This window comes from Candidatus Aciduliprofundum sp. HYA1 (genome assembly GCF_056175085.1).
Genome location: NZ_CM149694.1, coordinates 57,672 through 113,057, shown reverse-complemented (window position 1 = coordinate 113,057; position 55,386 = coordinate 57,672). Strand labels below are relative to the sequence as shown.

The 55,386-nt window shown below is 46.7% G+C and carries 59 protein-coding genes, 1 tRNA gene and 1 riboswitch (2 of these 61 running past the window's edge); of the genes, 28 read left to right on the top strand and 32 right to left on the bottom strand.

The window, feature by feature from the left end:
- A protein-coding gene (locus tag AC0S1O_RS00670; RefSeq protein WP_475393842.1) for an ABC transporter substrate-binding protein crosses the window boundary here: on the top strand, positions 1-3,337 show its 3' portion. Its footprint begins 923 nt before the window's first position; only the last 3,337 of its 4,260 coding nucleotides appear in the window; its start codon lies off the left edge, out of view; its stop codon occupies positions 3,335-3,337.
- A 14-nt stretch (positions 3,338-3,351) separates the two neighbouring features.
- Here AC0S1O_RS00670 and pheT read toward each other — a convergent pair whose 3' ends face one another.
- From pheT to AC0S1O_RS00655, 3 genes are read right to left on the bottom strand one after another with little or no spacing between them, the layout of a single operon-like run.
- A complete protein-coding gene (gene pheT / locus AC0S1O_RS00665) occupies positions 3,352-4,962 on the bottom strand; it encodes a phenylalanine--tRNA ligase subunit beta (RefSeq protein ID WP_475393841.1) in 1,611 nt (536 codons plus the stop codon).
- Positions 4,963-4,994: 32 nt separating this feature from the next.
- Positions 4,995-5,462 carry a TIGR00725 family protein gene (locus AC0S1O_RS00660; protein WP_475393840.1) on the bottom strand — a complete coding sequence of 156 codons (468 nt, stop codon included), beginning with the start codon at positions 5,460-5,462 and terminating at the stop codon, positions 4,995-4,997.
- 44 nt (positions 5,463-5,506) lie between these two features.
- Positions 5,507-5,914 carry a single-stranded DNA-binding protein gene (locus AC0S1O_RS00655; RefSeq protein WP_475393839.1) on the bottom strand — a complete coding sequence of 136 codons (408 nt, stop codon included), beginning with the start codon at positions 5,912-5,914 and terminating at the stop codon, positions 5,507-5,509.
- 166 nt (positions 5,915-6,080) lie between these two features.
- On the opposite strand from AC0S1O_RS00655, the gene AC0S1O_RS00650 reads away from it, so the two are divergent.
- The 3 genes from AC0S1O_RS00650 to AC0S1O_RS00640 are packed head-to-tail and all read left to right on the top strand — an operon-like array spanning position 6,081 to position 7,984.
- Complete coding sequence (locus tag AC0S1O_RS00650) at positions 6,081-6,830, top strand: RAD55 family ATPase (RefSeq protein WP_475393838.1); 750 nt, start codon at positions 6,081-6,083, stop codon at positions 6,828-6,830.
- Positions 6,827-7,555 (top strand): RAD55 family ATPase, encoded by a 729-nt coding sequence (locus AC0S1O_RS00645; protein WP_475393837.1) that lies wholly within the window; start codon positions 6,827-6,829, stop codon positions 7,553-7,555. The genes AC0S1O_RS00650 and AC0S1O_RS00645 overlap by 4 nt, the downstream gene beginning before the upstream one ends.
- Before the next feature lie 33 nt (positions 7,556-7,588).
- Positions 7,589-7,984 (top strand): hypothetical protein, encoded by a 396-nt coding sequence (locus AC0S1O_RS00640; RefSeq protein WP_475393836.1) that lies wholly within the window; start codon positions 7,589-7,591, stop codon positions 7,982-7,984.
- A 76-nt stretch (positions 7,985-8,060) separates the two neighbouring features.
- Here AC0S1O_RS00640 and AC0S1O_RS00635 read toward each other — a convergent pair whose 3' ends face one another.
- Together AC0S1O_RS00635 and AC0S1O_RS00630 are read right to left on the bottom strand one after the other, a co-directional pair.
- The gene (locus AC0S1O_RS00635; RefSeq protein WP_475393835.1) at positions 8,061-9,086 is read right to left on the bottom strand and encodes a DUF5700 domain-containing putative Zn-dependent protease; all 1,026 of its coding nucleotides are present in this window, start codon (positions 9,084-9,086) and stop codon (positions 8,061-8,063) included.
- Positions 9,077-9,271: a hypothetical protein gene (locus AC0S1O_RS00630; RefSeq protein WP_475393834.1), complete on the bottom strand. Its 195-nt coding sequence runs from the start codon at positions 9,269-9,271 to the stop codon at positions 9,077-9,079. The genes AC0S1O_RS00635 and AC0S1O_RS00630 overlap by 10 nt, the downstream gene beginning before the upstream one ends.
- A gap of 94 nt (positions 9,272-9,365) precedes the next feature.
- Between AC0S1O_RS00630 and AC0S1O_RS00625 the strand changes: the two genes are divergently transcribed.
- Positions 9,366-9,755: a 30S ribosomal protein S6e gene (locus AC0S1O_RS00625; protein WP_475393833.1), complete on the top strand. Its 390-nt coding sequence runs from the start codon at positions 9,366-9,368 to the stop codon at positions 9,753-9,755.
- Positions 9,756-9,760: 5 nt separating this feature from the next.
- Positions 9,761-10,981: a translation initiation factor IF-2 subunit gamma gene (locus AC0S1O_RS00620; protein WP_475394496.1), complete on the top strand. Its 1,221-nt coding sequence runs from the start codon at positions 9,761-9,763 to the stop codon at positions 10,979-10,981.
- Here the strand turns inward: AC0S1O_RS00620 and AC0S1O_RS00615 are convergent, their stop codons facing one another.
- Complete coding sequence (locus tag AC0S1O_RS00615) at positions 10,982-11,593, bottom strand: hypothetical protein (RefSeq protein WP_475393832.1); 612 nt, start codon at positions 11,591-11,593, stop codon at positions 10,982-10,984.
- A gap of 75 nt (positions 11,594-11,668) precedes the next feature.
- Between AC0S1O_RS00615 and mobA the strand changes: the two genes are divergently transcribed.
- A complete protein-coding gene (gene mobA, locus AC0S1O_RS00610) occupies positions 11,669-12,211 on the top strand; it encodes a molybdenum cofactor guanylyltransferase (protein ID WP_475393831.1) in 543 nt (180 codons plus the stop codon).
- 20 nt (positions 12,212-12,231) lie between these two features.
- On the top strand, positions 12,232-12,741 hold the full coding sequence (locus AC0S1O_RS00605) for an NADH-quinone oxidoreductase subunit NuoE family protein (protein ID WP_475393830.1): 510 nt from the start codon (positions 12,232-12,234) through the stop codon (positions 12,739-12,741).
- Here the strand turns inward: AC0S1O_RS00605 and AC0S1O_RS00600 are convergent.
- Complete coding sequence (locus tag AC0S1O_RS00600) at positions 12,738-13,943, bottom strand: amidohydrolase family protein (protein WP_475393829.1); 1,206 nt, start codon at positions 13,941-13,943, stop codon at positions 12,738-12,740. The two genes, AC0S1O_RS00605 and AC0S1O_RS00600, sit on opposite strands and share 4 nt — an antisense overlap.
- 78 nt (positions 13,944-14,021) lie before the next feature.
- On the opposite strand from AC0S1O_RS00600, the gene AC0S1O_RS00595 reads away from it, so the two are divergent.
- Entirely contained in the window at positions 14,022-14,804 is a 783-nt protein-coding gene (locus tag AC0S1O_RS00595; RefSeq protein WP_475393828.1) for an MBL fold metallo-hydrolase, read from the top strand.
- On the opposite strand, the gene AC0S1O_RS00590 is transcribed toward AC0S1O_RS00595, so the two are convergent.
- Both AC0S1O_RS00590 and AC0S1O_RS00585 read right to left on the bottom strand, forming a co-directional pair.
- Entirely contained in the window at positions 14,797-15,132 is a 336-nt protein-coding gene (locus AC0S1O_RS00590) for a DUF3783 domain-containing protein (RefSeq protein WP_475393827.1), read from the bottom strand. The two genes, AC0S1O_RS00595 and AC0S1O_RS00590, sit on opposite strands and share 8 nt — an antisense overlap.
- Before the next feature lie 4 nt (positions 15,133-15,136).
- Positions 15,137-16,945, bottom strand: a complete 1,809-nt coding sequence (locus tag AC0S1O_RS00585; protein WP_475393826.1) for an aldehyde ferredoxin oxidoreductase family protein — start codon at positions 16,943-16,945, stop codon at positions 15,137-15,139.
- Positions 16,946-17,022: 77 nt separating this feature from the next.
- Positions 17,023-17,083: riboswitch (Fluoride riboswitch) on the top strand.
- 16 nt (positions 17,084-17,099) lie between these two features.
- Between AC0S1O_RS00585 and AC0S1O_RS00580 the strand changes: the two genes are divergently transcribed.
- From AC0S1O_RS00580 to AC0S1O_RS00555, 6 genes are read left to right on the top strand one after another with little or no spacing between them, the layout of a single operon-like run.
- The gene (locus AC0S1O_RS00580) at positions 17,100-18,059 is read left to right on the top strand and encodes a respiratory chain complex I subunit 1 family protein (protein WP_475393825.1); all 960 of its coding nucleotides are present in this window, start codon (positions 17,100-17,102) and stop codon (positions 18,057-18,059) included.
- On the top strand, positions 18,056-18,682 hold the full coding sequence (locus AC0S1O_RS00575) for a hydrogenase (RefSeq protein ID WP_475393824.1): 627 nt from the start codon (positions 18,056-18,058) through the stop codon (positions 18,680-18,682). Before AC0S1O_RS00580 ends, AC0S1O_RS00575 begins: the two co-directional genes overlap by 4 nt.
- Before the next feature lie 6 nt (positions 18,683-18,688).
- A complete protein-coding gene (locus tag AC0S1O_RS00570) occupies positions 18,689-20,035 on the top strand; it encodes a proton-conducting transporter transmembrane domain-containing protein (protein WP_475393823.1) in 1,347 nt (448 codons plus the stop codon).
- Entirely contained in the window at positions 20,032-21,282 is a 1,251-nt protein-coding gene (locus tag AC0S1O_RS00565; RefSeq protein WP_475393822.1) for an NADH-quinone oxidoreductase subunit D-related protein, read from the top strand. The genes AC0S1O_RS00570 and AC0S1O_RS00565 overlap by 4 nt, the downstream gene beginning before the upstream one ends.
- Positions 21,282-21,854, top strand: a complete 573-nt coding sequence (locus tag AC0S1O_RS00560) for an NADH-quinone oxidoreductase subunit B family protein (RefSeq protein WP_475393821.1) — start codon at positions 21,282-21,284, stop codon at positions 21,852-21,854. Before AC0S1O_RS00565 ends, AC0S1O_RS00560 begins: the two co-directional genes overlap by 1 nt.
- On the top strand, positions 21,851-23,635 hold the full coding sequence (locus tag AC0S1O_RS00555) for a proton-conducting transporter transmembrane domain-containing protein (RefSeq protein ID WP_475393820.1): 1,785 nt from the start codon (positions 21,851-21,853) through the stop codon (positions 23,633-23,635). The genes AC0S1O_RS00560 and AC0S1O_RS00555 overlap by 4 nt, the downstream gene beginning before the upstream one ends.
- An 11-nt stretch (positions 23,636-23,646) precedes the next feature.
- On the opposite strand, the gene AC0S1O_RS00550 is transcribed toward AC0S1O_RS00555, so the two are convergent.
- The gene (locus tag AC0S1O_RS00550; RefSeq protein ID WP_475393819.1) at positions 23,647-24,153 is read right to left on the bottom strand and encodes a methyltransferase family protein; all 507 of its coding nucleotides are present in this window, start codon (positions 24,151-24,153) and stop codon (positions 23,647-23,649) included.
- Between the two features lie 73 nt (positions 24,154-24,226).
- On the opposite strand from AC0S1O_RS00550, the gene AC0S1O_RS00545 reads away from it, so the two are divergent.
- Complete coding sequence (locus AC0S1O_RS00545) at positions 24,227-25,996, top strand: ATP-dependent DNA ligase (protein WP_475393818.1); 1,770 nt, start codon at positions 24,227-24,229, stop codon at positions 25,994-25,996.
- Between the two features lies 1 nt (position 25,997).
- Here AC0S1O_RS00545 and AC0S1O_RS00540 read toward each other — a convergent pair whose 3' ends face one another.
- The 5 genes from AC0S1O_RS00540 to AC0S1O_RS00520 are packed head-to-tail and all read right to left on the bottom strand — an operon-like array spanning position 25,998 to position 29,528.
- Complete coding sequence (locus AC0S1O_RS00540) at positions 25,998-26,807, bottom strand: ABC transporter permease (protein WP_475393817.1); 810 nt, start codon at positions 26,805-26,807, stop codon at positions 25,998-26,000.
- Positions 26,800-27,717: an ABC transporter ATP-binding protein gene (locus AC0S1O_RS00535; RefSeq protein ID WP_475394495.1), complete on the bottom strand. Its 918-nt coding sequence runs from the start codon at positions 27,715-27,717 to the stop codon at positions 26,800-26,802. The genes AC0S1O_RS00540 and AC0S1O_RS00535 overlap by 8 nt, the downstream gene beginning before the upstream one ends.
- Positions 27,707-28,183 carry a hypothetical protein gene (locus AC0S1O_RS00530; RefSeq protein ID WP_475393816.1) on the bottom strand — a complete coding sequence of 159 codons (477 nt, stop codon included), beginning with the start codon at positions 28,181-28,183 and terminating at the stop codon, positions 27,707-27,709. The genes AC0S1O_RS00535 and AC0S1O_RS00530 overlap by 11 nt, the downstream gene beginning before the upstream one ends.
- Positions 28,180-29,169: a DUF1648 domain-containing protein gene (locus tag AC0S1O_RS00525; RefSeq protein ID WP_475393815.1), complete on the bottom strand. Its 990-nt coding sequence runs from the start codon at positions 29,167-29,169 to the stop codon at positions 28,180-28,182. The genes AC0S1O_RS00530 and AC0S1O_RS00525 overlap by 4 nt, the downstream gene beginning before the upstream one ends.
- Positions 29,166-29,528, bottom strand: coding sequence for a PadR family transcriptional regulator (locus tag AC0S1O_RS00520; RefSeq protein ID WP_475393814.1), 363 nt, complete (start codon positions 29,526-29,528; stop codon positions 29,166-29,168). The genes AC0S1O_RS00525 and AC0S1O_RS00520 overlap by 4 nt, the downstream gene beginning before the upstream one ends.
- Before the next feature lie 135 nt (positions 29,529-29,663).
- Here AC0S1O_RS00520 and gyrB point away from each other — a divergent pair, with 135 nt between their 5' ends.
- Both gyrB and gyrA read left to right on the top strand, forming a co-directional pair.
- Entirely contained in the window at positions 29,664-31,595 is a 1,932-nt protein-coding gene (gene gyrB / locus AC0S1O_RS00515) for a DNA topoisomerase (ATP-hydrolyzing) subunit B (protein WP_475393813.1), read from the top strand.
- A 9-nt stretch (positions 31,596-31,604) separates the two neighbouring features.
- Positions 31,605-33,974: a DNA gyrase subunit A gene (gene gyrA, locus AC0S1O_RS00510; RefSeq protein WP_475393812.1), complete on the top strand. Its 2,370-nt coding sequence runs from the start codon at positions 31,605-31,607 to the stop codon at positions 33,972-33,974.
- On the opposite strand, the gene AC0S1O_RS00505 is transcribed toward gyrA, so the two are convergent.
- Positions 33,971-34,975: an archaeosine biosynthesis radical SAM protein RaSEA gene (locus AC0S1O_RS00505; protein ID WP_475393811.1), complete on the bottom strand. Its 1,005-nt coding sequence runs from the start codon at positions 34,973-34,975 to the stop codon at positions 33,971-33,973. The two genes, gyrA and AC0S1O_RS00505, sit on opposite strands and share 4 nt — an antisense overlap.
- Positions 34,976-35,032: 57 nt before the next feature.
- Between AC0S1O_RS00505 and AC0S1O_RS00500 the strand changes: the two genes are divergently transcribed.
- Positions 35,033-35,800 carry an exodeoxyribonuclease III gene (locus tag AC0S1O_RS00500; protein ID WP_475393810.1) on the top strand — a complete coding sequence of 256 codons (768 nt, stop codon included), beginning with the start codon at positions 35,033-35,035 and terminating at the stop codon, positions 35,798-35,800.
- On the opposite strand, the gene AC0S1O_RS00495 is transcribed toward AC0S1O_RS00500, so the two are convergent.
- The 4 genes from AC0S1O_RS00495 to AC0S1O_RS00480 are packed head-to-tail and all read right to left on the bottom strand — an operon-like array spanning position 35,797 to position 38,376.
- A complete protein-coding gene (locus tag AC0S1O_RS00495) occupies positions 35,797-36,171 on the bottom strand; it encodes a type II toxin-antitoxin system antitoxin SocA domain-containing protein (protein ID WP_475393809.1) in 375 nt (124 codons plus the stop codon). The genes AC0S1O_RS00500 and AC0S1O_RS00495 overlap by 4 nt on opposite strands.
- Positions 36,164-37,045, bottom strand: coding sequence for a nucleotide-binding protein (locus AC0S1O_RS00490; protein ID WP_475393808.1), 882 nt, complete (start codon positions 37,043-37,045; stop codon positions 36,164-36,166). Before AC0S1O_RS00490 ends, AC0S1O_RS00495 begins: the two co-directional genes overlap by 8 nt.
- Positions 37,046-37,906: a P-loop NTPase gene (locus AC0S1O_RS00485; protein WP_475394494.1), complete on the bottom strand. Its 861-nt coding sequence runs from the start codon at positions 37,904-37,906 to the stop codon at positions 37,046-37,048.
- Positions 37,907-37,911: 5 nt separating this feature from the next.
- Complete coding sequence (locus AC0S1O_RS00480; RefSeq protein WP_475393807.1) at positions 37,912-38,376, bottom strand: NifB/NifX family molybdenum-iron cluster-binding protein; 465 nt, start codon at positions 38,374-38,376, stop codon at positions 37,912-37,914.
- Between the two features lie 105 nt (positions 38,377-38,481).
- Here AC0S1O_RS00480 and AC0S1O_RS00475 point away from each other — a divergent pair, with 105 nt between their 5' ends.
- A complete protein-coding gene (locus AC0S1O_RS00475) occupies positions 38,482-39,066 on the top strand; it encodes a hypothetical protein (RefSeq protein ID WP_475393806.1) in 585 nt (194 codons plus the stop codon).
- Here the strand turns inward: AC0S1O_RS00475 and AC0S1O_RS00470 are convergent.
- The 8 genes from AC0S1O_RS00470 to AC0S1O_RS00435 all read right to left on the bottom strand — a co-directional run bounded on the left by AC0S1O_RS00470 (position 39,063) and on the right by AC0S1O_RS00435 (position 45,040).
- Positions 39,063-40,412 (bottom strand): hypothetical protein, encoded by a 1,350-nt coding sequence (locus AC0S1O_RS00470; RefSeq protein ID WP_475393805.1) that lies wholly within the window; start codon positions 40,410-40,412, stop codon positions 39,063-39,065. The genes AC0S1O_RS00475 and AC0S1O_RS00470 overlap by 4 nt on opposite strands.
- Entirely contained in the window at positions 40,390-41,085 is a 696-nt protein-coding gene (locus AC0S1O_RS00465; protein ID WP_475393804.1) for an ABC transporter ATP-binding protein, read from the bottom strand. The genes AC0S1O_RS00470 and AC0S1O_RS00465 overlap by 23 nt, the downstream gene beginning before the upstream one ends.
- A complete protein-coding gene (locus AC0S1O_RS00460; RefSeq protein ID WP_475393803.1) occupies positions 41,082-41,837 on the bottom strand; it encodes a dihydroorotate dehydrogenase electron transfer subunit in 756 nt (251 codons plus the stop codon). The genes AC0S1O_RS00465 and AC0S1O_RS00460 overlap by 4 nt, the downstream gene beginning before the upstream one ends.
- A complete protein-coding gene (locus AC0S1O_RS00455) occupies positions 41,838-42,737 on the bottom strand; it encodes a dihydroorotate dehydrogenase (RefSeq protein WP_475393802.1) in 900 nt (299 codons plus the stop codon).
- Positions 42,738-42,767: 30 nt separating this feature from the next.
- Complete coding sequence (locus AC0S1O_RS00450; RefSeq protein WP_475393801.1) at positions 42,768-43,241, bottom strand: CinA family protein; 474 nt, start codon at positions 43,239-43,241, stop codon at positions 42,768-42,770.
- Positions 43,238-43,750, bottom strand: coding sequence for a nicotinamide-nucleotide adenylyltransferase (locus AC0S1O_RS00445; protein WP_015282757.1), 513 nt, complete (start codon positions 43,748-43,750; stop codon positions 43,238-43,240). Before AC0S1O_RS00445 ends, AC0S1O_RS00450 begins: the two co-directional genes overlap by 4 nt.
- A 48-nt stretch (positions 43,751-43,798) precedes the next feature.
- A tRNA-Ile gene (locus AC0S1O_RS00440) sits at positions 43,799-43,921 on the bottom strand.
- Positions 43,922-43,963: 42 nt separating this feature from the next.
- Entirely contained in the window at positions 43,964-45,040 is a 1,077-nt protein-coding gene (locus AC0S1O_RS00435; RefSeq protein WP_475393800.1) for a VIT1/CCC1 transporter family protein, read from the bottom strand.
- Positions 45,041-45,136: 96 nt separating this feature from the next.
- On the opposite strand from AC0S1O_RS00435, the gene AC0S1O_RS00430 reads away from it, so the two are divergent.
- Positions 45,137-45,793, top strand: coding sequence for a phosphoribosyltransferase family protein (locus AC0S1O_RS00430; protein WP_475393799.1), 657 nt, complete (start codon positions 45,137-45,139; stop codon positions 45,791-45,793).
- Positions 45,790-46,347 carry a hypoxanthine/guanine phosphoribosyltransferase gene (hpt, locus tag AC0S1O_RS00425; protein WP_475393798.1) on the top strand — a complete coding sequence of 186 codons (558 nt, stop codon included), beginning with the start codon at positions 45,790-45,792 and terminating at the stop codon, positions 46,345-46,347. The genes AC0S1O_RS00430 and hpt overlap by 4 nt, the downstream gene beginning before the upstream one ends.
- Here hpt and AC0S1O_RS00420 read toward each other — a convergent pair.
- Positions 46,344-46,685: a hypothetical protein gene (locus tag AC0S1O_RS00420; protein WP_475393797.1), complete on the bottom strand. Its 342-nt coding sequence runs from the start codon at positions 46,683-46,685 to the stop codon at positions 46,344-46,346. The genes hpt and AC0S1O_RS00420 overlap by 4 nt on opposite strands.
- A 102-nt stretch (positions 46,686-46,787) precedes the next feature.
- Between AC0S1O_RS00420 and AC0S1O_RS00415 the strand changes: the two genes are divergently transcribed.
- Positions 46,788-47,303, top strand: a complete 516-nt coding sequence (locus AC0S1O_RS00415; protein WP_475393796.1) for a hypothetical protein — start codon at positions 46,788-46,790, stop codon at positions 47,301-47,303.
- Between the two features lie 6 nt (positions 47,304-47,309).
- Here the strand turns inward: AC0S1O_RS00415 and AC0S1O_RS00410 are convergent, their stop codons facing one another.
- Entirely contained in the window at positions 47,310-47,657 is a 348-nt protein-coding gene (locus AC0S1O_RS00410; RefSeq protein ID WP_475393795.1) for a hypothetical protein, read from the bottom strand.
- Complete coding sequence (locus AC0S1O_RS00405; protein ID WP_475393794.1) at positions 47,657-47,824, bottom strand: hypothetical protein; 168 nt, start codon at positions 47,822-47,824, stop codon at positions 47,657-47,659. The genes AC0S1O_RS00410 and AC0S1O_RS00405 overlap by 1 nt, the downstream gene beginning before the upstream one ends.
- Positions 47,825-47,998: 174 nt before the next feature.
- Here AC0S1O_RS00405 and AC0S1O_RS00400 point away from each other — a divergent pair, with 174 nt between their 5' ends.
- The 4 genes from AC0S1O_RS00400 to AC0S1O_RS00385 are packed head-to-tail and all read left to right on the top strand — an operon-like array spanning position 47,999 to position 53,948.
- On the top strand, positions 47,999-49,357 hold the full coding sequence (locus AC0S1O_RS00400) for an ABC transporter permease (protein ID WP_475393793.1): 1,359 nt from the start codon (positions 47,999-48,001) through the stop codon (positions 49,355-49,357).
- A 13-nt stretch (positions 49,358-49,370) separates the two neighbouring features.
- Entirely contained in the window at positions 49,371-51,824 is a 2,454-nt protein-coding gene (locus AC0S1O_RS00395) for an ABC transporter permease (protein ID WP_475393792.1), read from the top strand.
- Between the two features lie 5 nt (positions 51,825-51,829).
- Complete coding sequence (locus tag AC0S1O_RS00390; protein ID WP_475393791.1) at positions 51,830-52,879, top strand: ABC transporter ATP-binding protein; 1,050 nt, start codon at positions 51,830-51,832, stop codon at positions 52,877-52,879.
- Positions 52,872-53,948 (top strand): ABC transporter ATP-binding protein, encoded by a 1,077-nt coding sequence (locus AC0S1O_RS00385; RefSeq protein ID WP_475393790.1) that lies wholly within the window; start codon positions 52,872-52,874, stop codon positions 53,946-53,948. Before AC0S1O_RS00390 ends, AC0S1O_RS00385 begins: the two co-directional genes overlap by 8 nt.
- A gap of 29 nt (positions 53,949-53,977) precedes the next feature.
- Here AC0S1O_RS00385 and asnS read toward each other — a convergent pair whose 3' ends face one another.
- The gene (gene asnS, locus AC0S1O_RS00380) at positions 53,978-55,270 is read right to left on the bottom strand and encodes an asparagine--tRNA ligase (protein ID WP_475393789.1); all 1,293 of its coding nucleotides are present in this window, start codon (positions 55,268-55,270) and stop codon (positions 53,978-53,980) included.
- Positions 55,271-55,351: 81 nt separating this feature from the next.
- Between asnS and AC0S1O_RS00375 the strand changes: the two genes are divergently transcribed.
- Positions 55,352-55,386, top strand: partial view of a DUF835 domain-containing protein gene (locus AC0S1O_RS00375; RefSeq protein ID WP_475393788.1) — the 5' end (the start) only. 2,983 nt of this gene lie beyond the right edge of the window; only the first 35 of its 3,018 coding nucleotides appear in the window; its start codon is at positions 55,352-55,354; its stop codon lies off the right edge, out of view.

Here is a 55,386-nt window from a genome sequence, read left to right as displayed (position 1 = left end):
TCCAAATATAGGTTCAACGATTGTTGATGATCAGGGATTCTTCTATCTCGCCTTCAACATGAGGAAGGCTCCTATGAGCGATCTGGCCTTCAGGCAGGCAGTTGCCTACTGTATTGATAAGGATTACATTGTGACAACCCTTATGCAGGGTTACGGTACCAAGGGTACTGTTCCTATATCCATCACATCCGGTGCCTATGTCAACACATCTGCAATTCCACCACCGTTCGACCTGAATGCCGCCCAGCAGGTGCTCGATAAGGCGGGCTACAAGGTGGGATCAGATGGCTGGAGGCACATGCCCGATGGAAGCCCGATAAAGGAGACCATACTCACGCCTCCCAAGGACTACGATCCAATCAGGGCCGAAGCGGGTATAATGATACAGAACAACCTCCAGAAGGTGAAACTCAACATACAGAGTATTCCAACTGATTTCGATACAATAGTCAGCAAGGCATTCGTGCAGGTCAGTTTTGATATGTACATCCTTGGCTGGGGTGTTGGTGCATTCCCTGAGACCTACCTGCCTGACTTCTTCGCCAGTTGGAACGCTGCACCTGTGGGAGATAACACTCCTGGATACAGCAATCCCAAGGTTGATAAGTTGCTCAAGGAGATAGAGGTTGATATGAACACCCAGGATAGAATCAACAAGGTCAAGGAAGTGGAAGGCATACTCGTGCACGATTTGCCATACGATACCCTGTACTACAGGAAGAATATAATGGCCTACAGGAAGGATATGTGGCAGGGATGGGTTGCTGCCTACGGTACCATATGGAATGGCTTTAGCCTTGGTGTGCTGCATCCGCCCAAGTCATCCGGCGGTGGCGGTAGTACGACACCTGTTGGACCAACAACCAATGTGACTGGAACCGGTCTTACCGGTGTGGTGCCGCACATGTACGTGCCAAGCATCGCCTATGCCGGGCAGAGCATAAATGGTGCATTCTATGTTACCGATGCGAATGGCCTGCCAATAAAGGGCGTTGATGTGGCAATCCACGCATCCAATGGAGTGTGGGCCAATGGAACCACAGGCGCATCCGGAGGATTTATGTTCAGTGTGCCTCTTAAGTTCCAAGAGTACAATATGCCCGTGACCCTGACCTATTCGTTCTCGGTTAAGATGAATGGGCACAGTTATAACTTCACGGGCTCACACGAGGTTATGGTTTATCTGCCCAAGAATGTGGCGAAACTCTCATTGAGTTCAAATAAGGCCATACTCACTCCTGGTGCGAGCGCAACCATAACGGCAAAGGTTACGGATCTTTACGGGCATCCACTCTCTGGAGTGAATGTTACAATTATGCCCGAGGAAACTGCCGGTTCAATAAGCCCAGGATATGGTATCACCAACAGCAATGGTATAGTTACCTTCAATTACACGGCACCCACAAATGTGATAAACATTAACATGGTTGATATAATAAAGGCGAAGATAAATGTGAACAACACAATCCTGCAGAATCTGCAGACAGCCGCGCTCTTAATGCCGATCCAGAGCCATGGAAGCAACTGGTACAAGGTTGAAATAACCCATGTGAGCAGTTATGGAATCACCAAGGGTCAGAGCACCCAGATAACAGTCAAGGTTGTGGATCTCAACGGCAATCCGGTTGCCAATCATAAGGTGCTTGTGGCCGCCTACTACTCCAATGCAACGGATCCCAACTGGTATGGGGAGAAGTTGAATCCTGCCTGGGGTGTCCAGTGGGATGCAACCCAGAAGACCACAGACAGCAATGGTGAGGCGACCTTCACCCTTACTGCAACCGAGAATGCCAACATACCTGTGATTATAAAGGCCTACACCCTGGATACCTATATGGCCTACGACAGTGTCCAGGTGTATGTTGGTAACGCCACCGGATTCGATTCATACATCGGTGCCTGGACCGGAATGTACGCAATGGATATGCAGCTCAACAAGATCACCGCCAAGAATGGCGATCAGGTGCAGGTTACAATGACCGTTTACAATGCTATGACAAACCAGCCTCTTGCAAATGCGTCCGTGTTTATGGCCGTGTTCGGTACCGATTACGGTATGGGTGCTGATTGGGCCAACAACGCCGGTACGTATGTAGGGTGGGCCGGCCAGAGTGTTATCTGGGGTACCACGGATGCCAATGGTCAGTTCTCATACACGCTGAATGCAAGCGTGCTTAGGGCAGATGCACCCATATACGTCAGTGGATGGATGGATGCCTATGGCTATGGATTCAATGCAATATACACGGGTCTCGGATTTACCTTCCCGTACCTCTTCGGTGTGAAGGATAGCTTCATACTCCAGAGAGCACCAATAATGGGTATATCCAGCATAATGGTCAATGAGTTCTATCTGAGCGATACGCTCAACACCACAATGATGACCGTTAAGGTTGTGGATATGAACGGGCCTCTTGCAGGTGTTACTGTATCCGCAAGTTGGAGCCTGGGTACCTACAAGAACAGCACAAGTGCCGTTACGAACTCTCAGGGTATTGCCCAGTTCAACATAACAATACAGCCCACGATTGCGGATAGCATAGTTGCAGTGTCTCTCATGCTCTCCTCTCCAACCCATGCAATGAACCTCAACTACGAGTACGATATACCGTTCCTCAGCAAGACCTCCGAGATGTCAAAACTTGCGGTGTTTGACTGCTTCAAGGTCCTTGCAGGAGGTTCTACCACAGGAATAATACCGTACAAGGGTACAGGTACAATAAAAGTGCAGTTGGTTGGTGGCATTGAGGGCAAGCCACTTTCCGGTGTGCAGGTGACACTCTCTGCACCTGCAGGCAGTGTGAATAAGGCAACACTCACAACTGATGCAATGGGCATTGTGATGTTCAATTACACTGCACCGGATCTCATGCTTCCTGCCCACTACATATTCGAGGTATCTGCACAGAACGGTGCCAAACTCTACTTTGGCGTTGAGGTTGCAGGTAAGTACAACAACACCCTTGAGATAGCCCAGGAGATCAACAAACTCAATCAGCAGATATCCCAGCAGAGCAATGAGATACAGAACCTGCAGAACAAGGTGAACACGCTCAACCAGAATCTCAATAATGCGAATGAAACCATAAAGAATCTGAAGAACGAGAAGAACAATGCGGTTACAATGCAGTACGTGTGGCTTGCACTGTTCATCATAATGCTCATTATCGCAATAGTGATGTACATTGCAGGCAAGAAGAGCGGTGCCAAGTCAGCGGTCAGTGAGGAAGAGACAGAGGAAACAGAGGAAGAGCCCGAAGAGATCAGCGAAGAAGAGCCCGAAGAGGAAGAAATAGAGGAAGAGACCTCCGAAGAGGAGGAAAACACAGAGGAGTAATCCTCTTACAATTTTTATTTTATTTTTGAAAGATTTATCTCCATTGCAATGACCGGGTATCCGAGTTGGAAGTTTTCAAGAACCTGTGGATGAAGTTCTCCAAAAAATCCCATTTCCTCTCCATCAACAAGTATTGATGCACACCTCCCATCTATGAAACTTCTGTGCCCGTATTCTCTGATCTCGTACTCGTCTATTCCCAGATCCCTCAGAATCGCCTCGGTGTATGATTTGGACAGCGTGAAACTGGCCTCGGAGTCTATGTGAAGAAAGGCCAGGTGCAGTTCTTTTTTCTCCCTCACCACATATCCTATCTCAAATATTTTCTGGGGCAGATCCCTGTGCCTGTTCTTTCTTAGTATCTCCATGAGAGAGGGTATGAGCCAACTTCTAAGGATTGTGCCCTCCTCCGTTATGGGGTTTTCAATTTCCACAAAACTCTCAGGGGGTATTAGCATCATATCGTACTGTGTCCTTGGGGAGGTTATTGTGAGGGTTGTGACTTCGAAGAAACCCAATCCATTCATAATTTTTCCTATCTTTTCCTTCAATTCGCTTCTTTTGCTTCCAATCTTCTCCTTTGTTGGCAGGGAGAATCCAAAATTGGTGTAACCGTACCCCTTGGCTATGTCCTCAACCACGTCAATTGGATGAAGTATGTCCATCCTGTATGGAGGAACTGTAACCTCAATGTTGTTTTCTGAAATCTCAACATTGTACCTCATTCTCTCAAGCGCATCCTTTATTTGATCATCTTCCAGATCAATGCCCAGAATTTTTCTCGCGTAATCCTTGCTGACCTTCATTTTTGAGTATCCTATTTTAGGCGTGAAAAATGAATGCTCGGGGTACACGACCTCTATGGACTCCACGGATGCGCCCCTGTCTGCAAAGGAGCAGGTGATAATGTTGAGTACCGAGAGCAGGGTATTCATATCCGTGCCCGTTATGTCTATGAAGACGTTCCTCGTTTCCTCGGTGATCTGGGTGAGTGTTCCGTTTATTATGGGTGGAAAAGAAAGTACATTGTCCTTTGAGTCCAGGATTATTGGATATTCATCCAATCCATCAAGGATGTGAGCGTACTCCATTCCCTTTGGATGTTCTTTCAGAATCTCTTCAAGGGTCATTTCCCTCTCGAACCCCAGAGGCCTGAATTTGAAATCTTTTGCCTTTGCAACATATCTGAAGGGAGGCTTAACCTTATCAAAATCATGCAATCCTATGGCCAGTTTTTTCCGCTTCCTTCCCACGGTGATATGCAATTTCTCCTGAAAATCCATCATGCTCTTGATCATAAGGTCATCCACAGGCACATTTTTTACCACCGCACCCACTATGTAGGGCCTTATCTTTCTCATTTTATCCTCAACGAACAATTTCACAACTGAGCGATTCACAGAGTAATTCGGAGCGCCCCTCTCAATGCCCCAGAACCCCCTTAATGCACGCACCACACCTTCCACGGTGTAAAGATCCGGTCTATCTGGAAAGAACTCCACCCTTATTTCATCTGAATTGTAATCCTTCAGATCCGCTCCGAGCATGGAAATCTCTTTTAGTAAGCGCTCCTCATCTATTCCAAATCTTCTGAGTTCCTCCCTCTGCAATCTTATAACGGGCATGAAATGGCAAAAGGAGGGGTTGTAAAAAAACTTTACCTTATTTCCCTAAGGGCAAGTTCAACCGCTTCTTCAGGACTTCTCGCCTCAATGTATTTTCCCTTTGTTATTTTGCTCTCATCAATTTTCCAGGATTTCAAGGCCACAACGGTTTTTCCCTCGTTTAGTGCGAATGAAATTTCGCTCAGGGTGCCTATGTATCCGTCAATGGCTATCAGCACATCGCTTGCCCTGACGAGAATGTGATTTCTTGCAAGGCCGTAGTGGGTGGGTATTGCAATGTCCACGTACTCATTGGCCTCTTCCTTTCCATGGGGTAAGATTCCCATGGTCAGTCCACCTGCATCCTTTGCCCCTCTGGAGGCATGGAGCATTACTCCTCTGAGCCCACCGGAGGCCAGAACACAGTTGTTTTTGGCAACAAGAAAACCGACCCTGTAAGCGAGATCACAGATCTCATCATTGCAGGATGAACCACCTATCACCCCGATAACAGGCAACATAAAAACATAAAGAAGAGGTAAAATAAAAGGGTTTGCAGATGGATTTACCATCTGTTGTAATTTCTACGGTTGTTGTACCTTCTGTTATTGAACTGCCTCTCATGCTCTTCGGCACTCATGTCCAAACTCTCATTTACCTCTCCAATCTCCTCGTCGCTCTTTTTTATGCTCCCATACTTTCCAACATTCAGGCGCATGTGACCTCGAACAAGTGAAATGTATCCGTTGTCCACGTATATGGTCTCTCCCTCATCCACGAGGTCCGCCTGTTCGTTCCAGAGAGACATAATAATTGTACCTGTCTCATCTCCCACAATGGCTTCGGTCACATGCTTTGTTTCTCCATACTTGGTGTTTATCTCCTTAGGCTCTCCCTTATGAAGAACCTTTGCCAAAACATTCACTCTCTTGGCATTTGGGTTCAAGTCCTTTATTTTGGTTAATTCTTCCATTTTCTACACTTCCTTTTTCCTTAGAGCCCACTGGGGCTCAGTCACACTAAATGGTGCTTGTATAAAAAACTTCGTACAAAATTTTGAATTTTCTGCATAGCCATGCTTTATCACGGCAATGATGTGGAGAAGTTATTAAATATCTGTTTTCAATTTGCAAAACAGAATGAAAACAGTGCCCTTGGGAGTGAACAACCTGGATACGTTCATACCGGGAATAAGGGATGAATCTCTCAACATGATTTACGGGCCCCCCGGTTCCGGGAAAACGATCTTTGCGATGCAGTACCTTGCCGCCGGAGCTAGGAGGGGCGAGAATGTGCTCTACATATCCCTCGATCAACCCACATGGGTGGTCAAGAAGAATTTTGAGGACTTTGACCTGTTCCTTGATGAGGTTTACATCTTTGACGCAGTACCCATTGTTTCCGGGAAGGCGGAGGTGAAGCCCGTTAGGGAGGTAACACCCATAACGAGGCCTTCAAAAATGAGGGATGCTGAAAAGGGAAGGAAGGTTTTTGAGGCGGATGTTCTCTCTCTCCGGGCCACCCTGAAAAATGTGTTTGACCGTGTGAAGTTTGACAGGATCGTGGTTGATTCCATAACCTCGCTCAGATATTTTTACATGAGGGGCCTAAATCCTGATTCCGGTGTTCATACATTCCTGAATTTTCTTGAGGAGAGTTCAAGAAGTGCTATTTTGGTCACTGCCGAAAGTTATGATAAACTAATCTCCTCCAAGCCAATGATGGACTCTGTGTTTTTCATAAACTCTGTCAACAGGGAGTTTGAGTTGACGATTGAGAAGAGCACTGTTGGGTATGCCATAGATAGAATCCCTCTGGTTCTCACCAAGAATGGTTTCTCTGTTGAGGACAAATTCTATGTTAAATTCACCAGGAGGGGTAAGAAATGAGGGTTAAGTTCGGGGTTGCAGGTCTCGATAAAATGCTGGATGGGGGGCTTCTCCCAGGCAATACCTATCTCCTCATAGGGGACACAGGTACGGGGAAGACTGTTCTTGCATCGCGCTTTCTCCTTGAAGGTCTGAACAATGGAGAAAACTGTCTCTTCGTCTCGGTTGATAGACATCCCTCAGTGGTTCTGCAGCGTATAATGCTTGGATTCGGATGGAATCTTAGCAGATTGCGTGTTATGGACGCAGTGCCCATGGAATCACTTTACTCAAAGGCACCCACAATAAAGGATATCACTGCCAAGGGTGAAATAAGGTCTGCCTACGAAGAGAAGGAAAAAATGGGGAAGGGTGGGCTCAGTGTTGAGGGGCTCATAATAAAAATAGGTGGTGAGTTGAAGAAGGGTAAGATAGATAGGATAGTTCTTGATTCTCTAACGGTATTCAAGAATTTCTCGGTGGATGAGGCGAGGATGCTGCTCAGTATCCACAGGCTCTTCTCCTTTTTACAGGGTACGGGGGCAACCACACTCATAACAGCCTCCGACAAGATGGATTTGAGGGCCGAAATTCTCCTCAGTTCAGGGGTAATTCAACTTGAAAAAAAGTCAACATCAGCAGGTGAGGAAAGATATGTTAAAATTCTAAAAATGCGCGGATCAAGTTACGATGCAAGGGCCAAGAGGATGTACATCACAGAGGATGGCGTGTTTGTTTTAAGATGAAGTTTTATATACCTTCAAATTTATAATCTTTCAATGACCTATGAGATACCCGAAGAGGAGGAAGTTGAGAAAATCATACTGAAAATTCTTCATAGGAGGGGTGTTGTTGAGTCACAGGCGGAACTTCACAGGGAGGTTATGAGGCATCTTGAAAGAAAAAACAAAAATTACAGGTTGAGTGGAAGAAGAATGAGGATTATAGCCCTCAACAGCGGTCATGTTGGGATTGAGATAAGGTACAGGCTCACGGATAAGGAGGTTGAAAGCATTGAAATTTGCCCGGTTTGCGGGTCAAAGATGGTTAAAATTTCAAACTCCACTCTTGATGGCCACAGGGTCATAATTGGATTCAGATGCACCTCTTGCCCCTATTGGACGGGAAAGAGGCTGCGTGTGCCCGTAAGGTACATATTCAGGTATAAAAAGTGATTTGCACTCTACAATTTCTCTTTTCTCCCAAATCTTTCCAAAATAATATTAAGTGGTGCTGCATTTTCCTATTCTGTCATACGGTAATGTATCTCTCCAGTAATGTGCTAATAATATCAATTGATTTATATGAGAAAGTGAATCTTCCCAATGATTCTGCTGCCTCATTATAAAGGAGTATGAATTTGAGAGGATCTCCAACGCAGGAAATTATATTCTCTCCATACACTTCCCAGATTGTGGTTGCCATATGATACCCTATTATGTGACCGGACATGGGAATGGATTTCAGTAAATCGGAAACGATTTTTCTTTCAAACGAACTCTCTGGGAGATTGCCCAGGATTCTATCCACAATCCTTATGATATTATCCGATCTTTTTAAATTCTCACTGAATTTCGTTTTCCAGGTGTGTAGAAATTTGGATTTAATCTCATCTAAACTTAAAAGGTGGGGTTTATCAATCAAATCGGCAATACCCTCTGCCTCCATCTGATTTAACAACCAGATTACGGGAAATTCATTATCCTGTACAGATGGAAGATGTAACTTCGCAATCTTATTCCTGTAAAAATGATGCATCTCGTGGGCTATCATATAAATCAGAAATGTGCCAATGTCTTCTGCAAATACCAAATCAACTACGATTGGTAAGTAGCCTCGAGCATCATAGCCGAATATAACAAAGGATACTATGGGTGGCTCATACTCGCCCATAATGTTTTTTGGCAAGTACATTCCAGTCATATCAAATATTTTGGACTCATGGGATTTTATGGTTGCTCTTACCTCATTGGTTACCCGAGGGAGTTCTTCGTACATATTTTTCACATACACGTAATGCTGCAAAAAACGGGAAACAATGTCTTCTTCTCTCATCTTCTTCTCCAGCGTTCCAATTTTAGAGGGCATAAATGCAAGTGTGAAATAATTTTTAAAAAAATCCCTGTCAAATTCGTTATCTATCAAAGCCCTGTATCCCGGCGTGGAGAAGAGAGAGTTCCACCCCTCCCCGGACGGTTCTCTATCATTTTTGAGAGCCGCGAAAATCTTCTCAAATTCCTCTATTCCTGAGAAGTCAAGGTTCAGGCTCAAACCCATCCTATTCTCTCCAATTCCCTGTCTTTCTTGGTCTTCTTCTTGAATTCCTTGTAATGTTTCTTGCACAGATGCACCTTGGTGCTCTTTCCTCCCTTCAGCGAGAATACCTTTTCTGCCTTTTTGCGTGCCACCGTTTTCACGGCTTCCTCATCACACCCGACCACATCGCATGTTTTCTCTGCCATACTCCTTCAAAATTTTTCAAATATAATAACCTTTGCCTTCCCTCACAATAACTTTAAAATAAAAGTTCCCATTATGCACGATAGGTGAGGCTAAATGGCGAATTTCAAGGTAGTGATAAATGACACCAAGACGGGAAAATCGTATCAGAAGGAAATTAGCGGGACAAAGGCCAATTCCCTGATAGGGAAGCGTATTGGCCAGGAAATTGATGGGGTTTTTGTTGATTTGCCTGGTTACAAACTCGTGATCACAGGAGGTACTGACAAGGATGGCTTTCCAATGAGAAAGAACCTCCAGGGAGCACGCAGGAAGAAACTGCTTTTAAAGGGAGGCATAGGGTTCCATCCCACTCGCCCAGGTATGAGAAAGAAGAAGATGGTAAGAGGCAATACCGTATCCGCGGATATTGTGCAGATAAATATGAAGATCGTGCAGTACGGCCCAAAGCCAATTGAAGAGGCCATAAAGGAAGGTGAAGCATGAGCCGAATGCCCAGACAGCCAGAGGTCAATATCGGAATGGTTGGGCATGTGGACCATGGCAAGACCACTCTGACTAAAGCCATTACTGGTAAGTGGACGGATACTCACAGCGAGGAGATGCGCAGGGGTATCACAATAAAATTGGGCTATGCAGATGCTGCCTTTTACAAATGCAGAGATGTGGAGCCGCCTCAATGCTATGTCTCCTCCCCTAAAAAGTGTCCAGATGGGGCAGATTTGCTTCGGGTTGTGTCCTTCGTGGACGCGCCTGGCCATGAAACGCTCATGGCAACCATGCTGAGTGGGGCTGCGATAATGAATGGAGCCCTTCTTGTAATAGCGGCCAATCAGAAATGCCCACAACCGCAGACCAAGGAGCATCTTATGGCCCTGGACATTGTGGGCGTGAAGAACATAATAATCGTGCAGAACAAGATCGATCTCGTGGATGACTCCCGTGCGAGGGAGAATTATAGGGAAATAAAGGAATTTGTTAAGGGTACTGTTGCTGAGGATGCACCCATAATACCTGTAAGCGCGCATCATGATGCAAATATTGATGTGCTTATAGAGGCCATAGAGAAGCATATTCCAACTCCAAAATTTGACCCCACCAAGCCCCCGAGGCTCTACATTGCAAGAAGTTTCGATGTCAACAAGCCCGGAACAAGGCCCAAGGACCTTGTGGGCGGGGTGATAGGGGGTTCCCTCATCCAAGGTAAGTTTAGGGTTGGCGATGAGATAGAGATCCTTCCCGGCTTCTACGTTATGAAGGGAAACAAGGTTGGCTGGGAGCCAATTCGTACGGAGATAGTATCTCTCATGGCTGGGGGTGGCGCATGGGACGAGATCAAGCCGGGAGGACTTGTTGGCATAGGTACGAAACTTGATCCCGCCATAACCAAGAATGATGGACTCATAGGAAGAATGGCCGGTAAACCGGGAACATTGCCACCGGTACTTGAAAACATAACAATGGATGTGCACCTCTTGGAGCGTGTGGTGGGTTCCAGGGAGGAGAGGAAGGTCGAGAAGATAAAGACCAACGAACTTCTCATGCTCAACATAGGAACCCTTGCCACCGTGGGGCTCGTCACAAGTGCCCGTGGAGATGAGATTGAAATAAGACTAAAGTACCCGGCGGTGGCAGAAGAGGGGCAGAGAATTGCGATAGGAAGAAGAATAATGAACAGATGGCGTCTTATAGGTTACGGAATAATAAAGTGATCAATCGTAATCCAATTTTGTTTGCTTTCTTTCTCTATTGACAAGGTGTTTCAGGTCGTATCCATCAATGACCAATTCGCTCAGCACCTGGATGAATTCGCTGTTGAAATCCTTTGTGGGTAGGTACGCAGAATTGTTTCTGGGCACATGGAACCCCTGAGATAGGAGGATTTCGAGCGCCCTTTTCCTTTCCGCACCCACAATTTTTTCCCTGTACTGGGGTATGCCCACATTGCATTTCTCAATCTCCCTCATAAAAATTGGCCTGTTGAAAAGTTTGTACAGGATGTAAAGAGCAATATCCGGTGCCTCCTCCTCGTTTATCTCCTTTACCTTGCTTCCAACGATCTCGTAGATTGTTCTCTTATTATTCTGCTGCACACTGTAAACCTTTGCCGGCTTGATATACCTCTCCTTCAGAATTCCAAAATCGGCCATGGCCTGGAGATAACCTGTTAGAATCAATCTGTGCTTTCTTATTCCCCTCTTCTCCAACTCCTTTGAAAGGTCGTTTATGGACCTTCCATCCTTGCCCAAGATTTCGATTATGAGGTCCTTGAGAGGCTTCTCCACAATCTCCTTACCCATGAAAATCTGAAATGTGATTTGCAACACCCTATAAATAGGTTTTGTCATTGCATATTCACGCAAGGAAAATAATAATAGGCGAGAGAGTATTGCAACCATGTGCGCGCATACGTGCTCGTTGGTCTCTCAAGGCGACTTCCCGGAAAGCACACGATGGAAGTGATTTCAGGTAAGAGGCTCATAGACCTCGTGGTTGAGAACCTGCAAAATTTCGGGCTTGATGTGGTCGTTTACTCAAAGATCCCCCTGAAGGTGGATGTCCCTGTTCTTTATGATGAATCCTCGTGGATTCTGGAATCTGTCGTCTCGCTCCTGAAGATGGACGATTCCTTTCTTCTATTTGGCGGCGATATGCCCCTTGTGCGGAGGGAGGCTGTAGAACTCATCTTGAAAAATAAGGAGCCAAAGAGCATCGTTCCAAGGTGGAGTTCAACGGGGTATCTTGAACCTCTTCATGCATACTATGCTCGCTCCACGATTAAATGTCTGGAAGGTGCCAAGAGTCTAACCCTCGGACTGCAAAATTGTCCCTATGTGGATTTTGTCCCTGCTGAAAAAATGCCCGAGGAGACGTTCTTCAATGTGAACACATCTGAGGATCTTGAAAGGCTAAGGAAAATTCTTGCGGTAAAAGATAAATAAAAAGATACCCATATCATCCCATGGAGCATGTTATCAGGGAAATCATTCAAAAGCATTCTCAAAGGGATTCAAATCTCCTTTCAATTCTCCACGCGATCCAGGACGAGTTTGGCTATATACCGAAGGAGGCCATGAATATTTTAGCCGAGGAAACGGGAAAAAAGCCCGGTGAGATATACGATACCGCCTCTTTCTATTCATTCTTTCATTTTGACAGGCCCGCAAAGCATGTTATACGGGTTTGCAACGGCATAGTTTGCAATTTGAAGGGTTCAGAGAGAATAATAGAGGCAATAGAGAGGCAATACGGCATAAAGGATGGGGAAACCACAGAGGATGGCCTTTTCAGACTTGAAGTGGTGGAATGCATCGGGCGCTGTGAAGTTCCACCAGCCATGCTTGTGGATGATAGAGCATACGGAAATCTCACTTCCGAGAGCGCGGCCAATGTCCTTACAATTGATGCCCTTGATCCTGAGGCGAAGATTCCCGAATTGAAGGTTGCGGCGGTGAGATTGAAAAAATGTTAAATTTTTCCATATCTCATTTTCCCATTCACAATTGTGTATTCCACATTGAGCCCGTTGAGAGCGTAAACTATATTGGATACAATGGTATCCTTTCTTAAAGGCAATCCGTTGGGCTTGGGATTTAGCACAACAATATCTGCTAGTTTTCCTTCCTCTATGCTCCCTGCATTTAAGCCCAGTGCCTTGGCAGCATTCACAGTGGCAAAATCAAGAATCATCTGAGCATTTGTCACGCTCGCATCCCATCTCTCATTCTTGTGCAGTAGTGCGGCGAATTTCATAACCTCAAACATATCAAGGTTGTTGTTGCTCACAGTGCTATCTGTCCCTAGGGTTATTGTGATTCCTTCATTGATCATTTCCACTAAGGGCATTGAACCACCATTTCCAAGTTTCATGTTGCTTGTTGGATTGTGGGATGCCTTAACCCCGTTTCTTGCAAGCATTCTTATTTCGTTGAGGGTGAGCCATACAAGATGCACCGCGATAAGCTTGGGGGATAGAAAATCAATTTTATCCAGGTACTCAACAGGCCTGAACCCTGTCTTTTTGCGATGCTCATAAACCTCCTTTCTCGTCTCGGAAACATGCATGGTCATTAGAGTGTCGTACCTATCGGCAATTTCCTTTGCTTTAAGAAGGGTCTCTTCAGAGCAAGTGTACACACCATGGGGAGCAACCATGGGAATTATCAAATCCTCCTTTGAATATTCCTGTACGAAATTTTCAGCGTTTTTTAGAGGTGAACCCTTCTGGGTGGTGATATCCTCATCAACAACTGCCCAGCCCAGAAATGCACGTATTCCCTTTTTCATAGCAATTTCAGCCACCACATCTTCATCGGAGTACATGTCCACGAAGGTTGTTGTTCCCGTGCGAAGCATCTCATCTATGCCAAGTGAAGCACCACGGCGAAAATCCTCTCTGGTTCTCTTGGATTCCAGGGTCCACATCCTATTTAGAAATTCCTCAAGATCAACATCGTCGGCAAGGCCCCTGAGATCGGTCATTGGAATGTGGGTGTGAGTGTTTATCAGCCCGGGCATAACTATCTTATTTTTTCCATCGATTATGATATCTGCCTCCACGTTGACCTTTCCAACATCGGTGATTCTGTTATCTTCAACATAAACATCTCCTTTAATTATATCTCTGCGTTCATTCTGAGTGACAATCCACGCATCACGGATGAGAATGCTCATATTCCGTAATCATTCACCTCCTAAATATGTTTTTGTCCACACCAAAAATTAAATCCTATCACAGTATTAGCCTCCATAGTGACCAGGATAACTTTTCTAGGAACTGGTGGTGGGCGGTTCACCACCATATATCAGATTCGAGCCACTGGAGGGGTTTACTTAGATGATGGTATAAAAATCCACATTGACCCCGGACCCGGTGCACTTGTTCAAATGCACAGGTTCAAGGTCAATCCAACGAAAACGGACATCATAGCAGTCTCCCACGCTCATACTGACCATTACACAGACGCGGAGGTACTCATCGAGGCAATAACCAATGGAGGTACCAAGAAAAAAGGACTTCTTGTGGGGTCAAAGAGTGTGATTGAGGGCTACGATATTTATGATCCGGCCATTTCCAAGTACCATATGGGGCTCGTGGAAAAGGTTGCTGCTCTCTCCCCCGGAAATGTGGTGAGGTACAGGGGTATAAAGATTCGGGCCACAAAATCGTATCACAACGATCCAACTACCATAGGCTTTAAGATCGAAACTTCCCATGGGATAGTTTCCTATTTGGCTGATACGGATTACAACGATTCTCTTTCTAGGGCACATAGGAATGCAAGGGTTTTGATACTCCCGGTTACTAGGCCCCTGGGGGCAAAAATACCGTATCACCTGAGCACAAAGGAAGCTGCCAAACTGGTTGCGGCAATCAAGCCAGAAATTGCAATCCTGACCCATTTTGGACTAAAGATGATTGAGGAAAACCCTGATTTTCAGGCCGACTGGATATGGAAGGAAACGGGAATAAGGACCATAGCTGCAGATGATGGGATGGTTGTTGAGATAGGAAAGGATATTGAGATCATTTAGAGTGGAAGTATCTGTCTTCCTCCAAGAGTTCTTCCACAAGGTCTGCTATTTTCCACTGGAGGGAGGTGGGTGTGGAGGTGGCAAATATTATGTGCTCTTTAATTACTGACCTTATCTCCTTTATTGTTGAACCGATTTTTTCCTTTGGGATGTTGTGCATTATGACTATTCTCTGCTGTCCCAGAACCTCTCCGTTACCTTCCTTCCCTTGCTCTATTATCTCTCCGAGTTTTGTGTTTTCCATGTCCCTTGAGATGGTGATCACCTCATCGAAAACCCCTTTTATCTTTTCTATCTCTTCACTTTTAAAACCTATTAGCAGAAGCATTTTATCACCTTAAAAATGATGAGAATTCCTCAATCCCAAGGATCTTCAGTGTCTCCCTTTTTGGCACTCCATTTTCATCCCAGCCCCTTAGACGGTAGAATTCCCTGAGTGCTTCTATGAAATCCTCATGGTTTATGAATGCTGCATTTCCCCTTGCAGGTCCCTCTTCCTCTTTTTCCCACCATCTTGCTGGAATTGTATCGTCTTTTTCAGGAATCAAGCCCGAGGCAATGGCGTAAACTCTGGATATGCACTCGGCTCTCCATCCCACATTTTTCAAATCACCCGAAAATTGGAGGGGTGAGAGCATTTTTTCTATGTCCTTCATTTCCCAGGGTACGAATTTGCATAGGCCCAGGGTATCGAAGAGTGCATCTTTATCCCTGGATTGAATTAGATTTGCAACGAGTTCCTTGGCAGGACCGTCATTGGGTAAACTGCGTGGATATGGCCAGCCCCTGAGGTGAGACGCACCCACATCTGCGGTTGCATAACTGAGCGCGTAGGTGCGCAATCCGCGGGGATCCCATGCCGGAGCTTCCAAGCCCTTGACATGAACAGCGTATCTCTTTCCTCTGTTGAGAATTTCTTCTGCCCTCTTCACCCCCTCTGCGAGGATTGCTCCGAATCCTTTGCGATAGGCGATCATGCGGAGCAGATTATCTTCCGCTTGGGCATCGCCAAATCCCTTAACAGGGATGCCTATTTCATCGTTTCCCACAATGCCCCTTTCTACGAGCTCAAACAGCCATCCTATTGTGTTGCCAGCGGCGATGGCATCTAGGCCCAGATCGTTGGCAAGGTGAATTAGATATGCCACCTCTGGAAAATCAAAAACCCCCGTGGCCGCACCAAGCATGCCGATGCTTTCATACTCCGGTTTAACCCGCAATTTTTTTCCGTTGTGTTCGATCTCAATGTATCTTGCGCATTTCACAGGGCAGGATTTGCCGTGCACGAATCTCTCCGGCTCGATTTCGTATTTCTTTGCCTCATCGCCACCAAGCTTCTTTGCCAGTTCCTCAGGAATGTATGGCTTTGAAAAGTTGTAGGCAGGGCTCATCCCCCTTGTGCCTGATAGTACAAGCGAGTTTGTCGTCCCATATGTTTTCAGCGAGGGAGAGGCACTTTCATCCAGTTTTTGGTAAAGTTCTGTGCGGATTTTGTTCCATTCATCCCTTTCTGGAATTTCAATTTTCATATTCTCAACGCCTATTGGTTTGATGAAAACTGCCTTGAGATTCTTTGAACCCATGACTGCGCCAAGACCTCCTCTTCCAGCCGAGCGCTCCGTGTCAAACATTATGTTGGCAAATCTTACCAGGTTCTCGCCTGCGGGTCCAATGGCCGCAATGGCCCCATCCCCGTGTTTTTTCCAGATTTCATCAGATACTTCGTACACACCCTTGCCCCGAAGGGAATCAGCCGGGAGGATCTGTACCTTTTCACCCACGGTGATGTAAACAGGGCTCTTTGCTCTACCCTCCACTATCATGGCAGCGTAGCCCCAGCGGTGCAGAAATGGACCGAATCTGTCGCCGGCGTAACTGTCGTGTATTAGATTTGTTTCAGGAGATTTTGATATTACAGCCACCTTGCTCGCTCCCGGGGCCAGACCGCTGAGAAGCCCTGGAACAAACAGGATCTTGTTCTCCCTGTAAAAAGGGTCTATGTTTGGAGGGACCTCTCTTGCGAAGATGTAGTATCCCAGGGCCTTTCCCCCCAGGTATTTTTTCACCGTGTTTTCCGGTAATTCTTCTTCCCTCACACTTTGAGTCTCAAGGTTGATTCGAATAATTTTTCCGGTAACCATCAGGCGTTGAGATGATTGCTAATATTAAATATTTTTGCAGGTCAATGCAAACCTATAAATATGGGAAGCAGATGCACCTGTGCTCGGGTGATGGCGTCCACCCCAAGTGCCAGCATGGCTGATGACGCCTTTTCGTGAGAAGAGGTGAACGCCAATGATCCCCCAGATAATAATAGGAGCAGTTCAGATGTTTGTGGTTCTTCTGCTCTCTCCGCTGATGGTAGGCATAATGAAAAGAGTGGAGGCGAGATTTGAATCGAGAAAGGGTATGAGCATATTTCAGCCATACTATGACCTGGCAAAGTTTTTCAGAAAGGAGACCCTCATACCCGAGAATGCGGGCTCGCTCTTCACAATTGCCCCCATTTTGGCCTTCACCGCCTACCTCATTCTTCCGTGGGTGGTGCCCATAGTATTTGGCACACCCTCATGGTTTGCTCCCACCGTGGACTTTTTGGGAGGAGCCTTCATATTTGGATTTGCCTCATTCTTCTCGGTTATAGGTGCTGAAAAAACAGGGTCGTATTACACGGGCATAGGGTCCACGAGAGGTGTGAATTTTGGTGCCTTTGCAGAGCCCGTTCTAATCACCGTGTTTTTTGGTGTGGCCCTCATAACGGGTGCAAATAATCCCTTTGTGACCAACGAGGTTTTGAGAAACAGCCCCTCTTGGATGCTCTCAACGACGCATATACTGCTCATAGCCGCATTCTTCCTCCTCCTTCTTTTTGACACCGGAAAACTGCCAATTGAGAGCCACGGAATGAGCGAGTTCGGGATGATTGGACAGGGAATTGGGCTGGAATACACGGGTCCTCTTTATGCCCTCAAGTCATGGGGAGCATATATGAAGCAGTTCATTCTATTTTCCGTGTTCATCAACGTTTTTGCAATTCCTTGGTTGATTCCCCTTTCCCTCACTCCATGGAACGTCCTATGGGGAACGGCCCTTCTTTTTGTGAAGATGCTCATTGTTATATTTGCGATGGTTGTTGTGGAGATGAGCGTTGCCAAGATTCGTCTTTTTAAGATAATTGATTATCTCACCTTCTCCTATCTGATGGCGCTTCTTGCAGTCATATCCCTGTTCCTCGTGGGAGGTGTGCCAAAATGATTCTCTTCACCTCAATTATTGATTTCATCGGTGTGCTCATACTCCTCTACGGGTTTGTGATAATAGCGGAAAATTTCATACACAGTTTGATTAGGCATCTTCAGGCACAGTCCATACTTCTCGGATTTCTGATTCTTGCCTTTGGTGTTTATCTTGGAGATTACGCGATTATTGCCCTCTCTGCCCTGACATTCATATTCCGGGGCTACGTTGTACCGGAAATACTCATAAAGGATTTGAAGAGGGATCCCGTGTGGAAGCATAGGGAACTTGAAACAAAGGCAAAACACACCCTTGTTGTGGGAATAATTCTTGCCCTGACGGGACTTCTGTTTTACAGGGCGATTTATACAACTCTGGGAACATGGAATGCTGCCATACCATTTGTTCTTCTCCTTCTGGGGCTTCTCATAATAGTTATGCGTAGAAATGCCATAGCCCAGATTTCCGGTTATATTGTGGAGGAAAATGCGCTTCTCTATATGGGTTTGATTCTCGCACCCATGAGTTTTCTGCTTGAGGTGGGAGTGCTCCTGGATATAATAGGTGCTGTGCTTCTGGCAGTCATACTCGGGGCTGAGAAGGAATATGGGCCCCTTGAAATTGACGAGCTTTCGGGGTGAGTTCAGATGTTCGGGTATTTTGTTTATGGAATAATCGTTCCTCTCTCCTTGGCCGTTCTCCTATCCCTCATCCCAAAGAAAATTGTGGGAATGGTTGCAAATGTTGTGGGTGCAGTTTTAGTATTTGTCATATCTCTGATCATTTTCTCAAATGGTGCAATTCAGGGCCCCTACTTTTATTTGGACACACTATCCCTTGGTATTATTCTTGTGATCTCCCTCACCTATCTTCTAGCCGTGCTCCATTCATTGGTTTGTCTGAAGGATATCAGGAGATTTTACCTTCCTGAGCATTATTACTGGGCACTACTTGCCCTGTTTGCCCTGACAATGGTTCTGGCAGTTTCCTCGCCAAATATAGGTTACGCATGGTTCTGGCTTGAGGCCTCCACGATTGTGAGTGCCGCCCTGATACTTGTGGAGAGGGGTAAGAGCCATGTGGAGAGTGCCTGGAGATACATTCTGATAGCATCTGCAGGTCTCGGAATGGCTCTTCTCTCGGTTATCCTGTTTGGCTGGGCCACGGGAGGGTTCATCTGGGTTGATGCCCATGTAACCAGTGCAGCTAAGCTCATTGGTGTTCTGGCCCTATTGGGCTTTGGAGCCAAGGCGGGGCTGTTTCCAGTACATACCTGGCTCCCGGATGCCCATGGCACGGCCCCATCTCCTGTGAGCGCCATGCTCTCAGGTGCACTCTTACCCTCGGCATTGGTCGTCTATTATAGAATTTTCAATGCTCTGCATTCCATTTTTCTATTTTACCTCACCCTTGCAATAGGTATACTCACACTCTGGATTGCTGCATTTCTAATGCTATCTCAGGTGCGTCTCAAAAGATTGTTTGCATATTCCAGTATGGATGTTATGGGCATTGCCACAGTTGGCATAGCCCTGAGTTATCTCTCACCAGGGGTTATGGATTATGTACTCATCCTCTTCGTTGCTCATGCCCTTGGGAAATCCGTTCTGTTCCTCATTGCGGGAGTACTGAAGAGAATGGGTTATGAGGAGATTGGAAGCATAAAAAATCTCGGGACATCGCCACTAATTGCATTTTCAACGGTGGTTGGTGCTATGACCGTCACGGGTGCTCCTCCATTCCCTATGTTTTTTGGAGAGTTCGGTATAGTTATGGGGCTATCATCCCACATATACGCATTTGCTGCCCTTCTGAGTGGCATAATTCTGTCTTTCCTCTCCCTGAATTACCATGTTCTCCGTATCATCTTCAACAGGGAGGATGATGGTATTGAGGTCGATCTGGCACATTCTGCGGTACCCTTTGCAGGGGCCCTGGGCATAATTGCCCTTTCTTTCATACTCTACTTCTGGATAGTGGGGTGGTCGCTATGAGCGAGAATTTTGAAATGGTGAATCCAGTTGATGTGGATGGAAAGTGGGTGCTTATCTCCATATTTGAAGGAACTGAGCAGAACCTTTACGTTTGGTTGAGTTACGATACAGGCGAGATCCGCTTTACGGGCTGGAACTCCGTTCCTGAGGAATTGTATTCAAGGAGACCCATTGCCAGGGCATACATGGGGAATTATTCCCTTTCCGATTCCCTTCCATGCTCCAAGACTCTAATTTATGGGCCTGCCGCGGGGGGTCTCGGAGAGGCAGGAGCGTTCAAGATTAGCACCTGTGGTGAGAGAATAAATGCGCTTGTGCCCTATTTGGGCTTCAAAAACAGGAATTTGGGTGCATTGGTAGTGGGTAAAAAAGTTTCAGAGGCGCTCGTTTATGTGGAGAGATTCGTAGGACAATTCTCGGTATCCTATGCATCTCTTTTTTCGGCAATATCCTCTGAGCCCGATGAGGGATGTGTGAATTATATGACCCTAGCCATGGAACTGGAAAGGGTACACAACCACATATGGGTTATGCACAAACTTGCAGGTGATGCCTCTCAGAAGGTTGCAAGCGCGCATCTGGCCGCAATGACTGAGGAACTTCTTCGCATAAATCATAAAGTTCTGGGCCACAGGTATGGGATGGGATTTCTCAGGCATGGCCCAAGGGGATATTCGGATTTTCACAGGAGAATTGAGAGCATTCATAGGGAATTCACAGATTTAAGTGAGGAACTGCTTGATTCCCGCATATTTGTGGATAGGCTTCATACAACGTGCACCTTGAATCGCGATGCTGTTCTCACAAATGATCTTGGTGGTATTCCCGCCCGCGCATCTGGAATTGCAAGGGATGCGAGAAAAATAGGAATTTTCAGAGAAGTTTATGGATGGCATGACCCCAAATTGGAAGGCGATGGAGATGCACTTGCCCGGCTCATGGTACGGGTGCAGGAGGTTGAAGAATCACTATCTTATCTGGAGAGCGCCGAGTGGGGTAAATGCAGGATCAAACCAAGAGATGGATTCCACTATGGTGTTGTGGAGGCTCCTCCAGGTGATGCCTTTATGGCCGTGCGCGTAGAGAACGGTTTTGTTAGAGAATTCATGTTAAGACCTGCATCTCTTCCCCTCTACCACGCATTTTCCTTGGGTATTGTGGGGAATGTTTTCACAGATTTTCCATTTGCCCTTGACAGTTTCGGTGCCTATTTTGCAGATGCCGATTCCCATGGGAGGTGGTCTTGATGTGGATGCTTCGCGGATTGAAAAAGGGCGTTTTGACCACAGGGTTTCCCCATGGGGATTTTGACGCTCCCAAATCCATCAGACCTGTGGATACAGGTAAGTGTCCCTTCCGTATGAATGAGTTTTCCTGTCTTGAGTGTGGTCTGTGCGATATGGCGGAAAATGATGAGAAAATTGAAGTTTTTTCTGAGATCGCTCTGAAAAGGTCCCTTCATTTATTCGTTATGGATGTTGGCTCATGTTCCGCCTGCAATCGGGAGGTATCCCTCCTCACTTCCCCCCATTACGATATTCACCGTCTTGGATTCTTCTTCACACCAACTCCAAAGCATGCCGACATAATGCTCGTTCTTGGAACACCCACGGAAAGAATGGTACCCGTGCTCAAAGAGGCCTACGAACTCATGCCGGAACCGAAAATAGTGGTATCCGTTGGTGCATGCGCAAATGGGGCCCTTGGTAAGAAGGTTGAGGATATAGTGCCTGTGGGTGCAAGATTATCGGGCTGTCCGCCCCAGCCCATTGAAATTTTAAAGGTGCTTCTGGGTGTTGCTGGGAGGTGGAAAAAATGAACTCTTTAATTCTCGTGCTCCTTTATCTTCTGGCAGGGGTTATTGGCATCAGATTTAGGAGATTATCCTATGGAATGGTTGCAGCTTTATCCGCCTTTACCCTTTTCCTCCTCTATTGCGGCATGGATGTTGGAGCAATCCAGTTTTACTTCATCCTACTATCGTCCCTTGCATGGCTCACAATATCCCTCTTCTCCCTAAAATACGAGATTGAGGATGGATTGCTGGCATCCACCTTCGCATTCACAACGGGCATGATGCTTCTCATCCTACTTGCCAGAGATGCCATAACTTTTCTTATTGGATGGGAGGGTATGACCGTTGCATCTTTCCTCTCGCTTTACTCCCACAAAAACTCTCGCAGGGCTGCTTATATGTTCATTGCCTTTGGAGAATTGAGTTTTATCTTCCTACTATCCTCCTTTGCCATTGCCTCCTCCCAGGCGGGAAGTGTGGTGTTTGAAACGTGGGGCTCAAATACATGGGATGCCGTGTATTTTCTGATGGCCCTTGGATTCATCATAAAGATGGCTGCAGTACCTGCACATATCTGGCTTCCGGAGGCCCATTCAAGGGCCCCGGCAAATATGTCTGCCCAGTTGAGTGCTGTGATGACCCTTATGGGTCTGTACGGGCTTATCAGGTTTTTGAGTGTTTCAATTCCAGATTTCTGGATCGGAGCGGTTCTCCTGATTCTAGGGGGGTTAAGTGCCCTCATCGGGGTGTTCTACGCTGCAATATGTGATCATGTGAAGAAACTGCCCGCTTACAGCACGGTGGAAAATGATGGCGTTCTCATAGCTCTTGTTGGTTCCTTCATAATAACTTTCCAGGGAGGTCAGCATCTGGTTGCTGCGTTCATGCTTCTAAGTGCGCTGTTCTTTGCATTTGCGCATACAATAGCAAAATCCCTTCTCTTCCTGGTGGCAGGAAAACTGGAGAGGAGTGGTGGTGAGTTTCTTGGAGGAAGGTACAAATTAACGCCCATGGGAGCAATTGCCGGGTATCTGGCTGCAATATCCCTGGCTGGAGTTCCTCCGCTTCCCGGATTTATCGCAGAGTGGAGCGCCATAGAATCCATGTTTCAATCCTTCTATTTTTCTGATCTATGGCTCAGGGTGCTCACCGTATCTGTTGGTGCTCTAATAGCCCTGACCGCTGGAATAAGCACCATTGCAATGAGCAAGTTCATAGTGCATGGGGTTGAGAGGAGGCAGCGGATCAGGTGGGAACCCTCTGATATTGGTTTTGCTCTTGGCTCTTTCACTCTTCTTCTGATAGGCTTTCTCCCACAGGTTGTTTTTAAAGCTGCATCTCCTGCAATAGAGCTCATAGCTGATGTACCTGTGGATAGGTTTCTGGGGGGATTGTTTGGAATTCCCAAGGGCTATCTCATAGTGTCCGGTAAGGGATTTGGCGTGCTTTCTCCAACTTTTCTCTTCCTGTTCATTGTGATAGTATTTCTCTCAGTTTACATTCTTATGCGAATTCCAATGAGGAGGTCCCGCGTTGTGGCACCCTGGAGCGGTGGACTGAAAAATGAGGAGTATCCTACCAGGGGGCATTCTTCAATACTGCTGCTCACCCAAAAATGGCTCTTCAGAACTGACAGAAGGATGAATTATGGAGATGTGTTTGTAATCGCTTACCAGTTTTTGGCAAATATTACCATTGCCGCATCGCAGAGGTTTCAGCGTGCCCTGATGCCTGGAAACGATAGAAGATACGTGCTTTACATACTTCTTGCCCTTCTCTTCTATATCATTCTCACAGTTATATGAGCCTCTCTTGCTCACCTCTTTTTCAGATGCTCAATCCCTTTTTTCAGGCATTCGAGGGAGAAGGAGAAGGGTTTTCTTCTCTTCAAAAATTCGCAGTACTCCTCACCAAATTCCCCGATGGTCTCCCGCTCTTCAATTGCGAGTATGAAGTACAGGGCGAAGAATGAAATCCATCCCGCATACAGAATTGCAAGGATTTTGGTCGTGAGGAGTGAAATGCCTATACCGAAGAATATTGAGCCGAACTGGGCAGGGTGTCGCATGCAGGAGTAAATACCCACGGTAACCAGTTTATCTGGCTTTTTTATGCCCTTTCTTATTTCAAAATGGCCATATTTTTTCAGGGTGCGTCCAGCTATGGCGTTGAGAAGCAGGCCGTAGAGTATGAGCACGATGCCCAGCCCAATTAAAGGATATCTGAATGGCCCGAGGTTGAGGAGGGAAGGAGAGAAATAACCTACGGCGATTATACTCACCCACGATGAGAACCAGAATCCGAATTTCCAGGCGAATCCCATGGTGATAAGTATGGCGCAAATAGGTAAATATTTTTCCGATAAATTCTTAAATCACGAAGATATAGATGCAAATATGGAATACAGGCTCATAGCCGAGACCTACGAGAAGGTGGAAGGCACAACAAAACGTCTCGAGATGACTGATTATCTTGTTCAGCTTTTCCAATCCACACCCCCCGAGATAATTGATAAGGTCATATATCTGACCCAGGGAAAGCTCTATGCCGATTATCTGGGCGTGGAGCTGGGACTTGCGGAAAAACTTGCGATAAAGGCCATATCCAAGTCCACAGGAATAAGGGAAGATGCCCTGAAGGATATGCTTCGAAGGTACGGGGATCTGGGCTCTGTGGCACAGGAAGCCATAAAGAAAAAAAGACAGACAACGCTCTTCTCCTTTGAAAAGGAGAAAAAACTCACCGTTGAGAAGGTCTATGAAAATTTTGAAAAAATAGCAAGGGCTGAGGGTGAGGGATCCCAGGATCGTAAGATCCAGCTTCTCGCCGAACTTCTGAACCTTGCGAGTCCCCTTGAAGCGAGGTACATAGTGCGCACCGTGGAGGGCAAGTTGAGACTGGGCATTGCTGACATGACCATTCTTGATGCCCTATCCATAGCCTTTGGCGGAAGTAAGGAACTGAGAAGTTTTGTTGAGAGGGCCTACAACATACATCCAGATCTTGGCTTTATCGCCAGAAAACTCGCTGAGGAGGGTATTGAAGGAGTTAAGAGCATAAAAATTCAACTGGGCATACCCATACGCGCGATGCTTGCAGAGCGCTTACCTTCCCTGGAGGAGATTCTTGCGAAGATGGGAGGCCGCGCCGCCTTTGAGTACAAATACGATGGTATGCGCATTCAGGGGCATGTGGGCGAGAGAGTATGGCTCTACTCCCGTAGGCTTGAGAACCTCACCTCGCAGTTTCCGGATGTTGTGGAAGCACTTAAGGAAGCCTTCAAGGGCGAGGAGGGTATATTTGATGGAGAAGCCGTGCCGGTGGATATAAACACGGGTGAATTGCTTCCATTTCAGGTGGTATCCCACAGGCGTGGAAGGAAATACGGAATTGAGAAGGCCATGGAGGATTATCCCGTTGTGCTCTTTCTCTTTGACATACTCTACCTTGATGGCGAGGATCTCACCCAGAAACCGTATCCAGAGCGCAGAAAAATTCTTGAAACCGTGATTCAACCCACCGAGCGTGTTAAATTTGCCCATCGCATCGTATCCTCCGACATTTCTGAGATAAGGGATTTCTTCAACCACGCCATAGAGGACGGCTGTGAGGGGCTCGTGGCGAAGAATGTGGGGGAGGAAAGTATATACCGTGCAGGGGCCAGGGAGTTTCTCTGGATCAAGTACAAGAAGGATTACAAGGTTGAGATGGGGGATACCGTTGATCTTGTGGTGGTTGGTGCCTTCGCCGGTAAGGGCCGTAGAAAGGGCACATATGGTGCGTTGCTCATGGCTGCCTACAATCCAGAGAAGGACAGGTTTGAAACTGTATGCAAGTTGGGAAGTGGGTTCACAGATGAGCAACTTGCCTATCTTCCTAAGAAATTTGAGGAGTTGAAAATTGAAAAAAGACATCCCCGAGTTTGGAGTGAGATGGACGCAGATTACTGGTTCGTACCCAAGGTGGTGCTTGAGGTTATAGGTGCAGAGATAACTCTCAGTCCCACGCACACCTGTGCCAGGGATGTAATTGAGAAAGGAAGTGGTCTGGCCATAAGATTTCCGCGCTTCACGGGAAGATGGAGGGATGATAAGAGTCCGGAGGAGGCCACGACAACCAGGGAACTGGTGGAGATGTACAGAAATCAGATAAAGAGAATTGGGTAAATCATTTCATTTCCCTGTAGTGAAAGATTACCGTTGCTAGGATCGCCGAGATTATGAAGTATGCCACCATGATTGCGATACCCTCTGTAATTGTGGGGTTGAATATCGTAACTGTGAAATGGGGCCCTGCTTGGATTATCTGTTTTGTGGGATAATCTCCGATGTAATTACCCTGGAAAACTAGGGTCAGTATTGAGGCCCCGTAGGTTATCGAGTACCAGGGCTCATGGCCGGTTAGCATTGAGATTGTATCCACTATGCTGAACACGAAGAAATAGATGATTGCCACAAGAACTATGGCCACAGTGCCCGTTTTCAGCATGGATGAAAACAGGTAGGTGAGGGCCAGCAGGCTCAGTAGGAACAGGAATGAAAGGGCAAAAGAGTACCATACTGCCTGAGGAAGTTTTCCATAGTAGTAGTAAACATCTGCAATGAGTATTGTCCAGTAGGTTAGCATGACTATTGCAGATGCCATGAAGGATGCGATGTACTTTCCCCAGAGTATTGATTCCCGCCTTATGGGATTTGGAAGCAGAAAATAGCCGGTTTTTGATTGGTACTCCCCCGCAATGGCGTCTCCTCCGAAGAACAGGGCTGCTAAGATGATGAGATAGGTTATTGGAGAAACCCAGTTCTTTGTGAAGTCCTTTATCTCCATGTATTGTGGATTTATGTAAATCTGTACAACCACCAAATACACGATGGCTATTGCAAGGGTTATCAGGAATAGGGTCAGTAACCTTTTTGAGCGTATGTAATTTTTAAACTGATACCTTGTTATTGTGAGCATCTGAAGCAGGTCATTCATTTCTCTCCCCTCCTATCAATTTGAGATAGGCCTTCTCAAGCGCCAGTGTTTCGCTTCTGTAACTTATCACCTTATAACCCCTTGAAATCATCTCCTTGAGTATCTCGTACTGCTCAGTAGCATTGCCTGTGAAGTGTATCCTCAATTTTTGAGGGGTTATCACCATCACTGCCTTCACATTTCGTATATCTTCTATTTCCCGGGCGCTCTTAATCGGCTCCATCAACTCAACCACCACCGAGTTTGAGGAGAATTTTTCTGTCACCCTATCAATTGAGTCGTAGAGTCGCAAAGTTCCACGATTTATCATTGCCACCTCATCACAGACCTCCGTAACTTCTGGCAAGAGATGGGAGGACATGAGAATCAGTTTTCCCTCCTTTTTCAGTGATTTTATTATATTCCTTATTTCTGCCATCCCCTGGGGATCCATTCCTGTTGTGGGCTCGTCAAGTATGAGTATGGAAGGATTGGTGACAAGGGCTGCGGCCATGGCCAGACGCTGTTTCATTCCCTTTGAGAACTTGCCAACACGCTTGTTTCTCCACTGGTAGAGTTTGACCGTTTCAAGGGCATGCTTTATCTCTCCCCTGTCTGCACCGCGAATATCGCAGAGCATGGATAGAATCTCCATGGGTGTGAGATATGGGTAGAACCCCGGCGTTTCAATGAGTGTGCCCACGTCTTTCAGCGCTTTTTTCATATTTCTCTGCACGCTGTACCCGTTTATTATTGCCTCTCCTGACGTGGGACGCAGGAGATTGGTGAACAGTTTTAGCGTTGTTGTCTTGCCTGCACCGTTTGGACCGAGGTACCCGATGCATTTTCCACCCTCAACCCTCAGATTCAGATTTTTCAGGGCGTAGAAATTGCCGTATTTTTTCGTTAAATTTATGGCCTCAAGGTACATTGGTTTCACCCTTTCTCTTCTCTCTCAGTATGAGCCACACTCCCACAGATACGATTATTATTCCTGTGAGGCAGATACCCCCACTTCCAAGTACCTGCAGACCCAGGGACATCAGGGATCCCTGAGATTTCAGACCCAATGTTACCGCAATGGTCTTGTTTGATAGGTTCTCTATTTTAAGAGTGTATGCACCCCCAGAAAGATTCAAGTTTTTTACCGCATCGCTTGTTGTATTTCCCTGAACAATTATGCCTGTGGAGTTGTAAAAGGAGTAATGTATCATCCCACTTGTTTTTATTATAAGCGTGTAGTTACCTGCGGTTAGATTGTACTCACTGATTTTCTCTTCATGGGGCCCGATCTGCTTCACCTCCAGACCTATGTTTGCAGTTGTGAGCCCGTATATCCCTATGGCTGCGATTATCAGAATCGCGCCTATCACAACCAAACTCGTACCTTTTTTCATTCTTCCACCTCCTCAAACTCCTTCCTTGGAGCGGTGTATCCACATTTCGGGCATTTTATCACGCCGAGCCCAGGAAGCGTGTATCCGTAGCCAAAGCTCTTCCTATCCATTTTTGGCGCCTTGAACACGTAACCACATTTGGGGCATTTTAGCATTTTCATTTTATTTTCCTCCTTTTTGAATTTCCTCCACCTGTAAATTATGTAGCCCACGGGCGCAAATGCCAGGATAATGGCCAGTATGGTAACTAGATTTATCATGGCGCTGGAATGCCTCACATTTGTTATGTATATTCCGATGTAGACCACAATTAAGATCAGGAGAACGAGGTTCATTGCAAGGATTGAACTCTTGAATATTGTATCCCTGCCGATTTTCATCTTCCCGGAATGCACAATGAGAGGATACCTCTTGCCCAGGTATATTATGAGATAAACGAATGCAAGGTAAATAAGTGCAAAAATAATGTACCATATGAAGAAATCTTCCTTGCTCGCCCAGCCATTCGGTTTGCCCTTCAAATCAAAATGCACCGCTATGGTCTCAGGTAGGGAATTGTAGGTTACGAGCATTATGAAGAGCAGGATGAAAAAGAGAATGAGACCGAGGTGCTTCCACAGGGGTCCTGCTTCAAAGGGCTTAATTGGTTCGGTGGATTCTATCTCAGGTACATTCAATTCCTCAAGTTTATGGGCTGCGTATATCACGCCTGCGATGTCGATGAATATAAGGGGCACGATAAACGCAAAGAGATAATAGATGAAGTAGGAGAAACTCAGGAATGAGAACGGAGTGAGCGAGATGGCATGTATGAGGCTCAAGATTCCCACAAAGCGGTTGCTCTTCTCCCAGACCTTCCTGCTTGAAAATGTGTACCCTATTTTCAATCCAAAATAAGGATTTGGCCCGATTCTCGGTGCTATGAACAATTCCAAAAGTGCCAGAATTAAATACACCACATTTATGAACGTGACCACGGTATTCATTCTCTCTCACCTCCATAAAGTATGGTTTCTGCCTGCTCCCTCAATTTTTTATAATCCTTCATAAGTTCCTTGAGCAGTTTTTTGCCCTGTGGAGTCAGCCTGTAGTATTTGCGGGGAATTCCCAGGGATGGTTCTGTCCAGAAGGATTCTAAAATGCCCTTCTTGGAGAAGTATCTCAGTATGGGGTAAATTGTTGCATCCTTTATTTTTATCTTTCCTTCGCTTTTGTTTTCAATGTGCTTTACAATTTCGTACCCGTAACTCTCGCCCAAATCATCTATGGCTTTCAGGATGAGCAGGGCATAGAGCCCGGAGCGCATCTCCCTGTTTATCTTCTCCCTTGGGCTCTCCACGGGCATCACCATACCTAACGATGTTATGTATATAACGATGATATATCAATTTTTCGGTGTGAAATCAAAAGATTTTGCACGCAGGAAAGGAATTTTATACCTTGTTGCCATATGGAAATCATAGTTTCAGTGGTGGATAAAATGAGCAGGTATGATGCAAAGGCAATTCAGATTTTGGAGGACTCTCAGGCAGTTCGAAAGAGACCTGGGATGTACATAGGGAGCACCGATGAGAGGGGTCTGCACCACCTTATCTACGAGGTTGTGGACAACAGTATAGATGAGGCCCTTGCGGGATACTGCAGGAGGATAAGTGTGATTCTCCACAGGGATGGAAGTGTAAGCGTTGAGGATGATGGCCGAGGCATTCCCGTGGACATACATCCCGAGAAGGGGAAGAGTGCCCTTGAGATCGTTATGACAGTGCTTCATGCTGGTGCAAAATTTGATAAAAAAGCCTATCGTATCACAGGAGGATTGCATGGTGTGGGTATCCATGTGGTGAATTTCCTATCCGAGTGGTTGAAGGCGTATGTTAAAAGGGATGGGAAGGTGTACTTTCAATGGTATGTTAGGGGCAAGCCCCAGTGTGATGTGCATGTTGTGGGCGAGTTTGTGAACGGCGAGGTTAGGTGGATTGAAGAAGGGCATGAGGTGCACTTCAAGTATCCCCGTGGCACCTATGTGAGATTCAAGCCCGATGCTGAAATCTTTGAAACCACAGAGTTCAAGTACGGCATCGTGAAGAAAAAATTGAGAGATCTGGCATTTCTGAACAGGGGCGTGGAGATAGAACTTGAGGACGAGCGTACAGGAAAGCGTGATGTTTTTCATTACGATGGAGGAATCGCTGAATTCGTCAAATTCCTGAATGGGGGCTATAATCCCCTTCACAGGGAGGTTATATATGGCAGGGATGAGCAGGATGGCATAATAGTGGAATTCGCGTTGCAGTACAACGATAGCACATCGGAGAACCTCCTGGCCTTCGTAAACACCATAAATACCGTTGAGGGAGGAACCCATGTTTCTGGATTCAGAAGCGCCTTAACCAAGGCGATAAACGATTTTGCCAAGGGGAGAGGCATGCTCAAGGACATGAGCCTTCAAGGCGAAGATGTGCGAGAAGGGCTCACCGCCGTTATACACGTAAAGCATCCAAATCCCCAGTTTGAGGGGCAGACCAAGGCGAAACTGGGAAACAGCGAGGTCAAGGGCGTGGTGTTCTCCATAGTCAACAGGATTCTGAGCACCTACTTTGAGGAGCATCCCGATGTGGCCACGAACATAGTCACAAAGGCCATAGCAGCGGCCAGGGCGAGAATTGCAGCCAGGAAGGCAAGGGAACTTGCAAGGAGAAAGAGTTATCTTGAGTCTCTGGATCTTCCGGGTAAGTTGGCAGATTGCACGTCCGAGGATCCCGGAGAGGCGGAACTCTTCATAGTGGAGGGCGATTCCGCCGGAGGCTCAGCGAAGCAGGCCCGCGACAGGCACTTCCAGGCCATCCTGCCCCTGAGGGGGAAGATCCTCAACGTGGAGAAGGCGCGCATAGACAAGGTTTTCAAGAACAACGAGATAAGGGCCTTGATTTCGGCCATAGGCACTGGTGTGCGTGAGGATTTTGATTACTCAAAACTTAGGTACGGGAAGATAATAATAATGACTGATGCAGATGTGGACGGTGCCCACATACGCACCCTTCTTCTCACCTTCTTCTATCGCTACATGCCCGAACTCATAGAGAGAGGACACGTGTACATTGCCCAGGCGCCCCTTTACCGCATCCAGAGAGGAAAGGAAATACACTATGTGTACAGCGATGAGGAGAAGGAGGAGATGCTTAAAAAGTATCCAAATGCCTCCGTGCAGAGGTTCAAGGGTCTTGGAGAGATGAACCCCCAGCAGTTGTGGGAAACAACGATGGATCCCGAAAAGAGAAGGCTGATTCGCGTTACCATAGAGGATGCAGCCGAGGCAGACAGGCTGTTTTCCATTCTCATGGGCGAGGCCGTTGAGCCAAGGAGGGAGTTCATAATCGAGCATGCCAGGGAGGTAATGAACATTGATATATGAGGTGGTATGATGCGCATTCTTGAAGTTCCAATTGATGAGGAGATGAAGAACTCCTATATGGATTACGCCATGAGTGTCATAGTATCCCGTGCCATTCCCGATGTGCGCGATGGTCTGAAGCCCGTGCACCGTCGCATCCTCTACGGGATGTACGAACTGGGTTTGATGCACAACAAGCCCTACAAGAAGAGTGCAAGAATTGTGGGAGAGGTTATGGGTAAGTACCATCCCCACGGAGATCAGGCCATATACAATACATTGGCAAGAATGGCCCAGGATTTCTCAATGCGTTACGTGCTCGTGGATGGCCAGGGCAACTTCGGAAGCGTGGATGGGGATGCTCCCGCAGCCATGCGATACACGGAGGCGAGGTTATCAAGAATAGCGGAGGAGATGCTGAAGGACATTGATATGGACACCGTTGACTTCATGCCCAATTTTGACGGCTCTCTCAAGGAGCCCGTGGTTCTTCCTGCGAGAATTCCAAATCTCCTGATAAACGGTTCCTCGGGCATAGCCGTGGGAATGGCCACAAATATGCCACCCCACAATCTTCGCGAGGTGGTGGATGCCCTGGTGTATCTCATCGAGAATCCCGATGCGGATGTGGAAGAGTTGCTACATTATGTCAAGGGTCCCGACTTCCCAACGGGCGGGCAGGTCATAGGATATGGAGGTCTCGTGGATGCCTACACCAAGGGCAAGGGTAAGATAAGGATAAGGGCCAGGTACGAGATAGAGGGGGATAGAATCATAGTTCGCGAGATTCCCTACGAAGTCAACAAGAGCAATCTTCTCAAAAAGATAGCATCCTTGGTGCGGGAGGATAAGATACGGGGCATATCGGATTTGAAGGATGAAAGCGATAGGGATGGGATAAGGATAGTCATAAAGGTGAAGAGGGACACAAATCCAGAAATCGTGGTAAATCAGCTTCTGGAGCACACGGATCTTGAGGTCACCTACGGCATAATCAATCTCGTTCTCGTTAACGAAGTCCCCAGGGTGCTCAATTTAAAGGAACTCCTGCAGGAGTACCTGAAGCACAGGATGGAGGTGCTCGTTAGAAAATTGAATTACCAGTTGAAACGGGCGAGGGAGAGGAAGCACATAATAGAGGGTCTCGTCAGGGCCCTGGGAATGATAGATGAGGTCATAGCCACCATAAAGGCATCCAGAAACGTGAAGGAGGCCATGGGAAACCTTGTTTCCATGGGATTCTCGGATTTGCAGGCAAAGGCAATTCTTGAGATGAGATTGCAGAAACTCACGGGTATGGAGATAGAGGCGCTCAGAGAGGAAAACAGAAAACTTGAGGAGGATATAGCCCGGATGGAGGATCTCCTTGCCCATGAGGAAAAGAGGTACGGGGTCATAAGGGACGAACTTCTGGAGATAAAGAAGAACTACGGTGATGGGAGAAAAACCGAGATCTTAAGGGAGGCCATAGAGCGCAGAGATATAGAGGATTTGATACCCAACAAACCTGCCATAATCATATTGACGGAGAAGGGATACATCAGGAGAATGAGCCCTGAAGAGTACCGGCCCCAGGGACGTGGGGGCAAGGGGTTGCTCATAAATTACGGGGAGGGAGATCTGCCCAGGGACATAGTGAATGCCCATTTGCACGATTACCTCCTGTTCTTCACCAGAAATGGAAGGGTTTACTGGCTCAAGGCCTACAACGTCCCGGAGGGCTCCCGCAGAAGCAGGGGCAGGGCCATAATCAACGTGCTTCCAAAACTGGGGAGCGATGTTGTTAGGATGATTGCCGTTTCAGACTTCAAGGGTTACCTGTTTTTCGTAACCAAGAATGGAGTGGTGAAGCGCACTCCACTGGAGCACTTCTCTCATCCTAGGAGTTTGGGCATAAGGGCCATAACCTTTGATGAGGATGACGAACTTGTGGACGTCCTAGTAACCCATGGCACTGAGGATGTATTTCTATTCACAAAGTTTGGAATGGCCATAAGGTTCAGGGAGGATGATGTTCGATCCATGGGTAGAACGGCGAGAGGTGTAAGGGGCATAAGGCTCAGGGATGGAGATGAGGTCATATCTGCAGGCACAACCTTGAATGGACATTTCGTCCTTACGATTCTCAGCAGTGGCTATGGAAAGAGGACGAATGTGAGTGAGTATCGCCTGATAAAGCGCGGGGGCTACGGGGTGAAAAACATAAACACCAGGGGAGCGGTTGTGGTCAAGAGCATGCTCGTGGGAGATAAGGAGCAGATCCTACTTCTCACTAGGGAGGGCAAGAGCATAAGGATACCCGTGTCCCAGGTGTCCGTTCTCGGAAGGGCGGCCCGTGGGGTGAGGCTCATAAAACTGGAAAATGGAGATGAGGTAATAAACGCGGCTAAGATCTCCTAGGAGTTGTACGAGTAATCCCATAGGTAGTCCTCGTACTCCACTATTTTCTCCCATCTTTCCCTGCAGGGGCAGTTTAGACCCTCAAGATATTTCAAATCCTGATACAGGGAGAAGTTTTCTATGGCTTTAAGAACCTTCTCATCGCATCTTCCGCAGTTATGGGCACCACGCATCTTACCTCCGGCGGTTGGGTATGAAACAACATCCACCCCCAGATCTGAGGTTCTTTTCAGAACCTCCACAACGCTCCAGAGCCAGGGAGCACGGTACTCTCCCCTTCTCCAGAGGTATTCAACAAGTGTGTAATTTTGAATGTTCATGGGGTTCACCGACACGATTTCCGAATATCTTGATGCGAATTCAACAGAGTATATGGCCTCCTCGATGGCCTGCCTCTCCGTCATGAACGGGGGCTTAAGGAGCACATACGTTTTCACGGGCACTTTGTGATTTATGAGAATTTCGGCAGCGCGCACGTAATCCTCAACGGTGAATCCCTTGTTTATTCTCTTCTCAAGTGTTTCGTTGTTTGCACTCTCCAGCCCAAGGGCTACCATCACGTTTCCCCTTTCACCTATCTCCCCCACCTTCTCCCCCGTGACGTACTCAGGTCTGCTCTCCACTATGATCCTTTTTGCGGATGAGAAGGCATCGTAGAGAGCATTTTGCACATTCGGGGGGACTTCCCAATCGTCCAGAAATGAGCCGGAGGTGAACACCTTTACTAGCGGCTCGCCCTTGTACTTGTTTTTTGCCTCCTCCACCTGTCTGAGCAGGTCCTCCTCCCTCATTCTCGGATTCGTATCGTTGAAGTAGCCGCACATGGAGCATCCCGAGTGGTAAGCCCACCTGCATCCGCGGGTTCTAAGTATGATAACGAAGGAGTCCACCACCTGCCCACCCAATCGATCCCTCTCTGTCCAGGAGGCGATTAACCCACTCTTCTCCCTTCTTTTTGCCTTTTTCCTTATCTCCCTTATCTTTCTCTGCAAATCTTCCATCGAATGATTATTGGGAGAAGGCATAAAAACTTATTTACGGGAAGATTATCCACACCCATGGAAATTCTGCTTATGTCCTGGAATGTGAATGGAATTCGTGCTGCAGTGCGCAATGGCTTTCTGAAATTTCTTGAGGAGTACAACCCCGATATTCTTGCCCTTCAGGAGATAAAGGCCAGGGAAGATGACATTCCAATGGAGGTACGCTATTATGAGGGATACCACAAATTTTTCAATCCTGCAAGGAGGAAGGGCTATGCGGGAACCGCTCTGTTCACGAAGATCGAGCCTGAAAGTGTGAGTTTTGGAATTGGGGACGAGAGATTTGACTCTGAAGGTCGTGTGATCACTGCAGAGTATGAGAAGTTCTACCTTGTGAACGCGTATTTTCCAAATTCCCAGCATGGCCTCACCCGCCTGGATTTCAAGATAGAATTTGACAGGAAGATCCACGCCTATCTCAACGAACTGCGGAAAAGCAAGCCCGTGGTGCTCTGTGGAGATTTCAACGTTGCCCACAAAGAGATTGATCTGGCAAATCCAAAGCAGAATGAGAAGAATGCTGGATTCACCCCCGAGGAGCGCGCGTGGATGGACGAGTTTTTAAATGATGGTTACGTGGATACCTTCAGAATGTTCACCAAGGAAGGAGGGCACTACACCTGGTGGACCTACAGGTTCAACGCCCGCGCCCGCAACATAGGATGGCGTGTGGATTACTTTGTGGTGAGCAAAGATCTGGCCCCCCATGTGAAGAAATCCTGGATATTGAGCGATGTTTACGGCTCGGACCACGCGCCCATAGCGATGATTCTGGAAATTTAGAGTTTATCGTAATAGGGAGAGTTCAGAACCTTGGCGTTCAGTTCAGAATCGCTCAAATCGCAGACCTCGTCCAGGACCTTCTCTATTTTCTCCCGCACGTCATCTGGAATGTTTATTGGCACATCCTCCTTCAGCACGAGGTACCCGTATGGCTGTGCCTTCACCTTCTCCACGGGAAGTTCCTCTATGAGTTTTGGCAACTTTTCGCTGTATATGCCATATTGGCTCTTCTGGTAATCCAGGGTGGTCAATTTTTTACCCCTTTCCTTAAGGTACTCTATGTCCAGAAGCGCGATTATGCGACTCAGGTGAAAGGGATGCAGTCCGCCGCACTCCTTTAGGAGGTACACGATTATATCCTTTTCAATCATTGAGCCACCCCCTAACCTTTTCGGCGATGCGCATTATCTCCTTACTTGCGGGTGAGTCTGGCATGAACTCAACAAGAGGTTTCATGGCGCTTAAGGATTTCGGGATGCTTGAATCGTAGGGTATGCGTCCCAGGATTGGCACGTTATTTTCCTCAGCAAATTTCTCAAGTCCATTGAACCCGGGATTTATACCGTCCTTGTTGATAACAAGGTAGGACTCTATGCGGAAGTGCTGGGTCAGCCAGAAAACGCGCTTCAAATCGCTCAAACTTGATGGGGTGGGCTCGGCTATGAGTATCGCCTTGTTGGCCCCGCTCAGGGACGCTATGACCTGGCAGCCTATTCCGGCGGCTGAATCCACGATTATATGCTCTGCCCTTCCCTCCTTGACCCACTCCTTGGCAATGTTCTTCTCCTCCGTGACGAGTTTTCCGCTGTTGGGCTTGCCCACATCAAGTTCCGCGGATACTAGAGGGCCGTAGGGCGTGTTTGCAGTCCTGATCCACCCCGAGACGGCATCACTTATTATTATGGCATCCTCCACCGGGCACACGGCTTTGCACGCAGCGCATCCCTCGCACAGGTACTCCTTTATCCTGTGCATTCCATCCTGAACGTATATGGCCTCGTATATGCATACGTTGTCGCAGAGGCCGCAGTTTATGCACTTATCCGTTATCCTAGCTGTCTTGGCAGATATGACCTCCCTTTCCTCATCCCATTTGTCCACATGAAGCACGATGTTGAGATTGGGGGCCTCGGCATCTGCATCCACAGATGCTATTCTGAAATCCCTGCTGAGCAACGAGATCAGCGATCCCGTTAGGGTGCTCTTTCCCACGCCCCCCTTTCCACTTGCTATCACGATTTCCATTCAGAGCACCTCCTCAACACGTTTCGCGATATTTTCAAAGATCCTGGCAGCCTCGCTTTGGGGGTACTTTTCCACCACGGGCACCCCTGAAACGTAACTCTTTACGATCTCCTCCAGCATGGGTATCTCGGCTATTATCTCCGCATCGTACTTTTTGAGCAAATCATCATGGCTCACATCTCCCATATCGCTGCGATTCACAACGACCCACGCCTTCAATTCCAATTTTTTGAGAAGTTTGAGAATCATTTCCAGATCGTGCTTGCCCAGGGGGGTTGGTTCCGTGACAGTTATAACGATATCAGAATCCTCAATCGCCGCAGCCACGTGGTTCCCAGTGCCCGGCATTGTGTCGAATATGTAAATGTCCGCGGGAATGTTCATTGCCCTCTGGCGCACGGCGAGCACCGTTGGATAGGATCTCTCCTCTCCCTCCTCCAGCATACCCGTCAGGAGCTCAAGACTCTCTCCTATTTTCGTGTGGTATGTGTAGCCAACGAGGCGCTCATCATCAAGAATTGCACCCTCCTCCGGGCACATCAACTGGCATGTGCGGCATCCGGAGCAAAGGGAAGGCATGAGAAATGGATACCCTTCCTTGAACTGCAATAGCGCATTCTCTGCGCAGTTTTCCACGCATATTCCGCATTTTGTGCATTTTGAGTAGTCAAATTTTGGCTTGAAAAGATGTACCTTCTCCTCGTTCTCAAGTTTTGCGGATAGGAGTATGTAATCGTTGGGACACTCCACATCGGCATCCACAAAGACCACATGGTGTCTTCTGGAGAGCAGAAGGGCCAGGTTGGTGGCCACGGTGCTCTTGCCCGTGCCTCCCTTACCGCCTGTGACGGTGAGTTTCATACCTCTCACCAGCCGCCTCTACCGTATCCTCCTCCCATTCCTCTTCCTCTGCCCATGCCGCGACCACGACCCATACCACGGCCTCGACCCATTCCACCTCCCGGGCCCATCCCAGGTCCGCCCATTACCTGGGCCGGAGGTAACTGCCCTGAAAGGTAGAGTTTTATTGCCTCTCCTATGGGTATTGGATTTGATGTGCGCATATCCACACCGCCCATGGACAGCACTTGGGCAGAGTTTGGTCCTATGGCACCTGCTATTATGACCTTGCACCCCTCATTGACCACAGTTTGACCTGCAAGCATTCCCGCTCCACTTGCCGCAGACGCCCCTGGGTTTGGAATGGCATAAACGTTCTTTATTTCATTCCCCTCAACCTCAACCACCGTGAAGGTGGGGCATCTTCCGAACTGCATGCTCACCACATCTTCGAGCCCGCCTCTTGATTCTGATGCAACACATATCTTCATTTCGGCTCACCGAAAGGGAGATATGGGGGAAGTTTATAAACCTTATTGGATATTTTTGTGCAATTCCGAAAAATTTTAAATAGTGAGCACCTTTTCACCCTTCATATGAGGAAGTTGATATCAATTGCAGTGTTGTTCTTGCTGCTTGCTTCAATGGGTGCTGCCCTTGGAGCGGGTCCTGCCAAGACGGGAAACGAAAAAACTCCGTTTCCTACGATAACTATCATATTCTCCGACGGCAAAGTTGCCGATATCACTGGAAAGATGTGGAGCACATCCATCCTTCCCTATCTTGAGGGTAGAATAAACGGATATAATTGGGAACAGCATCCCGATAGGTCCAAGTACATATTTTTTGACAAATCTCTGAAGGGGTTGAACCCCTATGGACTTGATTTTGTGAAGGCAATGGAAACAGCCACCTACGAGGAGTTCAAAAATAACATCTTTGAGGTTGTGAATATGGCCATGAACAAAACTGCGAACATGGATTCTGATCATGATGGCTACTCAAATATTGTGGAATTGGAGAAGGGTACATTCCCCGGATTTGCAGATAGTCATCCCGGGGCAAATGAAAAGGATTTCTGGACAGAGTACGGAGGGTACATAGTAATAACTGTTCTCATAATCTCAGTGTTTGTCCTTTACTTTGTATTCAACAAATTGAGCGAAAAGGAAAAACTCTAAAAATAAATCCACCTTTTTTCAATTCTTTTGAAGTTTATTATTGTTATTGCCACCATTACCCCGGCGGTTATGAAAACAGCGATTGTTGAGTAAAGGGTTTTTTCAAAGGTTGCAATTACCAGAATCATTCCCGGTACTATGCTGTACGCACTGAATCTTATGACTATGCCCGGGTTGAACAGCAAACTCGTAATCTTTGGGCCGGCAATGTACGCTGTTATGGATAGAAGATAGAGGCTGTTTAGGTAGAACAGTCCAAGGCTCCAGGGTAGGAGGGCCATGGAATTTATGTTAAACGCAATTATGATCGGGATGGATATGAGCGTGATTAGAAGCAGGTACACCTTTATGTGAGTTTTAACGATGGCCGATGCTCTAATTGGAAGAGTGGCGTAGTATTCAAAATCTTCCAGTATGGTGAGCCAGCTGTAGATAACAGCCGAGAATATTGAGAGCATTACGGACATGCTCATGGGATTGTAAACTTCCCTGCCCATGCTCATATTTATTATCCTCACGAAAATGAGTAGAAGAAGCATTGGGAAAAAGTATGTGAACAGGGATTTAACCACAATGCCTCCACGGATCACATCCTCAATTTCCTTGGCTACCAGAATGTTTTTGAATACCCTGTGAAATCTCTGAAGGGCTAGGGTCTTAGTTCTTCTCGTATCCTTAATTTCCGTGGGTGTGAGGGCATAGGCCATTGTGCCCAGTATGAGGAAGATGATCATGGACGCAAAAAGCCCGTAAACCTGCTTTGTGATCTGAAATATTGCGGGAGGGAAGGGAATTATTTGAAGCATGGCGAGAATGATGTATGCAAGTATGAAACCCATTGCGCCGTAATAGATTTTTCTGCTTCTGTGCCAGATTGCAAATGTGAGGTATCCCGTGGAATATCCGAGAAGCATTGAGAGCAGGGTGGATATTGTGAATATGGTTATCCTTGCTATCCCAAGTTTTGAGAAGGGGGTTGAGATGAGGAGCCCAACATACGTGGGTAGAAGAAATAGCACCGTGTAGTAGATTATATCCCTCAAAAAAATATAAAGGTAGTTTTTCCTGGGTGAGAGGGGTAGGTGGGCGCACACGCTGCTCAGGGATGCTTTTTCCTGCCCCCTGCCCAGAAATTCAAAGGAACTAACACCTAACCCGTAGATGAACGTGCTCAGCATGGTTAGGAGTATGAATCTCCGGTAGGGAAATATGGCGAAAACATCGCCCATAAATGAAGCACCAATTGCGACAAAAAATACTATGTAGATTGGAAATACAAGCAGTGAGTATTTTTTCGCTATTGAGGCGTGCCTGCGATACTCTTCAATTAGATAGAATCGGAGCATTTTCAAATTCCCTCAGGAAGATATCCTCAACATCCTCTCCTCTTTCAAGAATCTTGATTATCTTTCCATCCTTTATTATGCCTATCCTATCGCACATCTTCTCTGCAACCTCGATTATGTGGGTGGCCATAAACACGGTGTTTCCCTTCTTTGAATAATCCACGATGAGTTCCCTAATCTTTCTCTGATATATGGGGTCTAGGTTGATGAATGGCTCGTCCAGGAATAGTATCTTCGGTCTATGCATGAAGGCCGCTGCTATCATCAGTCTCTGCTTTGTTCCCTTTGAAAGATCCCTGCATACAACCTTCCTGTAGCTTTCCAGTTCGAATTTTTTAAGGGTTGAATTCACCACCGATCTCTCCATATTTCTGAGATTTGAGATGAAGTATAGGTACTCTTCCACGGTTAGATAATTTGGTACACTCTCATTTTCCGGAACAATGCCTGAGATCTCCCTTACCCTTATGGGGTCTTTTATGGGATCTACGTTTGCAACTCTCACGTACCCCTTTCCCTTTGTCTGCCCTGTGAGGATCCTTATAAGGGTTGTTTTGCCAGCCCCATTCGGTCCTAAGAGTCCGAAGATCTCTCCATCTTTAATGTTCAAGTTCAAGCCCTTAAGCACATGCTTCTTACCGTACCACTTGTGCAGATTTTTCACGACGATCATAGTGGAACCCTTCTTCCAGATTCATCCCTTTTGTACTTTCCGAGATCGGACATAGAAAGCAAAATATCCCTTGAGAATACGGGACCATCAACACATACCCTGTATCCGTTCACGCTGCAGGAATCGCATATGCCTATCCCACATTTCATAAGTCTTTCCAGGGAGGCCTGAATATCCACCCTGTATTTTTTTGCCAGTTCGATCATTCCGACCATCATCTGCTCCGGGCCGCATGTGTAGATGATATCGTAATCTTCCTTCTGCAGCAGTTTTTCCGCCAGTTCCGTGGCAAATCCCCGGTAGCCCGCACTGCCATCATCTGTGGCCAGGTGCACATTCGCCTTTTTGAACCTATCAACGAAGAGCAACTCATTTTTTGTTCTCGCAGCTATGACCACATCCGGATTTTCAAGTTCTTCAATGAGAGGGGCCAGTGTTGCCATTCCCGAGCCGCCACCAACCACAAGTGCTCTACCTCCTTCAATTTCAAACCCATGTCCGTAGGGGCCTCTGAGCCAGAGTTTATCCCCTTCTTTTAAAGAGTGCATTGCAGTGGTCCCTGCACCAACTCTCTTCACGGTGAATCCCTTTATTTTGCCAGTGTAGGATATGCTCATGGGAAACTCGTCCACTCCTGGAAGCCATAGCATGTAGAATTGCCCTGGTTTTGGATCTGAATCATTCCTCAGAAAGAATGTTTTTATGGTTGGCGTTTCATCCACTATATTTTCAATTTTTGCCACCCTGTACATCTACCTCACCTGGGCCAAGCCAACAAGTTCTTCGATCCTCTCATATCCATTTTTTCTCATCCAGTCCTCAATTTCCCGTGCCACACTCTTGAAAACTTCAATCCCCCTGTAGTATATGGCGGTGCCTATTTCCACGGCGGAGGCTCCGGCCATTATGTATTCCAGAGCGTCTCTACCTGTGGTTATGCCTCCCACACCCACAATGGGCCTTTCAACCTCTGCCGCCACCTCGTAAACTGCACGCACTCCTATTGGCTTTATTGCAGGCCCGGATAAACCGCCAAATATATTTTTGAGTACGGGCATCCTTGCATCAACATCAATGGCCATTGCCTTTACGGTGTTTATGAGCACCAGGGCATCGGCATCCTCTGCAGCCTTTGCTATTTTCACTATGGATTCTGTGTTGGGGGTCAATTTTACCCACACGGGAATTTTAAGATTTTTTTTCAGTTCTACTATTATTTCGCCTACGAGTTCCAGATCAGTGCCAACCTCCATACCGTACCCCTTTGCATGGGGACAGGATAAATTCAGTTCCAGAGCATCAGCACCGTATTCCTGCATCTTCCTTCCAAGGTAAACAAAATCTTCAACGGTGGCCCCAAATACACTTCCAATGATGGGCACGCCACCCTTCTTTGCCCTGGCAATCTCATCTCTGAAATTTTCTATGCCGGGGTTTGGAAGGCCCATGGCGTTCAGGAGTCCGTATGGAAGTTCGTAAACCACGGGATTAACATATCCCTTTCTTGGCTCTCTTCCCACCGATTTTGTCACAATACCTCCCGCTCCAATTTTTGCAATACGCAGCATAGTTTCTCCGCTTTCATCAAGTATTCCAGATGCGAGGATCAATGGATTTTTAAATCTCAGTGCTCCCACGCTAGTTTCAAGCATATGGGAGATTAAGGGTTAATTTATATTAAATCATTTCGAGGATTCAATTTTATCTGCCAGAATTTCAATGGCCTTTTCTGCGATCTGTGTTTTTATCTCAATCCTGTCCCCCTTGAAGATGAACCTTTCAACCCACACCTCATCTCCTATCTTAAAGCCCATGTGCACAAGCCCCACAGGTTTTTCCTCTGTACCTCCCGAGGGTCCTGCAATACCGGTGGTGGATATGCCCACATCCGCTCCAAATATTTCCGTTACGCCTTTCACCATTTCCTCAGCACACTCTTTGCTCACGGCCCCGTATTTTTCTATGGTCTCTTTTTTCACCTTCAGAATTTTGATTTTCACCTCATTGCTGTAGGCCACAACTCCACCCACGAAGTAATTTGAAGATCCGGGTACATCAGTGATCTTGCTGGCAAGTAGTCCTCCCGTGCAGGATTCTGAGGTTGCAAGTTTGAGTCCTCTTTCTTTCAATACTTTACCAAGGTTTGCTGCATTCATTCCTCATCACTCTTTGCCAGTTCGCGCAATCTCCCAACTCCGTCTATTTCCTTTATTGTTTCTGCCACCGATTTTGGTACGAGGTGCTCCCAAGGCTCTCCGTGGATTATTCTCCTTCTGATCTCCCTGGCGGAGTATCTTTTTCTGTCGTAAAAAGGAGGGGCCTCTATCTTGTATCCTCTCTCTTCAAATAATCTCTTTATAAGCGGGTTGTTTGCAAATACCACATCAAAGGGGGGAGCGATACTCTCTACGTGGGCCACCCATATGGAGTTGCGATGGAGATCCTCAATGGGAACAAGGTAGTAGTTGTGTATTCCTTCAGACTCTAGGCTTCTGGAGATCATAAGGTGTCTCTCTCCAGCGGTGAAGGGATTTTCGAGGGTGTGAGAGTACTGGGCACTGCCTATGCCCACAATAACATCCGTGTACTTTGTGATTATGTATTTTATAACCTCAAGATGTCCCAGATGAAAGGGCTGAAATCTCCCGATTATTAGCGCGCGCATGATTTGCTAATTTCCTTATTTGAGATAAATATTTTGGAAAACTGGAAATGGGGCCGACCGGATTTGAACCGGCGACCTCCCGGTCTCTGCAAGCCCCATTTACGGGTAAAGCCGCTTTTTTAAAGGGGCTTTTATCAGCCGGGTGCTCCAACCATGCTAAGCTACGGCCCCGTGCGGGTGTGTATTATTTTTCCCTATTTAAAACTTTTTTGCCTAAATGGATGCTCCGAAGAATACATTGATTACGTAGCCGAACATGTAGGACAGGGCGGCCGCCCCCAGGCCAAGTGCCACCATTTCGGCAACCTTCTTTTTCACGGATATTCCTGACATTACGGAGATGATTGTGGACACAATGCCCAATGCAATTGCGGCGAATATTATGGAGAACGGAAGTGCTATGAGAGAGTTTGGCGCTAGGAAATACGGCACAACAGGAAAGAACACTCCGGTTATGTAGGCAAATCCCGTGTAAAGAGCCGCCCTTCTCTCGTTGGAATCCTCCTCAGGTATGATGTTTTCGGGGTTTCCGTTCTCTACGATGTAATCTGCTGCCTCATCAGATACGCTTCCTGAGAGCCCCATATCCTCAAGTCTCTCCCTTATCTCCTCCCTTGCGCGGTCCTTTGAGAGGGCAAAAACTATGCTCAGTCGTTTCCTTATCCCCTCATTTACCTGCCTCTGGGAACGCACCGATACGTATGTACCAATGGCCATGGATAGAGCACCGGCCACTCCGACTATCAGGCCACTCAATCCAACGAGAAAGGGGTTGTTTACATAAACGGCAGATAATCCTGTTACGGCACCTAAAAGTTCCACCAGTCCGTCGTTCATTCCCAGAACGAGGTCCCTTATGTTCTCCGCATGCAGAACTTTTTTCTCCTTGTCAAATATTTTTTCGTGCTCTATCTCATCAAGAATGATGTTTCCAAGTTCTCTGCGCTCTTCATCGCTCAATTTTTCATTTTTGTAAAAATCGTAATATGTTGTAATGGTTGCAGATTCGGTTGCCTCAAAGAGGGATACGAGGTATACTGAGCCGAGCAGATACCTTGCTATTCTCATCGTAGCTCTTTTCCAGGCACCTATTTTAATCCTCGGCACCTTCCCTCCCCTGCACTCTACGAATTTTTTCCAGAACTCCGCATGCCTTTTTTCTATGTTTGATAGCCCGTGAAGTTTTTTTCTTATATCCGCCCTCTTTTCAATTCTGCTGAGATATTCATAGATCTGGGAATCTTTCATCTCGCTGGCGTAGAACCTCCTTGCGAGATCTAGGCTTTTCATCTTTTCTGGCATATATCTGAGCCTATTTAAATTTTTAATTTTGATTGAAGCGTAATTTTTATAATATTCAAGGCGATTACAAGGCAGGTGAAACTGATGGTTGAGAAATTTAGGTGCCAGCTGGTTTCTTGGAAGGACATTGAGAGATGGTCAAAGGACATAGTTAAAAGGGTTCTAAAGAGCGGTTATACCCCAGAAATTGTGATAGGACTTGCCCGTGGTGGCCTTGTGCCTGCAAGGTTAATTGCAGATTATCTTAACATAAAGGAACTCTACGCTGTGAAAACCGAGCATTGGGGATTGACCGCCACCCCCGATGGCAAGGCCCGACTTGCCCAGGGCTTGCAGATAAGTATTGAGGGCAAGAAGGTACTCGTGGTGGACGATATAACAGACACCGGGCAGAGTTTGAAACTCGCGGTGGATCATATTGCGACCCACAATCCGGGGGAAATAAGAAGTGCGACGCTCTTGCATATAACCCATTCAAAGTACGTTCCTGATTACTACTCTGAGGAGGTGCCAGAGGACAGGTGGACGTGGTTCATCTTCCCATGGAACGTTTATGAGGATATGAGAAACCTTATTCCCAAGACCCTGTATGAGCCAAAGAGTGTTGATGGTGTGAAAGAAGCCCTGAAGGAGCAGTTTCAAATTAACGTGAAGAAGAGCGTTATTCGGGAAGTGCTCAGGGATTTGAAAAAGAGAGGAGTTGTTGAGAGAAACGGTGGATACTGGGAGTTGGTAAAATGAAACTCCTAAAGGAATCTTTGAGAAATGCCCCCGTCATAATGAAGGGAAATTATCCATATTTCATTCATCCACTGACAGATGGAATTCCTGAGATAGATCCTGCAGTCCTCAAGGATGCTGTGAATGAGATAATAAAGGTTATAGACATTGATAATTTTGATAAAATAGTGGCTGTGGAGGCAATGGGGCTGCCCATAGGCGTGGCCCTGAGTATGGAGCTCACAAAGCCAATGACCGTCATAAGAAAGCGCCCCTACGGCCTGCCGGGAGAGGTTGAGGTGGAGCAGCATACTGGCTATTCCAGGGGAAAATTGTACATAAATTCCATAACCTCTGAGGATAGGGTACTCCTTGTGGATGATGTTCTCAGTACTGGGGGTACGATAACTGCCGTTGTTAGCGGGATAAGGAGAATTGGTGCTGAGATAAGTGATATAGTGGTCGTGGTCAACAAGAACAAGGATCTGGAAACATTGGAGAGGAAAATAGGGTATAAAATAAAAACCATAGTGAACATAGAAATAGTGGATGGAAGGGTGAAGGTTCTGGATTAGAGCGTTTTTTCCAAAATCTCATCTATTTCTTTTTGGAACATCCTGTATAGGTTGGCCACAAACTCCCTTTTCATTTCTGGAGGTAATGATACCACCCCTAGTTCTCCAAGCGCCTTTGTCAAAAGTGCAGTTGCCTCCAGTTCCTTTATTTTTGCATTCAGGTACATCATCATTGCCTCATGTATTTCCTCTTTTACCTTTGGATTCTCATCCATTCTCTCTTTTATGTACTCCTTAACCTGATCCTTCATGATATCTCTCATGACCTCTATGACCATGTCCTCCGAGGGCATGATCTTCTCGCTCTCCTTCAAAATCTCCTCAACATTTTTAACCATGATTCCATATATGAAATCATTTGATAAGTAGATTTCTGCAGGGGGAAGTAAAATTTAAATACTTCCAAGTTCATTAATCCAAAAATATATTTGGTGGTTTAAATGGTGCAGGGAACGTCCATAAAAATGGTGCTGGAGTACATTTCCAAGAAGAAGGGGATTGAAGGTCTAAACGCTTTGAGGGATAGGGTCAATAAAGATAGGGTAATTTTTATGAAAGAATCCGATATCAAGGCGGGGGAAAACTATCCTGGATTCTATCTTGCGAGAATTTTGGATGCAGCGGTTGAGATTCTTGAAGAGAATGAAGTTGAGGATATGGGGAAGTACTTTGGAGAGCATATGAATGTCAGTTTCAAGGGCCTACTAGGCAGGTATCCTCCAAAGAAGACCATGCAAACAATGGTTCTAGCCATAAGGAAGTATTTGCCCATATTTCATGTTGGTTTTAAAACCATAACTTCCAAGTCCTACTGGCTTCTGATATCGAAGATCAAGAAGAGTTACTATCCATTCATAGATGGAATGGTGAAGGCACTTTTTGAGAAGCACGGAGGTATAAGGGAGGTAAAGAAAGCCCTTGAGGAGAACAGGGTAGAATACACCTTGAAATTCTAAACCTTTTCAATACTTCTCTGAAAAAATCCTTATCACACTATTTTGTATTATTGTGGCTGAGAGGGTATCGTCAATCTTGTCGAAATCCACATTGTCTAGGGGAGATATTGCTATGATTTCATTTTTCTCTCCAAGTATCCAGTGCACCACGATATTCCTCTCGTTCCTTATTTCCAGATACCCCTCCGGATATGTGGGTGACCAGTGGTGCAGAAAATCTCCCTTGAATATCTCCCTGAAGTATCTTTCAAATTTTGTGGGGCCCATTGTGGTAACAACGTCTATCCATATCCACTCTGAATCGTACTCCTCCAAAGATCTTATGAACTTCTTCCTATCCTCCTGGGAAAACATCAGAGCACACCCTCAAATTCCTGCTGGAGTTCTATCATTACCTGATCAAGGACTTCTTCAAAGGATACTCCCCTGTACTCCCTCAGTCCTCCCAGAGGACTCTGTAGTTTTGCTATAAAAACGCCGTTTTCCTCCAAAAACTCTATGTTGCAGAGGATTTCCTCCATTCTATCACCTAAGCCCGCTATCGCGAGGTAATATAAAAAATTTCCCTCCAAGAAGTGAGTAAAGTTTAAATGTAAGATTAACATTGTACCGCCACTGGTAGGTGGTCGATAATGGCAGGTTTAGGTCCTTACTTGGTGAAAAGATTGATTCAAGCAGCGATTACAGTATTCGTGGTGACCAGTCTCATATGGGCTCTCTTTGAGGCCATGCCTGGCGACCCGACTGATCCGTTCTATGCAAATCCGAATCTAAAAGCGTCGGATGTTGCCAATATGGCTGTATCCTTTGGACTTGCAGATAAGTACATTGACACCCTTACAGCTCAAAATTTTAAATTGGTTCCGAACTCGGAAATTCCAAATTCTGATCCAAACAACACCTATTATTACACAATGCTGGTGTATAACCGGCATCCCAGGGCTGTGTCATTTACCCTGAATATGGAGTTAAAGGATACGGGGATTTATGTTGTTAGTTCTCCAACACAGATACACCTTAACCAGGTTTATTTGAAGACGTCCTCCACTGAAAGAGTTCCTGCAGAGTACAAGTACTACTGGCACTCTTATCAGAGCAATCTGGGTAGATCGATACAGACCGTTGGTGTTCTGCCCAAAAAATATGTGTACGTGCTATTTGAAGTGCCCGGTAAAAATGCACAACTTCCACAGAATCTGAAGGTTTTCAACCTGTATGTGGTGGATAAGCCCCTCTATGAAAGGTACGTGTTTTTCCTCAAGGATATGTTCACCTTTAACTTTGGAAAATCTATAATATACAATGAAAATGTTTCCACGATCCTGGCACAGAGGGTGCCCAGAACACTTCTCTGGTTCGGTCTTGGAACGCTGATAACCTACGGCATAGGCGTGCCTCTGGGAACATATATTGCCTGGAGAAGAGGTGGTGCGGCCGAAGGAGCGGTGGTGGGTGCCAGTCTCTTCTTCTACAACATGCCCTCCTTCTGGTTGGGCTTGATATTCCTGTGGATATTCTCCTACACACTGGGCTGGACCCCGATTGGCAAGTTTGCAAGTCAGGGCGATACGGGCCCCGGCTCTACCTGCGCTGTCCTAGGCATTTGCCCTGGAAACCCGTTTTACGTGGTGGTTGATTATGGATGGCATCTTATTCTGCCCCTCACTGTTATAGTGCTTCTGGGCATTGCGGGAGTTATTCTGCTGCAGAGAACCTCAATGCTTGAAACGATGGGAGAGGATTACATCCTTACAGCCAAGGCCAAGGGTCTGCCGGAGAAGGTTGTCAGAAATAAGCACGCCAGGAGGAATGCAGAGTTGCCCATAGTTACATCCTTCGTGCTATCTCTTGCCTATTCAATAGGCGGTGCCGTTATACTGGAGCAGATCTTCTCCTATTACGGTGTGGGTTACACCTATCTTCAGGCGTTAATGAGACAGGACTTCTTCCTTGCAGGCGCAACGCTGTACATAATATCTCTGCTGGTCATATTGGGAAACATTCTCGCCGATATACTCTACGGCATACTGGATCCGAGGGTGAGGCTTCAATAAGGAGGTGTGATGGATGGTAGAAGTTTCAAAATGGGATGAAATGCGAAGGCACATGAAAAGGAGTTTGAAGCAGGGATGGAAACTCTACAGTCAGAGCAAATACGGTATAGTGGGATTATCCTTAATCCTCATATTTGCCATAATGGCCATATTCGCCCCTGTTCTCACTCCATACACCCCCCAGTTTGAGGCACCAACTGAAGATGCTCTCAGAACATACCTTTACGCGTTCAACACAACAGATCAGATAAACGGTCTGGTTGTGGGTTACACCCAGTTGAATACCGCATCTCCTGAAGCAGGAGATTGGATAATAATAAACCACGGAAGGACGATTCAAGGTGTGTTTGTCCAGAATCCAAAGAGGGTTGGAGAGCCCGAAAAAACACCATGGGAGACAACTCCCTTGAAATTCACATTGTCCTTGAGCAATATACCTGGGCTCGCTGCAACGGAGACTGTGCAGGACATGGCCTTCCTCTCACCCTCTACCTCTGATCTTCAGTACCATTACAGCGGTACCGGTCAGGATCCAAACTGGGACGGAGAGCTGGTGTTCATCACCCAGCACCATCTGGTTGTCTATGATCTGTACAATTTTAAGAATCCCAATTATCACAGAATGCTTGTTAAAACTCTAAATTATGAGCCCACCTGGCTCACTGTGGATGTAACCTCTTCGGGAGATACCACGGTGCCTGTTATGTACTCCAAGTCCCCCGTGGTTGTGCCATCGAGGTTTATAGCGGTGGGAAATGCCCACAATGTTGATCTTTACTGGTACTATTACACCTACTCCAACGACTCCTACATGCCATCTGCACAGCAATCCTTTAAGGAGGTGTTCAACGCCACTTACACTGAGAACATAACCTTTAAGCCTTTGCTGTTCTTCAATGACCAGCTCTACAATGCAAATCCGGGGAAGGATCAGAACGTCTTCGTTGTACCTCTTCAGACGAAGACCCTGGTTTACAAGGGTTTTGATACCCACACCTTCCCCATGCCATTCCTAACTCCTGGTAGGCTGCCCATCATGCCAATGCCAAAGATCGTTACTACGGAGTTCAATTTTGCCCTAACGGCACCTGCATCATTCTATGCGGGTAGTCCGGATCTTGGTAAGAATTACATATTCCTGCCCACTCAGGAAAATGGTGTTCCAAAGATTTACGTTATGAATCCTCTTGGTGATTCTGCCGGGCATGTTGCAATTGAAAACGCCTGGACCATGGATCTTGAAAGGGGTGTTGCCACGGCTGCACCCTTTGTGAGTTATGCGGGTGGTAATTTTACGGTGTACGCATCCACCTATGTGAAGAGCGAGCATACTGGTTACCTTTACAGGTTCAAGAAGGGTGTTTCGGATAATTCCTTCTACATGTATCCATTCAACCATACAAAGAATGGGGTCATACCCCTTGATTCTGCCATAGTGAGGATAGACTATGTTCCTGAGAACTCCGAACTGTTCCTTCTGACGAGCAATAATGATCTCTACCTTCTGGATCTCAATCAGTATGAAAGGGCAGGATATCTGAGTGTTGGTAAGTTTACGTACTACAACAATCAGACTGGAAAGATATCGGTGTTCCCCTATCCTCCGGGAAGCAAGCTGACCTACTATACCTATCTGGGCACGCTATCTGGGTCCAAGTACTCACCCTCTGCTGCTGCCCTTGATATATACGGAATTTACTATTGTAATGATACCAAGACCGTAGGACTGGTCATTTTGAAGGGAGAGAGCGTTCTGCCTCTGCCCCCTGGTCATTATCCCAGCGGAAACTGGTACATCCTGGGTACAGACGATAAGGGTCACGACATATGGACCTGGCTTGTCTATGGTTCTAGGGTTGCATTCATAGTTGGTATCCTATCCGCATTCTTCTCAGTGATGATTGGTACGCTCTACGGTGTCTATTCCGGATACAAGGGCGGGTTGATAGACACCCTGCTCATGAGATTCGTGGACATAATGCTCACATTGCCTGTGCTGCCCATATTGCTCATCCTCACATCAATTCTTGGGCCCAGTATATGGAACATAATCCTGGTGATCTCCGCCCTCGGCTGGTCCGGTGTGGCCAGGGTTATACGTGCTCAGACCCTGTCCCTCAAGTCAAGACCATTTATAGATGCCGCCAAGGTGGCTGGAGCGAGCAACACAAGAATAATGCTCTCACATATATTCCCCAACGTTTTGCCCTTCTCTTTCCTCTACATGACTCTGGGTGTGGCAGGTGCGATTATATCCGAGGCATCACTGAGCTTCCTTGGTCTGGGAGATCCGAAGGCCATTTCATGGGGACAGATGCTTTACAGTATTCAAACGGCGGGCGCAGTTATGTACGCATGGTGGTGGCTCTTGCCTCCAGGTCTGGCCATAACACTCATATCTCTGGGCTTCTACCTTGTTGGCAGGGCATTTGACGAGATACTTAATCCACGCTTGAGGAAGAGGTGATAAAAATGGCAAGAACACTGTTGGATGTTAGGAACCTTTCGATACACTACAAGATTCAGGCTGGCTGGGTCTACGCTGTGGATGGTGTTAGTTTTAAACTTGAAAAGGGAGAAACCATGGGTCTGGTGGGAGAATCCGGATGCGGTAAGACAACCACCGGCTACGGAATAACCCAGCTTCTTGCCAGCAATGCATACATAAAAGAGGGCAGCAAGGTAATATTTGACAGGAAGGATCTGGTTCAAGTGGGTACCGTGCCCAGCAAGAAATTCCCCGGATACAGAAAAATTGTTGAGTATCATCCGGAGATGAGAAAGTATAGATGGGCCAGGATTTCGATGATCTTCCAGGGAGCCATGAACGCCTTCAACCCTGTTTTCAAGGTCGGAGATCAGATAATTGAGGCAATTCTCACCCATAAGAATGTGAGTGAACAGGAAGCTAGAAAGAGGGTTGAGGAACTATACAGATTGGTTGGTATACCTGTTGATAGAATTGACAACTATCCCCATGAGTATAGTGGAGGTATGAAACAGAGGGCCATGATTGCCATGGCCCTTGCCCTGGATCCTGATTTGATAATAGCGGATGAGCCAACCACCGCCCTGGATGTGGTTACCCAGGATAGGATTCTTGGTGAGATGGCTCGGTTGCAGAAGGAGAAAAATGTGGCCATGATACTGATCACACACGATGTCAGTGTGGTTGCAGAGATGGCCCATAAAATGGCCGTTATGTATGCCGGGCATCTCGTTGAGACGGGTTCCACGAGGCAGGTATTCAAGGAAACTGCTCACCCGTACATGGAGGCATTGCTCAACGCGTTCCCCAACATAAAGGGTGAGAAGAAGAGGCTCAAGGCCATACCTGGCTCTCCACCTGATCTTGCGAATCCACCCAAGGGTTGCAGATTTGCACCTCGCTGTCCCTATGCTAAGGATATATGCCTTGAAAAGGAACCACCGGTGGTTGAAGTTGCTCCCGGACACTATTCCAAGTGTCACTTTGCAGAGGAGCTTTATGGCGAATTGGGCGGGGGTGAGAGAAATGAGTGAAGAGAATAACGGTGAAGTGGTTATCCGTGTGAGGAACCTTAAGAAGTACTTTGAACTGCACGCGGGAATGTTCAAGTTCTGGGGTGAACCCATATACGTTAAAGCCGTTGACGGAATAAACTTCGATATTCATCGTGGAGAAATCCTGGGTCTTGTGGGAGAATCCGGATGCGGTAAGACCACCACGGGCAGGCTTCTCACGAGGCTTGAGGATCCAACTGAAGGAAACATCCTCTTTGAGGGTGAAGATATCGCAAAACTGAAGGGTAAGCAGCTGAAAAAGTACAGGAGAAACGTGCAGATGATATTCCAGGACCCCTACGAGTCCTTGAATCCTCGCTTTACAGTGCAGAAGACCGTTATGGAGCCTTTGCTTATACATGGCATAGGTGATACCTACGACGATAGGGTGGAAATGGTGATTAAGGCTCTGGAAGATGCAGAATTGAGACCTGCAGAGGAGTACCTTGATAGGTTCCCTCACGAGCTGAGCGGAGGTCAGAGACAGCGTGTTGCAATTGCCAGGGCCCTAGTGCTCAGGCCAAAGTTCATAGTGGCCGATGAGCCAGTGTCCATGCTTGATGTCTCCATTCGTGCAGGTGTGATGAACCTTATGCTTGATCTGCGGGAAAGGTACGGTATACCATTCCTGTTCATAACCCACGATATTGCGGTATCCAGATACATGTCAGATAAGATGGCGGTGATGTACCTGGGCAGGATAGTTGAAATGGCCAACTCGGACGATGTGGTCTTCAACCCCATGCATCCATACACAAAGGCACTGATTTCTGCTGTTCCTGTGCCAGATCCCGATCACAAGCATGGTCGTGTGGAAATTAAGGGAGAGATTCCAAGCCCAATAAACCTGCCTCCAGGATGCAGATTCTGGCCTCGCTGCCCATACGCCCAGAAGGGTCTGTGCGATGTGAAGGAACCTCCTCTTGTGGAGGTTGAGCCAGGGCACTTTGTAGCCTGCCATTTTGCAGAGAAACTTGCCTCCGAGGGATTTGATAAGGAACTGGAAAACACAAATGCTGTGGAAGAAATTGAAGAAGAAACAGAGTAAATGGCGTTAAACGCCAATCATTTTTTCTTTTATGGTTTTGTCCTTCTTATTGTTCTGGGATATGGTATGGCGTATTTTATGTGCGATAATCCTGCAAGCCACCACACGAGCCTGTCCACACCGAGGCCGAATCCCGCATGGGGCACGCTTCCGTATTTCCTGAGGTCCACGTACCAGTAGTAGTTCTCTGGATTTAGGCCCTCCTCTTCCATTCTTTGAAGAAGCACATCCAGTTTGTATATTCTCTCCCCTCCGCCGATGATCTCTCCGTATCCCTCTGGGGCAAGCATGTCATGGCACAGAACAACCTTCGGATTTTCGGGATCCGGTCTGTGGTAGAATGGTTTTATGGATGTTGGATAGTGGGTCACAAAAATAGGTTTGTCAAACTTCATTGTGATTGCAGTTTCTTCATCTGCACCAAGATCATCGCCGTACTTAATATCAATTCCTTCATCCTGGGCAAATTCAATGAGTTCTTCGTATTTCATATGGATGAAGGGCTTCTCTATATTTTCCAGGATTTTTATGTCCCTGTTTAGAAATTCAAGTTCCCTTCTACGCTCGTCCAAAACCCTCTGAATTATCTGGACGATGAGTTCCTCTTCATCCCTCATCATATCATCGTTGTGGTACCATGCTGCCTCTGCCTCTGCATGCCAGTACTCTGTAAGATGTCTTCTGGTCCTGCTCTTCTCCGCGCGAAAACTGGGAGCGATGGTATATACCCTTTCAAGTGAGAATATGAAGGTTTCAAGGTAGAATTGCGCACTCTGTGTTAGGTATGCCTTTCTGCCAAAGTAGGGAACTTCAAAAAGGGTTGATCCCCCCTCCACGGCACCTGTGACGAATATGGGTCCCTGTACCTCATAATACCCGTTTTCCCTGAAGTAATCATGAATTGCACCAAAAACTGTGTGCCTTATTTTAAGGATGGCGTTCATCTCCCTGCTCCTGAGCCAGAGATGTCTGTTGTCAAGTAGAAATTCATCGCTCTTGTCCTTGGTTATGGGAAACATGTATGAGGGTCCAATGATATCAATGGCATTCACATCGATTTCATATCCTGTGGGAGCCCTGGGTTCCTTTCTCACAGAACCACTAAGCATTATGGAAGATTCCACTCCAACCTTATCAAGTTCCTTGAATTTTTCTGCACCTATCTTTTTCTTTTCAACAACGCACTGGATTATGTCTGAAGAGTCCCGGAGAACCACGAAAATGATCTTTCCCATACGTCTCTTCCTGTAAATCCACCCCCGAAGGTTAACTTCCTTTCCTATGAAATCATCTGAAAGTACCTCTGCCACCTTGTGAAACATAAACTTGCATGTGGGTTATTTATTTATAACTTATCTTTCAGGAGCCAATAAATATATATCGTGGAATAGGAATATACTCACGTGGAAAAAAATCGAGGCCTGTATTCGTATCCCAT

What these genes read in the sequence shown, in the direction of transcription:
- pheT (WP_475393841.1), bottom strand. Translation starts at nt 4,962, where the DNA reads ATGCCCGTTATAAGATTGCAGAGGGAGGAACTCAGAAGATTTGGAATA.
- AC0S1O_RS00660 (WP_475393840.1), bottom strand. Translation starts at nt 5,462, where the DNA reads ATGTTGCCTGTTATCGGGGTGATAGGTGGTTCATCCTGCAATGATGAG.
- AC0S1O_RS00655 (WP_475393839.1), bottom strand. Translation starts at nt 5,914, where the DNA reads ATGGAAGAATTAACCAAAATAAAGGACTTGAACCCAAATGCCAAGAGA.
- AC0S1O_RS00650 (WP_475393838.1), top strand. Translation starts at nt 6,081, where the DNA reads ATGAAAACAGTGCCCTTGGGAGTGAACAACCTGGATACGTTCATACCG.
- AC0S1O_RS00645 (WP_475393837.1), top strand. Translation starts at nt 6,827, where the DNA reads ATGAGGGTTAAGTTCGGGGTTGCAGGTCTCGATAAAATGCTGGATGGG.
- AC0S1O_RS00640 (WP_475393836.1), top strand. Translation starts at nt 7,589, where the DNA reads ATGACCTATGAGATACCCGAAGAGGAGGAAGTTGAGAAAATCATACTG.
- AC0S1O_RS00635 (WP_475393835.1), bottom strand. Translation starts at nt 9,086, where the DNA reads ATGGGTTTGAGCCTGAACCTTGACTTCTCAGGAATAGAGGAATTTGAG.
- AC0S1O_RS00630 (WP_475393834.1), bottom strand. Translation starts at nt 9,271, where the DNA reads ATGGCAGAGAAAACATGCGATGTGGTCGGGTGTGATGAGGAAGCCGTG.
- AC0S1O_RS00625 (WP_475393833.1), top strand. Translation starts at nt 9,366, where the DNA reads ATGGCGAATTTCAAGGTAGTGATAAATGACACCAAGACGGGAAAATCG.
- AC0S1O_RS00620 (WP_475394496.1), top strand. Translation starts at nt 9,761, where the DNA reads ATGCCCAGACAGCCAGAGGTCAATATCGGAATGGTTGGGCATGTGGAC.
- AC0S1O_RS00605 (WP_475393830.1), top strand. Translation starts at nt 12,232, where the DNA reads ATGGAGCATGTTATCAGGGAAATCATTCAAAAGCATTCTCAAAGGGAT.
- AC0S1O_RS00600 (WP_475393829.1), bottom strand. Translation starts at nt 13,943, where the DNA reads ATGAGCATTCTCATCCGTGATGCGTGGATTGTCACTCAGAATGAACGC.
- AC0S1O_RS00590 (WP_475393827.1), bottom strand. Translation starts at nt 15,132, where the DNA reads ATGCTTCTGCTAATAGGTTTTAAAAGTGAAGAGATAGAAAAGATAAAA.
- AC0S1O_RS00585 (WP_475393826.1), bottom strand. Translation starts at nt 16,945, where the DNA reads ATGGTTACCGGAAAAATTATTCGAATCAACCTTGAGACTCAAAGTGTG.
- AC0S1O_RS00580 (WP_475393825.1), top strand. Translation starts at nt 17,100, where the DNA reads ATGATCCCCCAGATAATAATAGGAGCAGTTCAGATGTTTGTGGTTCTT.
- AC0S1O_RS00575 (WP_475393824.1), top strand. Translation starts at nt 18,056, where the DNA reads ATGATTCTCTTCACCTCAATTATTGATTTCATCGGTGTGCTCATACTC.
- AC0S1O_RS00570 (WP_475393823.1), top strand. Translation starts at nt 18,689, where the DNA reads ATGTTCGGGTATTTTGTTTATGGAATAATCGTTCCTCTCTCCTTGGCC.
- AC0S1O_RS00565 (WP_475393822.1), top strand. Translation starts at nt 20,032, where the DNA reads ATGAGCGAGAATTTTGAAATGGTGAATCCAGTTGATGTGGATGGAAAG.
- AC0S1O_RS00560 (WP_475393821.1), top strand. Translation starts at nt 21,282, where the DNA reads ATGTGGATGCTTCGCGGATTGAAAAAGGGCGTTTTGACCACAGGGTTT.
- AC0S1O_RS00555 (WP_475393820.1), top strand. Translation starts at nt 21,851, where the DNA reads ATGAACTCTTTAATTCTCGTGCTCCTTTATCTTCTGGCAGGGGTTATT.
- AC0S1O_RS00550 (WP_475393819.1), bottom strand. Translation starts at nt 24,153, where the DNA reads ATGGGATTCGCCTGGAAATTCGGATTCTGGTTCTCATCGTGGGTGAGT.
- AC0S1O_RS00545 (WP_475393818.1), top strand. Translation starts at nt 24,227, where the DNA reads ATGGAATACAGGCTCATAGCCGAGACCTACGAGAAGGTGGAAGGCACA.
- AC0S1O_RS00540 (WP_475393817.1), bottom strand. Translation starts at nt 26,807, where the DNA reads ATGAATGACCTGCTTCAGATGCTCACAATAACAAGGTATCAGTTTAAA.
- AC0S1O_RS00535 (WP_475394495.1), bottom strand. Translation starts at nt 27,717, where the DNA reads ATGTACCTTGAGGCCATAAATTTAACGAAAAAATACGGCAATTTCTAC.
- AC0S1O_RS00530 (WP_475393816.1), bottom strand. Translation starts at nt 28,183, where the DNA reads ATGAAAAAAGGTACGAGTTTGGTTGTGATAGGCGCGATTCTGATAATC.
- AC0S1O_RS00525 (WP_475393815.1), bottom strand. Translation starts at nt 29,169, where the DNA reads ATGAATACCGTGGTCACGTTCATAAATGTGGTGTATTTAATTCTGGCA.
- AC0S1O_RS00520 (WP_475393814.1), bottom strand. Translation starts at nt 29,528, where the DNA reads ATGCCCGTGGAGAGCCCAAGGGAGAAGATAAACAGGGAGATGCGCTCC.
- gyrB (WP_475393813.1), top strand. Translation starts at nt 29,664, where the DNA reads ATGAGCAGGTATGATGCAAAGGCAATTCAGATTTTGGAGGACTCTCAG.
- gyrA (WP_475393812.1), top strand. Translation starts at nt 31,605, where the DNA reads ATGCGCATTCTTGAAGTTCCAATTGATGAGGAGATGAAGAACTCCTAT.
- AC0S1O_RS00505 (WP_475393811.1), bottom strand. Translation starts at nt 34,975, where the DNA reads ATGGAAGATTTGCAGAGAAAGATAAGGGAGATAAGGAAAAAGGCAAAA.
- AC0S1O_RS00500 (WP_475393810.1), top strand. Translation starts at nt 35,033, where the DNA reads ATGGAAATTCTGCTTATGTCCTGGAATGTGAATGGAATTCGTGCTGCA.
- AC0S1O_RS00495 (WP_475393809.1), bottom strand. Translation starts at nt 36,171, where the DNA reads ATGATTGAAAAGGATATAATCGTGTACCTCCTAAAGGAGTGCGGCGGA.
- AC0S1O_RS00490 (WP_475393808.1), bottom strand. Translation starts at nt 37,045, where the DNA reads ATGGAAATCGTGATAGCAAGTGGAAAGGGGGGCGTGGGAAAGAGCACC.
- AC0S1O_RS00485 (WP_475394494.1), bottom strand. Translation starts at nt 37,906, where the DNA reads ATGAAACTCACCGTCACAGGCGGTAAGGGAGGCACGGGCAAGAGCACC.
- AC0S1O_RS00480 (WP_475393807.1), bottom strand. Translation starts at nt 38,376, where the DNA reads ATGAAGATATGTGTTGCATCAGAATCAAGAGGCGGGCTCGAAGATGTG.
- AC0S1O_RS00475 (WP_475393806.1), top strand. Translation starts at nt 38,482, where the DNA reads ATGAGGAAGTTGATATCAATTGCAGTGTTGTTCTTGCTGCTTGCTTCA.
- AC0S1O_RS00470 (WP_475393805.1), bottom strand. Translation starts at nt 40,412, where the DNA reads ATGCTCCGATTCTATCTAATTGAAGAGTATCGCAGGCACGCCTCAATA.
- AC0S1O_RS00465 (WP_475393804.1), bottom strand. Translation starts at nt 41,085, where the DNA reads ATGATCGTCGTGAAAAATCTGCACAAGTGGTACGGTAAGAAGCATGTG.
- AC0S1O_RS00460 (WP_475393803.1), bottom strand. Translation starts at nt 41,837, where the DNA reads ATGTACAGGGTGGCAAAAATTGAAAATATAGTGGATGAAACGCCAACC.
- AC0S1O_RS00455 (WP_475393802.1), bottom strand. Translation starts at nt 42,737, where the DNA reads ATGCTTGAAACTAGCGTGGGAGCACTGAGATTTAAAAATCCATTGATC.
- AC0S1O_RS00450 (WP_475393801.1), bottom strand. Translation starts at nt 43,241, where the DNA reads ATGAATGCAGCAAACCTTGGTAAAGTATTGAAAGAAAGAGGACTCAAA.
- AC0S1O_RS00445 (WP_015282757.1), bottom strand. Translation starts at nt 43,750, where the DNA reads ATGCGCGCGCTAATAATCGGGAGATTTCAGCCCTTTCATCTGGGACAT.
- AC0S1O_RS00435 (WP_475393800.1), bottom strand. Translation starts at nt 45,040, where the DNA reads ATGAAAAGCCTAGATCTCGCAAGGAGGTTCTACGCCAGCGAGATGAAA.
- AC0S1O_RS00430 (WP_475393799.1), top strand. Translation starts at nt 45,137, where the DNA reads ATGGTTGAGAAATTTAGGTGCCAGCTGGTTTCTTGGAAGGACATTGAG.
- hpt (WP_475393798.1), top strand. Translation starts at nt 45,790, where the DNA reads ATGAAACTCCTAAAGGAATCTTTGAGAAATGCCCCCGTCATAATGAAG.
- AC0S1O_RS00420 (WP_475393797.1), bottom strand. Translation starts at nt 46,685, where the DNA reads ATGGTTAAAAATGTTGAGGAGATTTTGAAGGAGAGCGAGAAGATCATG.
- AC0S1O_RS00415 (WP_475393796.1), top strand. Translation starts at nt 46,788, where the DNA reads ATGGTGCAGGGAACGTCCATAAAAATGGTGCTGGAGTACATTTCCAAG.
- AC0S1O_RS00410 (WP_475393795.1), bottom strand. Translation starts at nt 47,657, where the DNA reads ATGTTTTCCCAGGAGGATAGGAAGAAGTTCATAAGATCTTTGGAGGAG.
- AC0S1O_RS00405 (WP_475393794.1), bottom strand. Translation starts at nt 47,824, where the DNA reads ATGGAGGAAATCCTCTGCAACATAGAGTTTTTGGAGGAAAACGGCGTT.
- AC0S1O_RS00395 (WP_475393792.1), top strand. Translation starts at nt 49,371, where the DNA reads ATGGTAGAAGTTTCAAAATGGGATGAAATGCGAAGGCACATGAAAAGG.
- AC0S1O_RS00390 (WP_475393791.1), top strand. Translation starts at nt 51,830, where the DNA reads ATGGCAAGAACACTGTTGGATGTTAGGAACCTTTCGATACACTACAAG.
- AC0S1O_RS00385 (WP_475393790.1), top strand. Translation starts at nt 52,872, where the DNA reads ATGAGTGAAGAGAATAACGGTGAAGTGGTTATCCGTGTGAGGAACCTT.
- asnS (WP_475393789.1), bottom strand. Translation starts at nt 55,270, where the DNA reads ATGTTTCACAAGGTGGCAGAGGTACTTTCAGATGATTTCATAGGAAAG.